Source organism: Campylobacter sp. IFREMER_LSEM_CL2127 (assembly GCF_025771745.1).
GTDB lineage: Bacteria > Campylobacterota > Campylobacteria > Campylobacterales > Campylobacteraceae > Campylobacter_D.
In genome coordinates this window covers 1-45,077 of record NZ_JAKMQV010000009.1, presented here as the reverse complement: position 1 = coordinate 45,077, position 45,077 = coordinate 1, and the positions used below count along the sequence as shown (strand labels likewise).

Sequence of the window (45,077 nt, the reverse complement as noted above, 5' to 3'; positions counted from 1 at the left end):
TGAGCTAACGAGACAATCAAAAAACGAAATTATGCCAAAAGAATATTCTTTTGTCAAGATATAATATAAAATTTTGAGCATATTTTTTAACATGCTCAAAATTTAGGCTAAGTCTAAAGATACTTTTCCGTTTTTGATTTCTGCAACTTTAACTTTAATTTCATGTCCCACTTCTAACTTTTCTTTAATCTTGGAATTATGTAATAAACCATCCACGCCTTCTTTAAGTTCTACAAAAACTCCAAATTCTACAACCTTTTGAACTCGTCCTAGAAATTCTTCACCGATATCAAATTTAGGCATTTCCTTTTTGTCACGCTTTTTGTTAGAACCTTTAGAGTGAAGTAAATTTAATATATACTCTTTACTTTGAGAAATCAAATCATGATCAATTCCTGCTATTTTAACCTCACCTTTATCTCTATCTAAATCAATATTAACTTCAAATTTTTCAATAATTTCTTTAATGATTTTACCACCTTGACCTATAATATCAGGAATTTTATTTGGATCTACATTAAAAATTTCAATCTTTGGCAAAATAGCTTCATTAACAACTATGTTTTGATTAGCCTCTTCCATTAATTGCAAAATGTGCTCCCTAGCTTCTTTTGCTTGATATAAAGCCTCTTTTAAAACCTGTTGCTCTATACCACCAAGTTTTATATCCATCTGCAAAGCAGTGATTCCATCATAGCTTCCTGCTACTTTAAAATCCATATCTCCATCATGATCTTCAAGCCCCATGATATCGGTTAAAATAGCATATTTTTCATCTTCAAAAACAAGCCCCATCGCCACACCTGCTACTAGTTTTTCACTTTTTACCCCTGCAGCTCTTAAAGCCAATGCACCACCACAAACAGTAGCCATAGAACTAGAACCATTGCTTTCTAAAATTTCAGAAACCAAACGAATTGTATGAACATAATCTGTATCAACACTAGGATACAAAGCTCTTTTTGCTAAATTTCCATGGCCTAGCTCTCTTCTGCCAGGAGCTTTTATAGGGCTAGCTTCGCCCACCGAAAAACCTGGAAAATTATAATTAACCATAAATTTTTCACAAATTGGGTTTTTTTCTGTAAGCATATCTGACATTTGCGCATCATTATCATTTCCCAAGGTGGCCACAACTAAGGCTTGGGTTTGCCCTCTAGTAAAAAGACAAGATCCATGTGCACTTGGTAAAATATTTGTTTCTATGTCTATTTTTCTAACATCCTTTAAACCTCTACCATCTGCTCTTTTATTTTCATTAATAATTTGGTTTCTAATAAGTTCTCTTTTGCATGCATGTAAAGCTTTTTCAATATCTTCAAATTTCCATTCGTTTTCAATAGCTATAGATTCACTTTCAATCTCTTTTGCTATTTGTAAAATTTCACTTGCCCTTTCACTTTTTGCCATTTGATTAATAGCAATTTTGAGTTTTGTTATATAAGTATTTTTTATATAGTCAATAATTTGAATATTATCTGACTCTATTTTAAACTCAAGTTTAGAATTTTTTCTATAAGCAGCAAATGCTTTTTCATATTCATTGGAACCACGCAAGATTGCACTACTTGCAAAATCTAAAGCCTTTAAAGTATCATCTTCGCTAAGTTCATTCATACGGTGTTTATCATCTTGCTTGTTTGCCAAAGCTCTCATTTCTATCATTAAAAGCTCATCTTTAACGCCTGCTACATAAAGATCTAAAGTGCTATTTTTTAACTCACTATTGCTTGGATTTAAAACAAATTCATTATTTATACGACCTATTCTTACGCCACAAACAGGTGCTTTAATAGGGATATCACTTAAATACAAAGCAACGCTTGCAGCGTTTAAACTCATCACTTGTAAATCTACTTCAGGATCAGCAGAAAGAACCATTACAACAATTTGGGTTGGATATGCATATCCTTTTGGAAAAAGAGGTCTTAAACTTCTATCTATAATCCTAGCACTTAATGTTTCATTGTCGCCTGGCTTAGTTTCTCTTTTTACATAACCTCCTGGAATTTTACCTGCTGCGTAAGCTTTTTCTATATATTGAACTGTAAGAGGCAAAAAATCCTCTTCTACCATTTTTTCTTCTCTTGCCACAGTTGCTAAAACTACTGCATTTTTTTCTTGCATTAAAACTGCACCTGCTGCTTGTTTTGCCACTTTATCGGTATCAAATATTTCAAGGTGATTATTGATATTTATTTCATGTCGCATGATTTTCCTTTAAATTTTTATCATAGGCAAAACCAAATAAGCTTTTTAAATTTTAAAAACTAAAACTTAAAAAGCCTGTTTTTATTTTGCCTATAAATTTATATCTAAACAACTTATTGCTCAGATATAAATTTATTTTTTTAAAGGTAAATAATACCTACTTTCTTCTAAAATATCTAAAATTTCGTGAGCTTGCAAAATCGTTTTATTTTTAAAATAAAACTCAATATCTACAAAATGATCAATTTTTTGCACGCAATAAACCTCATCTGCAAAAACACTAATATAATCATATACATCACTTGGCATCAAAGCGGTGGCATAAATAATACTACTAACCTCTTCTTTTAACAAACTTTTTATACATGAAGAAGCAGTAATCCCACTCTCACACCCCTCATGCAACATTAAAATATTTTTTCCTTTTAAATCTTTTAAAAGATTACCTTTTCTATAACGATATACATTCTTTAAAATTTTTTCTTCATAAGTTCTATTTGCCTCACCATAAATATAATCTAAGCTTATATCAAAAGCCTTAACTAAGGCTTCATTATAAACTAATTCTTTTGTTTCGCTAATCATAGCTATTTGACATTCATCATTATTAGGAGCTTTGATTTGCTCTGTAAATAAAAAATCATAGGGTATTTCTAATTTTTTTGCCAATGCATCAACAAAAACTATAGATTTTAAAGAAGGAGTAATAATGATATAATCTTTTAATTTATTTAATGGAAGTAAATCATATAATCTTTCAAGCGCATCTTTTTCATCTTCAAAAAACATTATATAGACCTTTCATTTTCTTCCAGAGAAAAATCATAAGATACACCACCCAAAGGATAAAAATTAAACATAAAATATACACCACTTTGATCTTTAGCGCTAATCCCACCACTAGTAAGTTTAGGTGAAATATCCTTACGATACATCAAAGAATAATTCCAACACTTTCTTTGATAAGTATAACCTATCTCCCATTTTTCAGGATCTTTATTCAAATCAAACCACAAACCACCAAATATTTGATAGTTGGTATTTATATCATACTGAGCTTTAGTTCCTAAAAAATTATATTTTTCTTTTTCATATATTCTATAAGCATGATTTAAACTAACTTTCCACTCACCATAATCAAATAAGGCCTCGCTAAATACTTTATCAAAGCGATTATCTACCCCTGAATATTCCGCCTCATTTCTTAAACTTATATAATCATTATAAAAATATTCCACAACATTATCAAAACCACCAAAACTACCTTCTTTGGTAAAATACTTAGCCTTTAAACTATGATATAGCTTTTTTTTGCCTAAAGCGCTATAAAAATACTGATACATCGAAAAATTAAACTGCTCAGGATCATCTTTTAATTCTATAAAATCTTCGGTAATTTTACCTGATTTGGCTCCAGGTATAAAATAATTAGCACCTAAATACAAGGTATGATAAAAATTTTCATAAGGTTTAGAAAGATCTGTATATAAAGAAAAATTATGTGAATTTCTAAACAAATGCTCTTGATTTTTAATATCTGTATTAGAATAATCTACAAAATTTGCATAAACTCTTTCTGTAAAGGCAAAATTTAAAAAATCATCCAAAAAACTTGTATGATAAATTAAAGGTAAATCAAAATCTAAAGTTTTAGCATAAATACCCGTATATCTATAATATCTATGAAAAGAAGCATCTAAGCTATACTGTATATAGTTATCAAAAAAACCATTTAAATATCTATGATATTGAAAAGATGGATATTCTTGTAAAGTATCTTTATTGCTAATTTTAGAAGTGTCTATATAATACTTTGCATAAGCACCATAATAATTATCATCATCAGATAAGAAATAATTTATTTTTGAGGTAACCAAAGAAGCTTCAGTTTTTGCACTAGAGCTTAAGTTTATATAATCTACATCATTTAAATAAGTAGCATCAATCCATAAACCTTCTTGAAATTCATCGCTCAAAAGGCTATTGAGTAAAGCTTCACTTGAATATTTAATCTCTAAACCATAATGTTCTTTGTTTTTTAAATTTTCTTCTTTTTTATAGCTTGATTTTTCTCCAAAAATACCACCGCTAATTTCACCTTGAGAATAAGGACTATCAATAAATCTTAAAGTTGAGTATAATCCATAGCCTCTTTTTGTCCTAATTTGAGGTTCAAATTGAATATCTGCATTATCATCAATAACATAATAGATTGGTTGGTTATAATATAACCCCTCGCTTTGTTTTAAAACCACCTGAGGAATTAATAAACCGCTTTTCCTTTTGGTGTCTACACTAAAGCCAAAATACGGCAAATACATCACAGGAGTATTTTTTACATACAATCTTGCATTATAAAGATGTAAAAAATTACTCTCTTTATTTAATTTACCCTCATCAAAACGAATTTCCCAATCAGGATTTTCAACATTACAACTAGAAACAACCGACTTTTTAGTTACAACAAACTTATCATTTAAATCTGCTTGATGACATTGCAACCAAACCTCTAAATCGTTATTTGAAAAAAATAAATTTTTAAAAGCTGTTGTGTTATCTTTAAGATTAATTTTAGTATAAGTAGAATTGGTTCTTTCTTTTTGTCCTCGTAAGATATTTACATCACCAAACAATTCTAAATCTTTAGTTGTTTCATTAAATTTAGCCTCGCTTGCGGTTATTAAATATAAATCAGAAACTACAACTACATTGTTTTTTGCTTCTATAATATCATTTGTTTTTACAACATCTAAAGCATAAATGTCTACCTTAGAAGCATACAAACTCCCTACACAAGTTAAAGAAAGCAATATTTTACGCAAGATCTATCACCACTGTTTTGGCTGCATAATCATGCCAAGTTTTCAAAACAATATTACTCAAAGCCCAAGCAAATCCTAAACCATACAACATATCACTAATTTGTCTTACACCTGCTCTTAGAGCGCTTTGAGTAAAATTTGGTTTATCTAGCAATTCTTGATCAATCACCATGATCTTCAAAAGCATTTTTCCTAAAGTTGCGCCATATAAATAAGTAAATAAACTATGGTATGCAAACTGTAAAATCAAAATCCCACCAGCAAAACGCATTAAAAGATTATGAATTTCTTCATAAGTTTGCATAGAATTAATTTTATCGAGCAAAATAATACTTACGATGCCCAAAATTACAAAACTATCGACAACATAAGCTAAAAATCTTTTTTTAAAACTTGCTATTTTTATTTCTTCTTTTTCTAGCTTATCAAATAATTCTTGATTGGTACTCATTTAAGAACCTGAAAGGCAATATCTTTTCTGTATTGTTTTCCTTTAAAATGGACATTTTCACAAAGCATATAAGCGTTTTTTTGAGCCTCTTCAATGCTTTTGCCAGTTCCCACACAAACCAACACGCGACCACCGCTGGCATATAATTTATCATCTTCTAAATTCACACCAGCATAAGAAATATGAGAATTTTGTGGAATATCGCCTATCTCAATCAAAGCTTTTGGTGAGTCCTTGTAAGGATAATTTTTACTTGCACAAACCACACCCACAGCAAATTCATTTTTAATTTTTATATGAGTATTAGCAAGATTTTTATTCACACATGCTAAAAATAAATCCAAAGGATTTTCTATTAAAGGCATCAAAACCTCACATTCAGGATCACCAAAACGCACATTATACTCTAAAACATAAGGTTTATTATTTACAACCATCAAGCCTATAAACAACACTCCAACAAATTCAGCACCTTCTTCTTTCATGCCTTTAAGAGTTGGCGCCACTATATCTTTCTTCACTTGCTCTAACAAATTCTCACTTGCTAAAGTACTTGGAGCATAAGCCCCCATGCCACCCGTATTAGGCCCTTTATCATTATCTAATAATCTTTTATGATCTTGCGCTGCAGGCAACAATATAAAATCATTTCCATCGCAAACTGCAAATACACTTAATTCAAAACCATCAAGATATTCTTCAATCACAACAATTTTTCCAGCTTCCCCAAAGCTTTCTCCACTTAGCATATTTTTAGTAGCTTCTAAAGCTTCTTCATGGCTTTGCGCGATAATCACCCCTTTACCTGCGCATAAGCCATCTGCTTTTACAACAATAGGAGGTGTTAAAGATGTGATAAATTTCTTAGCTTTTTCATAATCAGTTGTGTTTAAAAATTTAGCTGTTTTGATTTTATATTTTTTTAAAAAACTCTTCATAAAAGATTTTGAAGCTTCCAACATAGCAGCAGCTTTAGTAGGCCCAAAAATAGCAATATTGTTTTCTTTAAAAAGATCTACTATACCCTCTGCTAAAAAATTCTCACTCCCAACTATGCAAAGATCAATCTCAGATGCTTTTGCATAAGCTGTTATAACTTTAGGATCTTTCATATTAAGATTTGTTCCTATTTTAGCAGTAGCACCATTTCCTGGAGCAAAATAAAATTCTACATTATCATTTGTTTTTTGAAGAGCCAAAGCGATAGAATACTCCCTAGCACCGCTTCCTAGTATTAAAATTTTCATTATTTTCCTTAAAAATATTACAAAAACCCAAATGGCCGGAGTATAAGTGTCTGACCCTCAAAAAGTCAAAGTATGCCATTAGGTGATTTTTAAAGGCTGCAGCTTCTCGCTTTTTTCAAAACTCAAACGAAGTCACAGAACACGGTAAATCACACATCACAGCTTATAATTAATGTGTTGGATCCTCCTTAATACCATATCGAACCATTTAGGCAGCATAATTATAGCTAACAAAACTTAAAAATAGCGTTTAAAAGGTTTTTACAAAATCTTAAATTTTGTCTTAGAATCTTTCTTTAAAAAATATTTTCCCTCCAAAATAACATCAGCAACAGGCGCCCATATAGTCTTTTCATCAACATAAACTATATCAAATTCAGTATTTTTCATTAACCCTTGGTAATTTACTTTCTTAGGTGCATGCTTAACTACATAATAAGGATTCATTGCAAAAATTTGAATCTTCATATTAACATATAAATCAGGATTAGAAGTTACAACTAGGAAATTCTTTTCACATTCTTTTTTTACTTTCTTTACATATGAAAATAACAATTGATCATTTGGGTTTAAAGCATGTTTGTTTAGTCTGTTTAAATAAAGCTCAGCAAAAGAAAGCGTACAAAAAGAAATTTCACTTGCTGTTTTAAAATAAGAGTTTTTAATGCTTGTTGATTTTAAAGATTTTTTCCAAATTTCTATATCTAGTTTTGTTGCACATATATTTAAACCCTGCTTAATCTTTTCAAAAAGCTTTTCTCTTGCCATATTAAAACTATTACTAAAAATTGTAAAATTTTTTTCATAAAAAGATTTTTTTATCAACTCTAGTCTTTCTACGCTTTTAGTAAAATAATCAGCTTCATTTTTTAATTCTATTAGTTTTTGTTTTTTACCTTGTATCATTTCTTCTAGTTCATGGTGTTTTTTTCCACCTTCTGCTTCTAATCTTGCTTGTTTTGATTTTATATCTGTTATTAAAGTGCTCATTTGACGATCAAGCGCTAATTTTCTATTTTTTCTATTATCGATCGAAGCTAAAAGCGCTTGATAATGACACTGATGAGATAAAAAAACCTCTTCATATAAGCGTTCCATATTGATATGCTTTTGCTTGTCTTTCATATCTTTATATGACATTTCAAGGTGCACTATGATATTTTTCATTGCAGAAAAATCAGCTTGATTGATAGTATTATCCGAAAATAATAAAGTATCTAAAGCCTTATATAAAAAACGCTTCATAGCAAAAAAATCAATAATATATGGCACCTCATCTGTGTTAATGTCTTTTACTGCATTAATTGACAAGGTTTCATTATAAAAATATCTTTGAATAGCTTGTGGGATAGTTAAATTTAATGTGATTTTATCAAGATTATCATAATCTGTTTCTCTATAAAGTTCTTGAACATAAGCATCTCGTCTTGTCAGTCTTAAATCTTCTAATTCATCATCACTATCTGTTTTCCAGAAATCTCTTTCTTTGATAAAATCACCATCTGTAAATTCTTGAAATTTAGAAGGACGTAAATCGGTAATATGCTTTCCATCGGATCTAAATTCAACAAACATACCAACCGTTGGCATACTTCTTTTATCATGCCATGCGTGTTTATTAAATTCAAAAAATGTTTTTGCTAGATTGATTACTGTTCCTCTTCCAGTAGCATCCACATAAACCATTATTTTTCCGTGCATATTCAAATCCTTGATTTAAAGAAAAATTCAATTCTTATTTTAACTTTGTTTTCATAAATTTACAATTATATTTTAAAATTTCACAAAATAAACGTCTTTAGGTATTTTATTTATGTTTTTATATCAATATTTTAAAAACCCAAAACAAACAGGTGCGTTTTGCGCAAGCTCTAAAAAATTAAGTAAACTCATAACTTCTCATGTCCAACATGCAAAAAATATCGTTGAAATAGGGCCTGGTACAGGAAGTTTTACAAAGTATATCCTCAAACAAAAAAGCCATAATGCAAGTTTTTTTGCCGTAGAAATCAATCCTCAAATGGCAAAAAAATTAAAGCAAAAGATAAAAAATATAGATATAGAAGTCAACTCAGCAGAATTTTTACCAAATATGCTAGAAAAAAGAGCGATCAATAGTGTAGATTTAATTATCTCAGGAATTCCTTGGGCTTTATTAAATTCCAAAGAACAAGATTTATTGCTAAAATCCATTCATGATGCTTTAGAGGAAAATGGTTGTTTTGCAACATTTGCTTATATACTCCCAACACCAAAAGGGAGAGCTTTTAAGAAAAAACTTTTTGCCACTTTTAGCAAGGTAGAAATTTCACCTATCATTTGGCAAAATCTTCCCCCTGCTTTTGTTTATTTTTGCACTAAATAATCATTCCCATTCAATCGTTGCTGGTGGCTTGCTAGAAATATCATACACTACGCGATTGATTCCTTCTACTTCATTAATAATACGACGTGAAATATTTTCTAATAATTCATAAGGTAAATGAGAAAAAGTTGCAGTCATACCATCGCTTGCATTAACAACGCGCACGCAAACTGCATTATCATAGGTTCTATTATCACCCATTACACCAACACTTTGCACGTTTAAAAGCACACAAAAAGCTTGCCATGTCTTATCATACCAGCCACTGCTTTTTAATTCTTCAATCAAAATAACATCTGCTTTTCTTAAAAGCTCCAAACTAGGCTCATTTACCTCACCCATTATACGTATAGCAAGGCCTGGTCCTGGGAAAGGGTGACGATAAACTACATCTTTACTTAAGCCAAGTTCCATTCCCAAAGCTCTTACCTCATCTTTAAAAATTTCCTTTAATGGCTCAATGAGTTTTAAATTCATCTTTTCAGGTAAACCACCCACATTATGATGAGATTTTATAGTCTTACTAGCTCCTACAACCGAACTTTCGATAATATCAGTATATAAAGTCCCTTGTGCTAGATATTTTACATCTTTATGTTTTTTAGCTTCTTCTTCAAAAACTTCTATGAAAGTATTTCCTATGATTTTTCTCTTTTGCTCAGGATCTCTTACCCCTGCTAAACGACTTAAGAAAATCTCTCTAGCATCAATACTGATTAAATCAATGTCCAAGGTGTGTCTAAACATATACTCAACTTGTTCTTTTTCACCACTTCTTAAAAGACCATTATCAACAAAAACAACTACTACTTGATCTTTTATCGCACTTGCCAACAATGCAGCCACCACGCTACTATCAACTCCGCCACTTACTGCACAAAGTACTTTATCATTTCCTACTTCTTCTTTGATTTTTTGTGCTTGAGTTTTTGCAAAAGATCCCATATTCCATACACTATCACAATTACATGCATACTTAGCAAAATTTTTCAAGATGCTTTTTCCAAATTCACTATGTTGCACTTCAGGGTGAAATTGTAAAGCAAAAAATTTACGCTTCTCATCTCCAAATACACAAAATGGACTATTTTCGCTAGTCGCTAAAACCTCAAAACCTTGTGGCAAATTCTCAACCTTATCAGAATGGCTCATCCATACCGTTTGCTTTTTAGGTAAATTTTTAAACAAATCACTATCATTTTGAATATCTATAGTTGCCTTACCATATTCTTTATGACCTGCTGGGGCAACATTTGCTCCAAAATGATGTGCCATAAGTTGCATACCATAGCATATTCCTAAAACTGGTATATTTAAATTAAAAACACCCTTATCACAAAAATAAGCATCATTTGCATATACACTAGCTGGCCCACCACTTAAAATAATACCCTTAGGCTCTTTAGCTTTAATCTCATCTAAACTTACGTTAAAAGGTAAAATTTCTGCATACACACCTTGCTCTCTTAATCTTCTAGCAATGAGTTGTGTATATTGTGAACCAAAGTCCAAAACTAAAATATCTGCTTTTTTCATCTAACTCCTTTACAAATTTAACAATTGAAATTGTACATACCAAACTATAATAGATATTATATAACCAACCAAAATCGTCCATGCGTATTTTAAATGAGCATTAAAAGTATAAATTCCCTTCATTTTGCCCATTACTCCTACTCCAGCAGCTGAACCAAAGCTGATCAAAGACCCTCCTATTCCTGCTGTAAGAGTTACCAAAAGCCATTGAGTATCATCCATGCTTGGATTTGCCTTTAATACCGCACTCATAACCGGAACATTATCTACAATAGCAGATAAAAATCCTACTCCTATATTAATACTAGTAGCTCCAAATTTTGCATAAAGATCAGAAGCATAAGCAAGCCAACCAACAAAATGCAAGGCGCCCACAGCAGATAAAATACCAAAGAAAAATAATAAAGTGTCCATCTCAATACGCGTCATATAATGAAAAATATTTAAATCTTTTTTACCTTGTTTTCTGTTGAAAAAATACATATACAAACTAAGCAATGAAAGGCCAAAAATCATACCCCACATTGCAGGTAAATCACAAATACTATGAATAAATACCGCCAAAGCTATAGTTAAAAAACCAAGCACAATAAAAACTTTACCACCTGGTTTAATCTCGACTTTTTCTAAATTATCTTTGTGAAAATTGGGCTTAATATTAGGCACATAACGTGATAACAAATAAGCAGTAAGCAACCAACCAATAAAAGAAGCAGGGAAAAGAGCAAAAAATTCAAAAAACGTGGCTTTTTTTGCTGTCCAAACCATCAAAGTAGTAATATCACCAAAAGGCGACCAAGCTCCACCAGCATTAGCTGCTACTACAATATTTATAGCTCCTGGAATTAAAAATTCTTTATTATCTTTATCTATGGTTAAAAGCACAGTAGATAAAATCAAAGCAGTTGTAAGATTATCTGCAATTGGAGAGATAAAAAAAGCTAAAATACCTGTTAGCCAAAATAATTTTCTATAAGTATAACCCTTGCTTACAAGTTTGTATTTTAAAGTTTCAAAAACCGATCTTTCTATCAAGGCTTCTATAAAAGTCATAGCAGCTATTAAGAAAAACACAATTTGTGCAATTTCTAAAATAAGATGATTTACACTTTCTTCAAGTATTTGTGTGTCTAAATCATTCATTACCATATATATACCAATGATAATAAAAGAAAAAGTTCCTATAAATAAAGCAGGCTTAGTTTTATTGATATGATATTTCTCTTCTGCTGCGATAAAATAATAACCCAATATAAAAATTATTAAAATACCTATACCTAAAGCACTAAAAGCTAAATTTAGCTCATGTGTTTGACTAGCTAACAAAAAACTAACACCAAAACAAAGTAAAAAAAGTATTTTATTCATATTTCACTCTCCAAAGATTGGAATTTTTTTATTTCCTTTACACTGCCATTATTATCTTTTATCTCATAAAATGGAGCATCCTTATAGCCACATGCATTTAGAAATATTAATAAAAAAAATGTTAAAATAATTAAATGAAAATTAAAACGAGTCATTACATCATCAACGAGCTTGCTGATTTTAAACATTATAAACCTTTAAAAATATTTTTTCAATATAAAGAGTTTTTAAATTTATTTAATCACAATCACCAACAAATGATTACTAAACTCTTTATAAAAAATAATACTTTGATTATTTTAGTTAAGCACCACATTGCATATATGGAATTAAATCACGATAATACCAAAAAAATGATTAAAAGTCTCATAAAAAACTATACTTTAGCTAGGCCAATGAGTAATTTTGCAAAGGTGAAAAACATAAAAATACTCAGCGATCAAAACTTTATTTCTAAAAACAAAACTTTTAATGAACATAAAAAAGCTCACTTAGAGCTTTCTAATGGAAATTTTAAAAATCATTTTGAAAATCCTATTTTATATAATAAATTTGAAGAATTACGAAAGCTTATAAAAAATGCTTGAAAATGAACTCAAAACCTTACCAAATTTACCTGGTGTATATCAATACTTTGATATTCAAGGTAAGCTTTTATATGTAGGTAAGGCCAAGAATTTAAAAAACCGTGTTAGAAGTTATTTTAACTTCACTCCAAATCTTTGCCCAAATCCTAATAATAGCTTAAGAATTCAAAAAATGATTAGCCAAACACATCATTTAGAATTTATCACTACAAAAAGTGAGGCCGATGCTTTAATACTAGAAAATTCTTTTATAAAACAACTTCATCCAAAATATAATATATTATTAAGAGATGATAAAACCTACCCTTATATTTATATAGATTTAAATGAAGATTTTCCAAGATTTGAGATTACAAGAAAAATTATCAAAAAAAATAAAATAAAATATTTTGGTCCCTTTTTTAAAGGAGCAAAAGAGCTTTTAAATGCTTTGTATTTATCTTTTGAACTAAGACAAAAAAAATCTTGTAAAGAACTTTGCCTTTTTTATCAAATTAAACGCTGTAAAGGACCATGCGAGCAAAAAATTTCCAAACAAGATTATGAAAAAATTGTTCAAAATGCTACTCAAGCTCTTTTAAATCCCTTATCTTTAACAAAAAATTTAGAAAATAAAATGTTTGAATATGCAAAAAATGAAAACTATGAAGAAGCAGCTATTATAAGGGATCAAATCAAAACAATAGAAGATTTAAGCGTAAAAATACAAATAGACCTTGCAAAATTAGAAGATTTTGATGTTTTTGCTATATATCATGAAGTAAATATACTCTCTATGGTGCGTTTTGTTATAAATAATGGTAGAATAATTAGCTCAAACCATAAAGTGCTAACCCTAAATCATCAAGATGAATTTGACCTAAATGCAGTATATAAACAATACATATTAGAAAATTATACCCAAGATAGTCCAATAAATTCAACCCGAATCTATACGCATGAAGAATTTGAAGACATGAACCTTTTGCAAAATTTACTTAGTGAAAGGTTTTCTAAAAAATTTCACCTTAAAACTCCAAAACTTGGCGAAAAAAAAGCCTTATGTGAACTTGCACTAGAAAATGCAAAAATAAACATACAAAAGCACTTAAAAAGCGATAATTATTTATTTTTAAAAGAATTAAAAGATTTTTTTAACCTACAAAATTATCCTAATTATATAGAAATTTTTGATAATTCTCATATGCAAGGTGAAGCGAATGTCGGTGCTTTGGTAGCTTATAAAGATGGACAATTTGACAAAAGCTCTTATAGACACTACCATTTATTCTATAAAAATGATTACGATCAAATGCTTCAAACCCTTAGCAAAAGGGCTTTGTCATTTGATAAAAATCCCCCACCTGATTTATGGTTAATTGATGGGGGAGATACTTTATTAAAGCTAGCCAATGATATCATAAAAAGCTCTGGTGCAAATGTAGATATTTTAGCAATTTCTAAAGAGAAAATAGATGCGAAAGTTTACAGGGCAAAAGGAAGTGCGAAAGATAAAATTTATACTCAAGAAGGTAAAATTCAACTTTCTACTGATGATAAAAAATTACAATTTTTGCAAAAATTACGTGATGAAGCACATCGCTTTGCAATTAGTTTTCACCAAAAAACAAAAAGAAAACAAGATTTGCAAAGTTCTAGATTAATACAACTTGGAATTTCTCAAGGATATATTAAAAAATTTTTAGATTATTATGGTAGTTTTGATGAGATTAACAAAGCTAGTTTTGATGAATTAAAATCACTTTCCAATGCAAAAATAGCTAAATTAATCAAGGAAAATTTATGATATTATTTATTAGTGTTTTGACTTTAATTTTATGTTTTTTAAATTATTATTTTTTATATCCTATGGATCAAAAATTATTCTTCATTTATACTTTTATAAGCATTTTGATTTTTATTATTGCCTGTATTTATATAATCTCAAAAAATCATAAAATCAAAAAAGACAAAACCTTGATTCAAGAGATAGAAAAATATTTTTCCTTACCAAAATCAAACTCTTTAGAAGAATTAAAAGAAAATTTAAAATTATCGTTTGATTTAATGGGCAAAAAACTGCATGAGCAAAAAAAGGAAAACCTACATCTAGAACAAAATTATCAATATCTTGCCCATGGTTTGAGCTATCTATATCTAGATAATTCTGCTTATATATTAAAACCTTTTATCAATGATTATAAACCTAACTTAGAACATAGACACTTTAAAAACATACATGCAGGTATTATCAATAATAATAAAAATGAAAATTTTCTATTGCAGTCTATTTTGCTTAAAATGGGTATTAGTAGTGAAATTTTATACAAACATAACCAAAAAGATGATAAAAATTATTCTTTTATCATTTCAAAGGAAAAAATAGATGATGTTTTAAATTTCACTTTTGAAGAAATTCATATTGAGGAGATTGTTGATTTTTTAAATACTCATTTTACACAAGAGTGTTACATTGCAAGAGATTGTTATAATGTTTTAATTTTTAAATCTTCTTACTTTGAAAATGATCTTATTTTAAACATAACTAATCAATTTTGTCCCCACAATCAAACTATAGATAATTTAAGTGACTTTAAAAAAGCATTACAATTTAGATTTAAATTAATTTTAGTAGACTATGAGGTTATAAAATTTGATCTAATGCATATTAGTCAAATTTTACAAGAGTACAAGATAAAAAATCCACAAATTGCAATTTTGCTTTTTTCTAAAAACAGAGTTAAAGATTGTAATTTTGCGAATTTAATCTTAAATGATATTAACAAAAATGAATGGCTAGCATTGTTAAAACAATATATCAATCAAGTTTAGTTCTATGATTTATAGCTTTATGCAAAGATATAAAATCAACATTTTCTAAGCTAACACCACTTGGAATACCTTGAGCTATTTGAGAAAAACTCAAATTTAAATCTTTTAATTTTTCTTCTATAAAAAAAACAATGGCATCAGAATTTAAGCCTTGTGTGAAAGCAAAAAATATTTCTGTGGTTTTATTATGCTCAATCATGCTTCTTAATTTTATAATATTTTCTTCACTTGTATCATCAAGTACAAAATAAAGCCCATCATAACTTCCACTATCTTCTAAAACCAAGACATCTTTAGAATCTTGAACTATACAAATAATGCTATGATTTCTTTCTATATTAGAACAAACTTCGCATAATTCATTTTCACTTAAAGCACCACATTGTGTGCATTTTTTTATCATTCTAATTGATTCTTCAATATGATAAGCAAGCTTAGAGCCTAATAAAGGATCTTTTATGCAAACATGATATGCAAGCCTTAAAGCAGACTTTTTCCCTATAGTAGGCAAAGCGGAAAAGGCAGATACTAGCTCGTTAAATTTTTCCAAACCTTTCAAATTATTTTAACCTTGAAAAAACAATTTTAAAAGTATGATAGCCATCTTCATAGCTGTAGGTTAAATTATAACCGTGAAGATTGCAAATATTATTAATAATATAAAGTCCTAGTCCCATTCCCTCTACTTGGGTATTTTGTTCTCTCACAAAAGGTTTTAAATAATAATCAAAAGTTTTTTTAAGCTGCATCCCTTTATTTCTAACAATTATATAATCCCCAGAGCATATAATCTCACACGCTTTATCATCTGAATACTTAATAGCATTATCAATTAAATTTTTAAGCATTAAAGAAAAGAGCTCTAGATCAGCAATTATCATAGTATCTTCTTTATAGGATATTTTTACTTTTTGATAAAAATCATCCCTCATTAAATAATCTTCAGCTTGCTCTAAAATCAAACTCAAATGATAGGTTTGCAAATTAAGTTGACAATTTCTTGATAAGACTTTTTCGATTTTCCCAAATTCATCAATCAACAATTCAAGTCTTTCAAAAATCGCTACTAGACGATCTTTTTGCTTTTGATTATCTAACATTTCACAAACTATTCTACCTTTGCCAATAGGTGTCTTAAGTTCATGCATAATCATTCTTAAAAAAAACTGCCTTGATTTTACAAGCTCTTGAATTTTATTGATAGCATGGTCAAATTCAAAAGATATTTCTGAAATTTCATCATTAATCTGAGAGTATTCAGACAAAGGTTCAATTTTACCTGCACTAATATTTTTAATTTTCTTTTTTAGAATTTTTAAAGGCATTAAAGATCTTAATACTGAAAAATATAAAAATATAATCAAAATCAAACTAAAAAAGAAACTTAATAAAAATAAATATTCTAAGCGCGTAGAAGCATTTAATTCATAAAGATGTTTTGTATTTAACCTTTCTACATAGAAAAAAATTTGATTATGGTAAATAATAGAAGAAAAACTTCCATATAAAGAATTAATCCTAAATACCTTTTCACCTTTTGCAATGATATGTTTTGCACTGCGATCATTTTCAACTAATTTAAAAGATTTAGAAAGAAGATACTCATGTATTGAAAAATCTTCTTTTCTTTCTAGGTTGTATATTATTTTTTCTACAATTTCTTTTTGCCTTCCTTGTTCGTTAGTTAAATAAGAATCAATCTGAACCTTTCCTAAAAGCACAAACAAGGCACAAACAAATAAAAAAGCTGTTGCAAAAAGAACGGTGATTTTAAGATTAATAGTTACTTTCATCCTATTAATTTATATCCTATTCCTCTAACTGAAAAAATATGTTTTGGCGCTTTTGAGCTATCACCAATTTTAGTTCTAAGTCTACCAATAATAACATCTAAGCTTTTAGAGTCTTTATCTTTTAAGCTTTTACAGTGATACACAAGTTGTTCTCTGCTAACCGAAAAACCATGTTGTCTTATCATATAGCTTAAAATTTCATACTCAGCAGGAGTTAAAACCAAAACCTCATCATTGTAACTTATCTCATGTCTTTTTTCATCAATTTTAAATGCCGAATTGATTATTTTCTCGGGAGTTTCATTGGTTCGTTTAGAACGACGAATCAAACTCATAATTCTTGCGTGCATTTCTTTTGGATCATATGGTTTTGGCAGGTAGTCATCTGCACCTATTTGAAGTCCTACAATTTTATCACTCAAATCACTTCTAGCTGAAGAAATAATAATAGGAATACTATATTTTTCTCTTATTTCACGACAAACTTCAAGACCATCAAGTCCAGGTAAAGTTAAATCAAGAATTAAACAATCATAGTTTTTTATACCAGCACTCATTCCCAAATATGGATCTTCATAATTAGTAACTTTTATATTAAACTGGGCCAAATATTCTGCCAAAAACTCTGCAAAATCTGGATCATCTTCGATCATTAAAACATTAATCATCTCTACCCCTTTAGTGAAAATATGTTACGAACTTAACATTATAACACATAATTTAACTATTCATTTATTTTTTTGCTAAAATTACAATATTAATTTTTCAAGAGAGGAAAAAAGTGGAACTTAATTATTATGAAATACTAGAAATTTCCCAAACTTCAGATAAAGAAACCATAAAAAAAGCATACAGAAAGATGGCTTTAAAATATCATCCTGATAGAAATCAAGGAGACAAAGAAGCAGAAGAGAAATTTAAGCTTGTAAATGAAGCTTATGAGGTGCTTAGCAATGATGAAAAAAGAAGTATATATGATAGATACGGAAAAGAAGGGCTTAAAGGTCAAGCCGGTGGTTTTGGTGGTTTTGGAGATGTTGATTTAGGGGATATATTCTCGAGCTTTTTTGGAGATGGATTTGGTTTTGGCAGCTCAACACGTAAAAAAGAAAAAGGAAATAAATATCCTCAAGATTTAAAAATAACGACAAAAATTAGCTTTAAAGAAGCTGTTTTTGGCTGTAAAAAAAAGATCGATTTTACCTATAAAAGTTTTTGTAAATCATGTAAAGGAAGTGGTTCAGAAAATGGAAAATTAGATACTTGTCCTCATTGCGGAGGAAAAGGGCAAGTTGGTGTTAGACAAGGCTTTATGACCTTTGTGCAAAGCTGTGATCATTGTAAAGGTAGTGGTCAGATTATAAAAGATAAATGTAAAACATGTCATGGTAATGGCTATGAAGAAATAAAAGATCATATAGAACTTGATATACCAGAAGGTATAGACAGCGGTATGAATCTTAGAGTACAAAATAAAGCAAATGAGCTTCCAAATTCTTCTCAAAGAGGTGATTTATATATCAAAATCATCGTAGAAGATGATGATAAATTTATCAGACATGATGATGATATCTATACCATAGTACCTGTATTTTTTACCCAAGCTGCTCTTGGAAAAACTATTAAAGTATCCACTATAAGAGGAGAGGCTGATCTTAAACTTCCAGTCGGTGCAAAAGATAAACAAAAATTCGAATTAGCCAACGAAGGTGTTAAAAATATTCACAATGGAAAATTAGGCTCACATATTGTACAAATTGAAATAAAATTTCCAAAAACGCTTACTGATGAACAAAAAAATCTACTATTGCAGCTTGAGAAAAGTTTTGGCTTAGCAGATGAAGAAGGCTTTATAGAACAAGAAAGTTTGTTTGATAAAATCAAATCTTGGTTTAGCCACTAAGGAAGTTTTAAAGCCATTTTCATGGCTTTAAAAATTTCTTCTGTTTTTTGACACTCTAAAAATAACTCAAGAGCAAAAACACCTTGCCATAAAAGCATTTGTGTACCATCTTTTATTTTTAAGCCATTTTCTCTTGCTAATTTTAAAAAAGGTGTATTTTTACCGTATATCACATCAAAAGCATATTTGGCATGTTGAAAAATACTTTTTAAAATCTCTTCTTGGCAAGGTAATTTCTCATCATTTAAACCTGCACTAGTTGTATTGATAATCAAATCAAATTTTTTACTTAAATCAAGTTGATTATATAAAAAACATGGATAGCTAGCTAAATTTTCAAATCTAGTACTAGAACGATTTGCTACTGTAACTTCAATATATATAGATTTTAAAGCATATGCTAAAGCTTTAGCTGTACCCCCAGCACCCAAAATCAAAGTATTTTTGATAAAAGAAAAATCCTCAATTGCTTTTAAAAATCCCAAATAATCTGTATTATAAGCATAAATTTTATTATCTTTATTTAATAAAGTATTAGCAGAGCCTATATGTATAACACTTTCATCTTTAAAATCAGCTATTTTACAAGCTGCTTCTTTAAAAGGTATGGTAATATTAGCACCATCTAACTTTTGAATAATCTCTTTTAGTTTTGCTTTATCTTTTAGATGATATCTTGTATAAACTGCGTCTTCTTTGAGTGTTTGCAAGGCATTATTATGCATTCTTGGAGATTTAGAATGCATAATAGGATCACCTATAACTGCAAAAGTTTTCATTTTACTCTAAATGTAAAAGCACCTTTTGCAATTTTAGAACGTACTTTTTCTAATTCGGTCTTTAATTCACTCTCTTTATAAGGTCCAACTAAAACTTTCGTTAGCTCTTTGCCATTTACTGTTGTTTTATAAATTTTATAATCATATCCATTTTCTTTAAGTATATTTAATTCTTTTGATTTAGGATCTAAACTATTTAAAGAAAAAACTTGAATATAAGCACCTGAAGGAAGTTGTGTTTGAACATTTGGTGCTTTGATACTTTCAAATAATTCATTTGCATTGCTTTGTTCTGGAGCTTTTTGTTGCTCAACTATATTATTTTTTGATTTTTCAGAAGGTTTTTGAATCGGTTTTTCTGTAGATTTTTCTATAGGTTTAATCTCTTCTTGTTTTTCTTCCACCTTAGCTGGCTCTTCTTTTGGCTCTATTGTAGTAATTTGATCTAAAACACTATTACTTGGAACTTCTTGCTTTTCTTCTATGGTAGTATTTGTATCATTCAAAGAACTCTCTTCTTTTAATTTTCTAGCTAAAACTTCAAACTCATCCTCTTCTTTAGCACTATCTGTAATAGGCAAAGAATTAAAATTATTTTCATAACCAGCTTGCTCTTGTGGTTCTGATGGCATTTGTAATGTTTTTTCTTCACCTGGGTCATTAATTAGCTTCATTACTATCATAACAACTAAAAATACAATGATTAAAATAATCGATCTAAGTAAAATTTTTTTAAGTTTTTCGCTTTTATTGCTTTTTTGCAAAATTATATCATCAAATTCGTTTTTATTGTTTTCTTCCATTTTTCATCCTTTCAAAATTACATATGTTTAGACCAAGAAGCACCACGTTCTTTTTGATAAACTTCATAAGGCAAGGTTAATATATTAAATTCTCTAGGTATATCCATACTAGGAAAAACCTTCCACTCTACTGGCATCTTTTGAGAAAAAAGTAAAGATAGTTTTGAGCCCAAAGAACAAGCCTCGTTAAAAGTTGTATGTCCTTTATGAATATACAAATGTAAATGATTATTAGTTCTTGTTCTATAAGCAGTAAAATTAATAAAACCTTCTTCTCTTAAAACAAGCTGCGCTCTATGCCAAAAACGCTCCGCGTTAAAACCGTTATAATCAAATACAATATTTTCAACCTTATCAAAACTATTGATCAAAGAATGCGCCACGATTATCTTTTTTTCCATATGCTCTTGTATAACACTAGCGGTTAATGGGGCATTAACTTTTTCAAATTTATCAAAGAAAATTCTACCCTTGTATTCGTATTTATTTACTATAGTATCACGCTTTATATAATAATGGCTTGTAACCATTTTAATTAAAGCTAAATCCATTGTTGTAATCAAAATAAAGCCCTTTCATAAATAATAAAATTACTTGCTAAATCCTTCAGTTTAACCTTAATTTCCTCTTGTAATTTTGTATTTTGTATATCATCTAAAATATCAGCTATGTAATTTGCAACAATAGAAATTTGCTCTTCTTTAAAACCTCTTGCTGTTAAAGCTGCTGTTCCAAGTCTTAAACCACTCGTTACAAAAGGACTTCTAGTTTCACCTGGAACAGTATTTTTATTAGCTGTAATACCTGCTCTTTCTAGCGCTAAATCTGCATCTTTACCACTAAATTCTTTATTTAAAAAGCTTAATAAAATCAAATGATTATCAGTACCACCGCTGACTAAATCATATTTTCTATCTATTAAAACTTGTGCTAAAGTAGCAGTATTTTTGATGATTTGCTTAGCATAAATTTTCCACTCATCACTTAAATTATATTTAAATCCAACAGCCTTAGCAGCAATTACATGCATTAATGGACCACCTTGAATGCCTGGAAAAATTGCAGAATTTATTTTTTTAGCAATTTCTTCATCATTACACATGATAATCCCGCCCCTTGGACCCCTTAAAGTTTTATGTGTAGTAGAACTTACAACATGAGCATAAGGAAATGGACTAGGATGCTCACCCGCTACAACCAAACCTGCAATATGTGCAATATCAGCAAACAAGTACGCGCCAACCTCATCTGCTATTTCTCTAAATTTGGCAAAATCAATCACTCTAGGATAGGCACTAGCACCACAAACAATAAGTTTTGGTTTAATCTCTTTTGCTATCTCTCTAACTTTATCATAATTAATTCTTCCATCAAGCTCAACTCCATAAAAAAAGCTTTCATAAACCTTTCCAGAAGAACTTACTTTAGAACCATGAGTTAGGTGTCCTCCATGGCTTAAATCCATACCCAAAATTCTATCACCTGGATTTAACAATGCCATATATACACCTTGATTTGCTTGTGAGCCTGAATTAGGTTGCACATTGGCAAAATTACAATTAAAAAGTTTTTTACATCTTTCTATAGCAATCGTTTCAATCTCATCAACAAATTCACATCCACCATAATATCTTTTACCAGGATAGCCTTCTGCATATTTATTTGTTAAAATACTTCCCATTACCTCCATAACTTCTGGTATGGTAAAATTTTCACTTGCTATCATTTCAAGACCATCACATTGTCTTGCTAACTCTTTTTGGGTTAAATCAAAAATTTCTTTATCAAATTTTTCCAACATTTACTCTCCTTTTATCTCATTTTTAAGTGGTCTCATGGCTGGGAAAAGCACTACATCACGAATTGATTTTTTATTAATTAAAAGCATAACCAATCTATCTATTCCTATACCTTGTCCTGCAGTTGGTGCCATAGCATAACCTAATGCATTAACAAAATCTTCATCCATTTCGCATGCTTCTTCATCACCTGCATTTTTTGCTTCAATTTGCTTTAAAAATCTCTCATATTGATCTAGAGGATCATTAAGCTCATTAAATCCATTAGCAATTTCTCTACCTGCGATAAACAACTCAAATCTTTCAGCAATATCTGCATCTTTATCACTTCTTCTAGATAAAGGACTTATAGAAATAGGAAAATCTATCACAAAAGTAGGATCAATCAATTTATCTTCAACATAATTATCAAAAAGTTCAGCTTGTAAATGACCTAATTCCAATTTTTCATTGGCTTCAAATCCATCTTTTTTTAGCTTTTCCAAAATTAATTCTTTATTATTAATAAGCTCATCATCCAAACCGCCATATTTTTTTAATGCGTCTTTATAAGTAATTCTTTCAAATGGCTTAGAAAAATCAATTATTTTTTCATCAAATTCAAGTTTTTTATCTAATTTTAATTTATCTAAAAGCATAGCAAAAAGCTCTTCTGTTAAATCCATTAAATCATGATAATTATGATAAGCCCAATAAAACTCGATTGTAGTAAATTCAGGATTATGCGTTAAATCCATCCCTTCATTTCTAAAACATCTATTAATCTCATAAACCGCCTCAAAACCACCTACAATCAAACGTTTTAGATACAACTCTGGAGCAATTCTTAAAAATCTTTCCACACCCAAAGCATTGTGATAAGTTACAAAAGGCTTTGCATTTGCTCCCCCTGCAATAGGATGCATCATTGGTGTTTCAACTTCCAAAAATCCTTTGTTATCAAAAAAAGATCTAATATAAGAAACTATTTTAGAACGCAAAATAAAATCTTTTCTCACCTCACTATTCATAATCATATCAAGATATCTTTTTCTATATCTTTGCTCAATATCTGTCAGCCCATGATATTTTTCCGGTAAAGGCACTATAGCTTTTGTAGCTATTTGAATTTGTTCTACATGAAGACTGAATTCTCCTGTTTTTGTCATAAAAGGAAAACCTTTAACCAAAACAATATCCCCTACTTCAAGATATTTTTTTAAAATGGCAAAGTATTCTTCCCCTAAAATGTTTTGATTAAAATAAATTTGTAAATTATCTTGCTCATCTTCTATATTAGCAAATACTGATTTACCAGCCATCCTAAGAAGCTTTAATCTTCCTGCTAATACTCCATGAGCATTTTCATCACGCTGATTTTCTATATCTTTAATATAGATGAATTTAGCCTTATATTCACTTATACCCATTTCTTTTTTTAAAAAGTGTGGATAAGGGTTGATTCCTAGTTCTTTTAACTCTTGCGCTTTTTGAATTTTTTGTTGCTCTAAAATATTATCAAACATTAAATATACCTTTATTTTTTACTACATTGTGGACATAGGCCATAAAGTTGCATTAAATGTCCTGTTAATTTAAAATTATATTCTTTTGCGATTAACATTTGTTGCTGTTCGATAATAGGATTTTCAAATTCTACAATCTCGCCACAACTTTTACAAATCAAATGATCATGGTGAGGTTTATTTGCAAGTTCAAATTTCTTCCCTGAAGCACCAAAAGATATAGAAGTAGCCATACCAGATTCTTCTAATAAATTTAAAGTTCTATAAACTGTTGCAATGCCTACATTTAATTCGGGATTTTTTTGCTTTATTTCTACGTATAGACTTTCTGGAGTATAATGCATATCGCTATTATATAAAGTTTTTAAAAGCACTTCTCTTTGTTTAGTATATTTTAGACCATTATCTTTAAGTGTTTTTTTAAAACGCTCAAGCAAAACATCATATTCTATATTTTCAATTTGCATTATTTACCTCCGAATTTAGACTTAAATTAGAATCTATAATTTGTTCTTGTATTTTATCTAAACCATTTTGAGTAAAATCAGTATTCATTATAAAATCACCTGTTTGTCTAAGTAGATCTAATGTATAGCTATTTTTAGCATATTTTTCTAAGCTTGCATTTAAAAATTCTATATTATTAATACAAGCCACTAAAATTGCAAAAATCAAAAATATTTTAGCACTACCAAATAAAAATCCACCTATACGATCTATAAAACCAAGACCACTCATACTAAAAATCTTTGATAATATATTTCCCAAAGCCATACAAGCTACCCAAATTACAATTAACAAAACCAAAAATCCCGCAAAAATCGCAAGATTTTCGTTTTCAATTGCATAAAAATTATTATTAATAATTTCTGCTACTTCTTTAGCATATCTTGAAGCAAGTAAAACCCCGCCAACTATGCCTAATAAACCAAAAATTTCCTTAAATAAGCCACTTACCAAACCTTTTAAACCTAAAATCGCAGTTAAACCTAAAACAAATACATCAAACCAAGAAAAATTTTCCATCTATATTAAACTCCAAATATTTTATTCAATTATCTTAGGGACTATAAAAAATCCATCCTGAGAATTTGGAGCATGCTTGCTAAGCATATCTATCACATCAGATTTTCTACTTTCATCTAGTCTAAATGGAGTTGCAGCATTTGTAGTGCTAGTCATAGCTTCAACATCATCAAGTTTTAGCTCATCTAATTTTTCTACAAAATTAACAATCTGACTTAATTGTTCTTCCAATTCTTGTCTTTTATCATCGGCAATTTTTAAAGCACTTAGCTTTTCAAGTTTGGTTAATAATTTATCATCAATTTGCATAATTTACCTTAATCTTAATTTTTAACTCAAGAAAACTCTTTTTAGGTTAAAAATTATAACATAAAATCATTTATTTTTTCATTTTTATATGTTACAATTATAGACTTAAAACAATAAATAATGTTTATTCTTGCTAAAAAAGGGAAAATATGGCTTTAAAAGAAAACCTAAAAGCGGTTCAAGCAGAATTAAGCTCTCAAGAGCAAATGATGGAAAATTTTATCAAATCTGAGCGCTTTATAAAAAAATACAAATACTATTTCATTGTAATCATTGTACTTTTAATCGCATATCTTAGCGGAAGTTATTTTTACAATCTAAAACAAGAAAGTAATATTCAAGAAAGTAATATAATTTTTAACAACTTATTGAAAAATCCTTCAGACCAAAAATTACTTGAAGAATTAAAACAAAAAAATGCAAATCTATACACCATATTCATGATGAATCAAAACAATCAAGATCTTAATCAAACTTTAAGCCTTAACATAGATCCTTTGTTAAAACAAATAGTGCTTGCTCAAAACAATCAAAAATCAAACTTTTTGAAAGATTATAATACCTTATTGGTAGGTTTTGATTTTCTAAAACAAAACGATTTTAAAAATGCAGATATAGAATTTAATAAAATACCTATAAATTCTCCCTTATGGCAGATTATTACAAGCTTAAAACATTATCAAGGAATAAAATGAAACACTTTTATTTATTTATCATTACTTTAATATTTTTTAGTGCTTGTGGCACAAAAAGGGAGTATTATCAACCAACGCAAGCAGAACAGCTTCCTTATAGCTCTCAAAGTATTAATGGTAAAATTATAAATTTCAATAACAATATAGCACAATTAAGCAATAATTCCTTTATAGATACTATGGGAAATATTATTAATTTTAAACTAGATAAAAATTATCATATTATAAATATGCAACAAGAAGAGGTTCTTATTGGCGATGATAATGGAAATTTTAAGATTTTAAATTTACAAGGTGATGAATTATTTTCTCATAAATTTAATGAAAGTGTAGTGAGTGCAAGTATAGATGGAGATGATATAGCTTTAATTTTAGCTAGCAATACCTTAGTATATGCAAATAAAAATCTTGGTATTAAAATGCTTCAAAATCTTGGCACAGCATATGCTCAAGATAGTCGTTATGCTAATCCTTATTTTTTAAATACCATTATTATATATCCTATGCTTAATGGAAAATTAGCCATACTTAATAAAAGCACACTAAAAGTGAGTAAAGAAATTTTAGTAAGTAGTGAGGAATTTTTTAACAATATCATCTATCTTCATGTTAAAAATGATACTATGGTTGCCGCAACTGCACAAAAAATCATCGTTGTTACTCCAAATAGAACCTTATATTTAAACGAAAATATTAAAGAAGTAAACACTAATGATAATGAAATTTTTGTACTAACAAAAGATGGAAGAGTTATTAAAAATGATTATAATCTTAGAAAAATCGATGAAGTAAAATTTCAGTTTGCTCTGTTTTCTAAAAGCACCTTGTACAATAACTCTTTGTATATTTTTGAAAAAACAGGTTATTTAATCAAATTAAACACCAATTTAAAAGATTATACAGTATATAAACTAAGTGAAGCCGTTGATAAAAAAAGTTTTATGGCTAATGGTAAATTTTTCTTTCAAAATAAATTTTTACAATTAAACTAAAATGAATCAAGAGCTTAGTGATATTCTTATAAAATATGGGATTGTTTTAAAAAATACTAAATCCTTAGATATCCATGCTTTTAGTAAAAAGAAAAAATTAATTTGTATTTATGGAGAGAATACAAACAAACAGTGTTGTTTGATTTTATTTTCTTTTGCAAAAAGTAAAATTTTAATAAAAGAAAGTTTAGATTTTGAAGATATTTTTCAAAATATAAGCCAAACTCTAAACTTAAATTTTCAAAATTATTTTATATTTCACCAAGCTTTAATTTGTTCTAAAGCAAAAGAATATCTAGCTACCAAAGGGATTAAAAATTATGCTTTTATGTGATATTGGTAATACAACCGCTAGTTTTCTGAATGAGCAAAAATTTTATTCTATGAGTATTGAGCAGTTTTTACAATACGAACCTACGCAAAAAGTATTTTATATCAATGTAAATCCAAATTTAGAGCAAAGATTAGAACAAAATCCTTTATTTATCAATCTTGCCTCATATTTTAATTTTGATACTATTTATGAGAATTTAGGGGTTGATAGAATAGCGGCATGTTACACTATAGAAGATGGTGTTGTAGTTGATGCGGGTTCTGCAATAACTGTAGATATTATTTCTAATTCTATTCATCTTGGGGGATTTATACTCCCAGGTATTGAAAGCTATAAAAAGTCTTTTTCCAATATTTCATCACGTTTAAGATACGAGCTAAATACACAGATTAATTTTGATGCTTTCCCTCAAAGAACCGTTGATGCTTTAAGTTATGGAGTTTTTAAAAGCATATATTTACTTATAAAAGATAGTGCATATGATAAAAAATTATATTTTACAGGCGGAGATGGGCAATTTCTTGCAAATTTTTTCGACTATGCAATTTATGATAAATTTTTAATTTTTAGAGGTATGAAAAAAGCTGTTTGTGAAAATTTTATACTTTAAAATTTATTTCTATACCCAAGCACTTGAAATTATAAAATTTATTTACTCAAAACAACTATATTTTGATATTATTAGCAAAATCAAACACACAAAAGGAATTGATAACAATGGATCAAAAACATTTTGATACCGTGGTAATTGGCGGTGGGATTTCTGGTGCTGCAGTATTTTACGAGCTGGCTAGATACACAAATATTCAAAATATTGCTTTGTTAGAAAAATACAATAGCGCTGCAACTTTAAATAGCCATAGCACAAGCAATTCACAAACTATCCACTGTGGTGATATAGAGACAAATTACACTTTAGAAAAAGCAAAAAAAGTTAAGACAACAGCAGATATGATTGTAAAATATGGTCTTTTGCAAAATGCACAAAATAAGTTTATGCACTCACACCAAAAACTCGCACTTGCAGTTGGAGACAAAGAATGCGAGTATATGAAAAATAGATATGAAGAATTTAAAGAATTATATCCTTATATTAAATTTTATACTAAAGATGAAATTAAGCAAATAGAACCTAATGTTGTATTAGGCGAAGATGGCATAAATGATAGAACCGATGAAGTAGTAGCTATGGGTGTAGAAGCAGGAACGGTTTATACTACAGTAGATTTTGGCTTGATGAGTCAAAATCTTATAGAGCAAGCTTGCAAACAAGGAAAAAATACTCATGTTGCCTATAATCAAGAAGTTGTGTTTATAGAAAAAAAAGATGATATTTTTTATATTAAAACAAAAGATTTTAAAGAATATAGCGCGAAATCTATTATAGTAAATGCAGGAGCGCATTCTTTATTTTTGGCACATAAAATGGGTATAGGATTAGATAAATCTTGCTTTCCGGTTGCAGGAAGTTTTTATATGTCTAAAAGAAAAATTTTAAATGGTAAAGTTTACATGGTGCAAAATCCAAAACTACCATTTGCTGCGCTACATGGTGATCCTGATTTATTAGCTAATATGAATACACGCTTTGGCCCTACTGCCTTAGTTATCCCTATGTTAGAAAGATACCATGGTTTTAAATCACTACCTGAATTTTTCAAAACACTTAACTTAGACATGAATGTAGTTAAAATTTGTTTTAATCTTTTTAAAGATTCTACTATTAGAAATTATATTCTTTATAATTATTTGTTTGAAATTCCTTATATTAACAAAAGACTTTTTGTAAAAGATGCCAAAAAAATAGTTCCTAGTTTAAAAACAGATGATATTTACTATGCTAAAAACTTTGGCGGAGTGCGCCCTCAAGTGCTTGATAAAAAGGTAGGAGAATTAATGCTTGGTGAAGCAAGTATCACTGAAATTCCAGGTATAATTTTCAACATGACCCCAAGTCCAGGTGCTACAAGCTGTCTTGGTAATGGTTATAGAGATGCAAAACTTATTTGTCAATACTTGGGTGCTAATTTTAATGAGGATTTATTTACTAGCGAACTACTATAAAAAGGATAAAAAATGCTAAAAAAAACAAAAATAGTTGCAACGATTGGACCAGCAAGTGAAAACGAAGCTACAATAAGACAAATGATTATTAATGGGGTGAATGTTTTTCGTTTAAATTTTTCACATGGAACCCATGAGTATCATAGTCAAAATCTAACTACTATTAGAAAAGTGGCAACTGAACTTAATGCAAGAATTGGAATTTTGCAAGATATTAGTGGACCAAAAATTAGAACCTTAAAAATTCCAGAAGCTTTTGAATTAAAAAATGGAGATAGACTAGACTTTTACAAGGATACTTTTGAAGGAGAAAAACTTTCTAATGAACATTATAAAGTCTGTATTAATCATCCTGAAATTCTTTCAATGCTAAAGGTAGGAGAATACATCTATCTTTGTGATGGCTCCATCAAAACTAAAGTAGTGCAAGTTGAAAAAGATTTTATCCAAACCCAAGTAGAAAATAGCGGGGTGCTTAGTTCAAACAAGGGAATTAATTTTCCTAATACAAAAATTAATATCGATGTTATCACCCAAAAAGATAAAGATGATCTTGCATGGGGTATTAAAAATGATGTTGACTTTTTAGCCATCTCTTTTGTACAAAATGCTCATGATATTGATGAAGTTAAGAAAATACTTGATGAAAATAATGCCAAAATTGCTATTTTTGCAAAAATAGAAAAATTTGATGCTGTTGAAAATATCGATGAAATCATAAATTGCAGTGATGGTATAATGGTAGCAAGAGGGGATTTGGGTATTGAAGTGCCTTATTATAGAGTGCCAAATATACAAAAACTCATCATTAAAAAAGCCAATGAAGCTAATAAACCTGTCATTACTGCTACTCAAATGCTTTTTTCACTTGCAAAATCCAAAACTGCCACAAGAGCTGAAATTTCAGATGTTGCTAATGCTGTGCTTGATGGCACTGATGCAGTTATGCTTAGCGAAGAAAGCGCGGTAGGGATTGATCCGGCAAATGCGGTTGATATTATGACTCAAACCATTATAGAAACAGAAAAAAACTATCCTTATGAAAAATTTGAAACCTTTAAATGTTTCAATGAAACCGATATTATTGCCAAATCAAGCACACAACTAGCAACCGATTTAAATGCAAATGCAATTTTTACCATCACAAGTAGTGGTGCTTCTGCGGTTAAAACAGCAAGATATCGTCCAAAAATGGATATCATAGCTATTACTCATTCTAAAAAAGCTTTAAATTTTTTAAGTATAGTTTGGGGAGTTCAACCTGCTATATTAATAGAAAAACATGAAAATTTAACAGAGCTTTTAAGCAATTCTGTAAAACTTGGAGTCGAAAAAGGCCTTATGAAAAAAGATGGAGTTTATACTCTTACTGCAGGTTTTCCAATAGGTGTTGCAGGAAGTACAAATTTAATTAGAATTTTACAAAAAGATCAAATTGAATATTATTTAAGTTTGGGAAAATAACCCAAACTTAATATTCTTCTTCTATCAAATCACATAAACAATGTATAATTAAAATATGCATTTCTTGAATTCTAGCTGTATCATCGCTTGGAATGACTATATTATGCTCACATAATTTATTCATCACTCCACCACCCTTTCCACTGAGTCCTATACACTTAGCACCAATTTCTTTGGCCTTTTCAAAAGCTTTAATCACATTTGGACTTTTTCCACTAGTAGAAATTCCAATCAATACATCATTATCACTAGCTAAAGCTTCAACTTGCCTTGAAAAAACAAATTCAAAACCATAATCATTTCCTATAGCACTTAAAGCAGAAGTATCAGTGCTTAGAGCAATAGCAGCTAAAGCCTTTCTTTCTTTTTTATATCTTCCGCTAAGTTCAGCTGCAAAATGCTGGCTATCTGCAGCACTTCCACCATTTCCACAAATTAAAATTTTCCCACCACTTTTCAAGCACACTTTTAACTCTTGAGCAACCATAGCAATTTGCTCTTTTAAACTCAAACTTTGTTCTAAAGTTTTTTGATGTTGAATAAATTCCTTTTCGATTTTATTTATCATTTGCAATCCTATTAATTATATTGGTAGTGCTAAATCCATCTTCAAAGTCGATCAATTCTACTTTTTTTACTAAATTTGAACCCACTACCTCTTTGTCTTTATAATCAGCTCCCTTAACTAGCACATCAGGTTTTAAAAACTCTATCAATTCATAAGGAGTATCTTCATTAAAAATCACTACATAATCTACAAAATACATGCTCGCAAGCATACATGCACGTTGAAACTCTAAATTTATAGGTCTTGAATTTCCTTTTAGTCTTTTTACGCTTTCATCTGAATTTAAACCTACAACTAAGATATCTCCTAATTTTTTAGCTTTTTCAAGATATTTTATATGACCATAATGCATAATATCAAAACACCCGTTGGTAAAAACTACTTTTTGATCTTGTAGCAATTTTACAAGCTCTTCTTTGCTTTTAATTTTATCTTCAAAAGAAGCTTTTTTGAGGTTTTTTATCTCTTCTAAACTTACACTCACACTTCCTACTTTTGCTACCACAACAGCTGCTGCATCATTTGCTAGCTCGCACGCTTTTACAATATCAACTTTTAAAGCCAAAGCATAAGCAAGCATAGCTATAACACTATCCCCAGCTCCTGTTACATCATAAACCTCCAAGGCTTTTGCAGGAATAATATGTAATTTTTCATCAAAAAGTGCTATTCCTTCTTCAGATAAAGTTATAATAGAATAAGCTAAATTTAAATCATCTTTTAATTTTTTCAAAGCTTTTTCTAAATTATTAATTTTTTCTACACCCAAAGCTTGAATAGCTTCTTTTTTATTTGGAGTTAGCAAGGTTGCATTTTGATATTTGCTAAAATCACTTCCTTTTGGATCAATCAAAATAGGTAAATTTAAAGTATTTGCATGCTCTATCAAAGCTTTTGTTACTTTTGAAGTTAAAATCCCTTTGGCATAATCACTCAAAACAATCGCATCATAATCTTTTGCGATTTTTTTATACTCTTGAATAATTTCATCTTCTAATTTAGTATCAAAATCATTCTCATCATCAAGCCTTAAAACTTGCTGAGAATATGATAAAACTCTACTCTTAAGAGGGGTTTTTCTATCTTTTTCTACTAATAATTTTGCATTTAAATTTTCTTTTAAAAATCTTCCACTCTCATCATCACCCACAAGTCCTAGAGCAAAAACCTCAGCACCAAGACTTTTTAAATTTGCATATACATTACCAGCTCCACCTAGTCTTTTATCTTCTTTTTGTGATTTCATCACCATTACAGGAGCTTCTGGAGAAATTCTAGTACAATCACACCATATATAATGATCCACCATAAAATCCCCAACAACTAAAATTTTTGGCTTTTTAGAACTTAAAAAATCAAACATTTACTTCCTTTTCATAAAGCCTTTTAATCTCATCTAAATAATCTTTTATTCCCTCTTCAAGACCAAATTTAGCTTTATATGAAAAACTCTCATCTAATTTTGCTTGAGTATGAAATTGATAAGCGTTTTTATAAGGATTAGGAATATACTCACAAGGATAATTAGTGTTTAATTCTTTTTGTAAAATATCAACTATATCTTGAAAAGTTCTTGCCTTACCTGTAGCTACATTATAAATTCCGCTTTTTGCTTCTAAAGCTTGCAAATTTGCACTCACAACATCTTTAATATATACAAAATCACGATAAATTTGATCACTTCCTTCAAATAAACGCGGACTTTTGCCCGCTAAAATTTGATGTCCAAATTGCAAAATCATAGAAGCAGTGCTATTTTTAAAAAATTCTCCCTTGCCATACACATTAAAATATCTAAGCCCGACTATATGCATTTTATCAAAGTATTTTTTTGCTAATTTATCCATCATTAATTTCGAAAATGCATAAGGGTTTTTAGGGGCTTCACTTAAATTTACAGTTTGCGGACTTGGAGCATCTCCATAAACTGAGGCTGAACTTGCATAGATTAGTTTTGCATTAAGCTCCAAAGCAAGTTCTATAAAATCTTTAAAAGTGTTTAAATTAGTCTTTAAAACTTTGTTTTGATCATAAACAGTTGTATCTGAAATTGCAGCCTTATGAAAGATCGCATCGGGTTTAAAATCTTTTATAACTTTTAAAGTTTTTTCATCGTTAATATCACCCACATAAAGCTCACCTTCAAAATCTAAAATATTTTTAAAATGGCCAAAGCTTTCTAAATTTCCATTTTCAAAAGTAGCGCTTGAACGCATTTTATCTACAATCAAAACTTCATGTTTATCTTGAAGTTCTAAAGCAAGTGCAGAGCCTATAAAACCTGCTCCACCCGTTATCACTATTTTCATTTTCTATCCTTTAAATAATGCAAAAGTTCTTTTAAATTTTTAAAGACCTTATAGTTTTTATCATCATTATAATTTTCATTAATCAAAAATAGATTTTTTACACCAGCATTAATTCCAGCTTGCATATCGCTTAAATTATCCCCTATAAAAAAAGATTGTGAAAAATCTATATCAAATTCTTGTTGTGCTTTTAAAAGCATGCCGGGTTTTGGCTTACGACATTCACAATTTTCTAAATGCGAGCAGTGATAAATTTTTTCTATTCTAATGTTTCTTTTTAAAAACTCATCCAACATATATGAACTTAAAATTTCAAAATCTTTTTCACTATAATAAGCTCTTGCAATGCCTGATTGATTAGTAGCTACAAAAATTAAAAAATTTTGCTTTTGAAAAAATTCGCAAAGTTCAAAAATACCATCACAAAATTCAAAATCACTGATCTTATGAACGTATTTTTTATCTATATTAATAATCCCATCTCTATCTAAAAATAACGCCCTTGTTTTCATAAAAAAATTATAATGTATTTTTATTAAGATTTTTATAATTTATCAAGTAAAAAAGTTTTTTAAGCGACTTTAAATAAAAAAAGCTTATAATTCAAAACATTTTATTTTCAATTTATACAGGAGTGATACAATGAAAAAGCTACTTGTTTTATCAGCTTTAGCATGTCTTGGTGTTTCAGCTTTTGCTGCAGATGGTGCTACACTTTACAAAAAATGTGCAGTATGTCATGGTGCTAAAGCAGATAAAGTTTATCTTAACAAAGTTCCTGCTTTAAATTCTTTAACTGCAGCTGAAAGATTGCAATACATGAAAGACTATGCAGCAGGTAAAAGAAACGCTTATGGCCAAGGTGCTATCATGAAAATCAACCTTAAAGGTTTAACAGAAGCAGATTTCAAAGCAATTGAAGAATATATCGAAAGCTTAAAAAAATAATTTAACAGCCTTTATGGCTGTTTTTTGTTCTTTTCTAAAGCCTCTTTTTTTCTTTTTTCTAAAATCACCGCATCATTTAAAGCTTCTTCACTATCATTTAAAGTAGTAAATTTATAATCATCATCAAATTGTTTATTCTTTATACCCCAAAGCAAAGCGCAAATCGCCAAAAACAAAGCAACCAAAGAAACGCCTATCATCATCATTAAAACACCGTTCATTTTTTAATCCTTAAAGCATTTAAAATCACTATTATACTACTAAAAGACATTGATAAAGCCGCGATTAAGGGATTAATCAAACCAAAAAAAGCTAAAGGCATGCTCAAGGCATTATAAAATAAAGAAAAAGCCAAATTTTGTTTAATAATTTGATAAGTTTTTTTAGCTATTTGTATGGCTTTTTGTAAGCTTTTTAGGTCATTTTTTAACAATATAATATCACTATTTTCCATAGCAAGTTCAGAACCTTCTTTTAAAGAAACCCCAACACCTGCATAAGAAAGTGCTAAAGCATCATTTACTCCATCTCCTACCATTAAAACCTTACCTGTTTGATTTAAATTAGCTATTATTTGCATTTTATCTTCTGGCATACACGAGGCTTTGAAATTATTTATTTTTAATTTTTCAGCCACCTTACTCACAGCAGATAAATTATCACCACTTAACATATAAATTTGCATTTTACATTCTTTCATAAATCTAATCAACTCTTCAGAGCTTTCTCTCATACTATCTTCTAACTCAAAAACTGCTAATATAATTTTATTTTTAGCAAATATAAAATGCGTGGTTTGAAATTCTTGTACTTGCATATGATTTTCTTTGAAAAATTTCTCATTTCCTCCCAAAAATTCATCTTTGCCCAAAAAGGCTTTATAACCTCTTGCTTGAAAATTTTGAACTTTTTCAAATTCTATTCTGCCATCGATTTTTTCATCTAAAAATTTCAAAATGCTTTTAGCCACTGGGTGGTTAGTTAGGTGTAAGAAATTTAATAACTCATTTTTATCCAAACTCTCATCCAAAAAGCTTTTTTTAACTTCTAAGCTAACCTTTGTTAAAACCCCTGTTTTATCAAACACAACCACATTACACTTACTCAAATCCTCCACAACGCCTGCTTCTTTAAATAAAATTTTTTCTTTCAAACCAGCACTAATTGCTACTAAAGAACTCACCGGAGTAGCCAAAGCTAAAGCACATGGACAAGCTATAATTAACACAGAAACCATGCGTATCATGGCTTCTTCAAAACCCAAATTTAACACAAAAAAAGTAAAAGTAAAACAAAGTAAAGCACAAGTTAAGATAATAGGTGAAAAATACTTACTTACTTGCTGTACCATTTTTTCTATTTTGGCTTTTTTTGAACTGGAGTTTTCAAGTAAATTAATAATCCTAGCCAATTTAGAATCCTTATAAAGTGCATTTGCCCTATATAAAGCATTCCCGCTTAAAACCAAAGAAGCAGAATAAATCATATCATCTTTTTGCACATCAAGTGGTAAACTCTCTCCACTTAAACTAGACATATCCAAGCTAATATTACCACTAACACACACTCCATCTATTAAAATTCTATCGCCTTCTTTTAATTCTATAATATCTCCTATTTGCACTTCTTCTACATCGATATTTTCTATTTTGTCATTTTTTAAAACCCTTACTTCACTGCTTAAAAACGATCGTAAATGATCAAGCGTATCAAGGGCTTTTTTCTTACTTAAAAGCTCTAAGTACTTTCCTATAAAAACAAAACAAACAATCATTGCCACAGAATCAAAATACACTTGCGAAGCTCTTGAAAACATTGCCCATATTGAATATATATAAGCTAAACTTGCCCCACTAATTACCAAAGTATCCATATTAACACTTTTAAATTTCAAAGTATAATAGGCATTTTTATAAAAGATTGAGCCTGTATAAAAAAGCACAGGAGTACAAAGTAAAAATTCAGCAAAATGTAAAATATCCTTAGTATCAGCTTCCATGCCACTAAAAAACCCAGCATACTTGGCTACAGATATCCACATGATATTCATCACACAAGCTATGGCAACTATTAATTTTGCATAAAAATCTCTTTTGGTTTGAGTTGCTCTTTGCTCATTTTTTGTAGGTAAATACACACTAGCTTTATAACCAATACTTTCTATGCTTTGGATAATTTTTGCTAAATTTATACTTTTTTCATCAAAAACAATTCTAGCTTTATGAGTAATAGAATTAATATCAACTTCTATCACTCCTTCACTTTTAATGAGAATTTTTTCATTAAGCCAAACACAGGCAGCACAATGAATTTCTTCTATAAGTAAAAAAATCTCACTAAAACCTTCTTTGGTTTGTTGTATGTATTTTTCATAATCTTTAACATTATGTTCTATTATGGCAGGAGTTAGGGTTTGATTGCCAAGTTTTTCATAAAATTCTTCCAAGTTATTTTCTTGTAAAATCTCATAAACACTTTCACAGCCTTTACAACAAAAATAATTTCCATTTTTTTCTATCATTTGATCTTGTCTGAAACTTAATTGGCAGTGTTTACATTTCATCTTATACTTTCTTCAATAATTTTTTACAATATTTTATCATTTTTTTAAAATCGCTATTTTAAAAATTATTTACAAAGCTATATTATAATTTTAAAAATTTGACAAAGAAGCATTTTTTTGAATAAAATCTCTTATTCATTATTAAATACTACATTTTCTACATTTTAGAGGATATATGGAAAATACAAAAGAAAAAAAACAACATCAAAGAACACACATTCCAGTGGAAGGTTATAAGATAGAAGATTTAAAGTTGCTTGATCTAGAAAGCTTAGTTAAAATTGCTAATGAAGCAGAAATAGAAAACCCAAGAGAATTTAGAAGACAAGATCTTATTTTTGAAATTCTAAAAGCACAAACCAAAAAAGGTGGTTTTATACTCTTTACAGGAATTTTAGAAATTTCACCTGAAGGCTATGGCTTTTTGCGTGGAATGGATTCAAATTTAAGCGATAGTGTAAATGATGCTTATGTGTCAAACTCACAAATTCGCAAATTTGCTCTGCGTGTTGGAGATATAGTTACTGGTCAAGTTAGAGAACCAAAAGATCAAGAAAAATACTATGCTTTGTTAAAAATCGAAGCAATTAATTATCTTCCATTAAAAGAAGCTAGAGAAAGACCTTTATTTGACAATCTTACTCCAATTTTTCCAACTGAAAAAATCAAATTAGAATACGATCCTTTAAAACTTACAGGTAGAATGCTTGACTTATTTGCCCCTATAGGAAAAGGCCAAAGAAGCTTAATCGTAGCACCTCCAAGAACTGGTAAAACTGAGCTAATGAAAGAATTAGCTACTGCTATTGCCAAAAATCACCCAGAGGCTCATTTGATTGTGCTTTTGGTAGATGAGCGCCCTGAAGAAGTTACAGATATGCAAAGATGTGTCAAAGGCGAAGTTTTTAGCTCAACTTTTGACTTACCTGCTTATAATCATGTTAGGGTAGCTGAACTTGTTATAGAAAAAGCAAAAAGGATGGTAGAAACAGGTAAAGATGTCATTATTTTGCTTGATTCTATTACAAGATTAGCAAGAGCTTATAATACCGCTACGCCAAGTAGTGGTAAGGTTTTAAGCGGTGGGGTTGATGCAAATGCCTTGCATAAACCAAAACGCTTTTTTGGTGCAGCTAGAAATATAGAACATGGTGGCTCATTAACCATTATAGCAACTGCTTTGATAGAAACAGGCTCAAGAATGGATGAAGTAATTTTTGAAGAATTTAAAGGAACGGGAAATAGCGAAATCGTTCTTGATAGAAATATTTCAGATAGAAGAATTTACCCTGCAATTAACATCATAAAATCAGGTACTAGAAAAGAAGAATTGCTCCAAGGTGTTGAAAAACTTCAAAAAATTTGGGCAATTAGATCAGCTATTTCACAAATGGATGATATAGAAGCATTAAAATTTTTATACTCTAAAATGCTAAAAACTAAAAGCAACGAAGAGTTATTATCTATCATGAATGAGTAGCAATGCTTCAAGCTCTTGCTGTTAAATACAGACCAAAAAATTTCAATGAGCTTGTAGGGCAAAATACTGTTTCTACAAGCTTAAAATATGCTCTTGAAAATAACCGTTTAGCGCACGCTTACTTATTCTCAGGGTTACGCGGAAGCGGAAAGACTTCAAGTGCAAGAATTTTTTCAAGAGCTCTAGTATGCGAAAATGGACCAAGTGCTAATCCTTGTGGAGAATGCTCTCAATGTTTATCTTCGCTTAATGGCTCTAATATAGACATTATAGAAATGGATGCTGCAAGCCATAGAAGCTTAGAAGATATACAAGAGCTTATCGAGCAAGTCAAATACGCTCCATCTTTAGCTAGGTTTAAAATTTTTATTATCGATGAAGTACATATGCTCACCCCACAAGCTGCAAATGCTTTGCTTAAAACCTTAGAAGAGCCACCAAGTTATGTAAAATTTATACTAGCAACAACCGATCCTTTAAAACTTCCTGCCACAGTTCTTTCAAGAACACAGCATTTTAGATTTAAGCAAATTTCTACCCATGATATCTTAAATCATCTTGAGTGGATTTTGAAAAAAGAAAATATCAACTATGAAAAAGAAGCTTTAAAACTCATAGCAAGAAGCGGAAATGGTTCTTTAAGAGATACTCTAACCTTACTAGATCAAGCCATAGTATATTGTCAAAATGATATACAAACACAAAAAATCACTGCTATGCTAGGCTTTTTAGATCCAGCTAAAATTGAAGAATTTTATCAAGCCATTTTAGCTAATGATAAGGATAAAGTTCTTGAGTTTTTAAAAGAATTTGAAGATTATGAAGCAAGCAATGTCATTGATGAGATGATATTTTTTCTAAAAGAAGCGTTTTTTGCCAAAAATAATCTTTTTTCTATGTTAATTTATGAAAGATTTTTTAGAATTCTTTCGCGTGCTAAGACTATGTTAAATTCTAGCGATGATGATAGTTTTGTACTTTGCGTTATGGCTTTCATGCTTATTGAAGCAACTTATTTAAAAAGCATTGATGAGGCTATTAAAAGCTCAAAACAAGATAGCATGCCAAGTCCAAAACAACAAGAAATTCCTTCTATTCAACAAACTCCTAAAGAAGAAAAACTTAATCCTTATGAAAATCTCTTAAAAGCAATATATAAAAGAGATTATGACTTAGCTGAAGTTTTTAAAAAAACCACTCAATTTATTTCTTTTGAAGATGACATTTTAAGCATTAGCTCACACGCTAAAGATAATGATAGAATGGTTTTAAACAATGGTTTTAAATTAATCAAAACATTATTTCATGAGCTTTTTGGAGAAAAAGCACAAATCAAAATTCAAAAAACAGAAACCATAGACACTCAAAAACTACAAGATATATTCAAAACTCCCATAAAACAAGAAGTAAAAAGCACTCCAAATTTAAATGAACATTTTGAAAATTTTAAAAAAGATGCTAAAAAATACAATCCTAAAGACGAAACCAAAGAAGCTCTTAATAAGCTCTTTGGTTCCCCAACTATACACAATTAAAAACTACCATTGATTGAAATATAAATTCTTCTTCCCTCTTCTATGCGGTTATAAGTATTTACCCAAATTTCATCTGTACCACTTTTATAAGATTCCCAATCATTTGTAAAACTTTTATTAAAAAGATTATAAATTGCTGCATTAATGTTCCAATTTTTATTGATATCATAACGCACACCCATAGAAGCTAAAAAGACATCTTGATAGTATTCTCTATTAATATTTGTATCACCCATATATCGATCTATTTGCCATTCGCCTTTTACCCATGGAGTGAATTTATTAAAGATATTATAACTTGCTTTTAGCATGATATTGTGTTTTAGACTATCAATTTCTGGCTTTCCTATCACAGTTTTATCTTGTGCATCTTTTACTTCACTATCAAGATAAGTGTAAGCTAAATCTAAATTTAAATGTTCTATAGGGGTAATCCCTGCTCCAAGCTCTATGCCTTTGTATTCAACTTTGCCATGATTAATCGCTTGATAACAAGACTCAGCTTCGCATTCTCCAACACCCGAAATCATACTGCCATTGCTAAATTTTTGACTAGAAATTTTATCTTTGAAATTGGTTAGAAAGCCAGTTGCTGAAATATAAAATAAGTCATTATTATAAACAGCAGCTAATTCATAATTAAGCGATGTTTCTTCTTTTAAATTTGGATTTCCATACATAGGGTACTTACCCTGTCCACTATAATTATAAGCACCTGCTATCAATCTATTAGCATATGGAGTTCTAAAGCCCGTTGAAACACCACCCTTTAAAGTAAGTTCGCTAGTAGGATTATAAACTAAATAAGCTCTTGGTGAAATATTATTTCCAAAAATTTCATGATGATTATATCTTGCGCCAAAAGTAAATCTCAAATCATCTCTTATACTATATTCATCTTCTGCAAAAAAAGCTAATAAATATTGATCAAAATTTGTAGGATTAGCGATTTTATCTTGCATTTTTTCAAGTCTATATTCACCACCCACGCTTAAAATATGACTTTGGCCTAAAGGAATAACTGATCTTGTATCTACGATAATATCTTCAGCAACTATATCTCTATTTTGTCCTAAAAATGGTTGTGTTTTTTGACCAACTACCTCACGACCATCATTACTTACACGGTTATACTGCAAGGTAGAAGTAATCGAAAAGTCTTCATATACCCCCTCATGACTTAAATAAGTTACCAACTTATCTACTTGCATAGTATCTGTATAACCACCTGTTAAAGCCCCATTATCACCAGATGGCTTAGTCAGCGTTCCTAGTTGGCCTTTTTTGTTATCATAATGATTTCTTGAAAAATCAATATCAAATATCAAAGTATTATAATCATCTACTAAATAGTTTAACCTAGTTCCTAAATTAAAATTGTTAGCTTTTGTAGGACTTTGCGCTTGATCACCTTGCACTCTTTGTCCACTTCCATTGCTAAATTCAACATTAGATTGTTCCCTATAAAACTCTCTAAAACGTAAGGTTAATCCTAGGCGATCATTCATCAACGGGCCGCTTGAATATATACTTGTACCATAAGTATTGCCCCATTCTTTATGTGCATTAAAAATACCATCTAAACTAACTGATGTTTCCCATTTATCACTTACTTTTTTTGTGATGATATTTACAACACCACCTAAAGCTTCAGAACCATATAAAGTACTCATTGGTCCTTTGATTACTTCTATTCTTTCTATGCTAGAAATTGGAGGCAGAAATGAATTTGAAATTTCATTAAAACCATTAGGCCCTACTTCTCCACCTATCCCTTGTCGCCGTCCGTCAATTAAAATTAAAGTGTATCCTGTAATACCTCTCATGGTAATATTATAAGATCCAGTTTTTCCTTTACTAGCAAATAAATCCACACCAGGAATATCAGCAATAGCTTCGGCAACATCTCTATAAGGCTTACTTTCTAAATCTTTTTTGCTAATCACATTTATAGTAGCAGGGGCTTCTTTAATATCTTGAGAAAAACCAGAAGCGCTTACTATGGAGCTATCTAATAAAACTTCTTGCGATAAAGCATTGCAGATCAAAAAACTAGCAACACAAAACGATAAACAATGTTTTTTCATTATTTCCTTTCTTATAAATATATTTTCAAAACTGGAATATTATGATAATAATTATTAATTTAAAATAAATTTATTGTATCAATTATGATAATTGTTATTAATAAAAAATTTAATTTTTAGTAATATAATCACAAAAAAATAAAACGAGGATAAGATGGAATTTTTAAAAACTTACATTGACTTAATTATATTTATTGTTTTAGGAATAATGGCATTTATTGCTATATGGTGCACTATAGAACGTATATTGTTTTTTAGAAAAATTAAGCTAAATGATTATCAATGTCAAGAAAAATTTGATGATGCAATTAGTGAAAATCTCACCATGCTTTATATCATTTACACTAATGCTCCTTATGTAGGACTTTTGGGAACTGTAGTGGGGATTATGATTACATTTTATGACATGGGCGCAAGTGGGAATATTGATGTTAAATCTATTGTTATTGGTTTATCGCTAGCTTTAAAAGCTACAGCATTAGGAATTTTAGTTGCTATCCCTTCTTTAATGGCTTACAATGGATTACTTAGAAAAATATCAACCTTGAGTAATGCATATCGTATTTTTAAGGATAAAAATGCTTAAATTACCAAAAAATGAAGGTTTAAACATCATTCCTTTTATAGACATAATGCTTGTTTTACTAGCTATTGTTTTAAGCATATCCACCTTTATCGCGCATGGTGAAATTAAAATCAATCTACCTCAAAGTGAAAATTCAAATTCCATAAACGAAAATAAAGACAAAATGAGTATTTTAATCAATAAAGAAAATGAATTTTATATCGATGGAAAAACAGCTTCCTTAGAAGAAATAAAAGCAAAATTTAACACTATAGATTCTAAAACATTAGTAGAGTTAAAAAGTGATAAAGAAGCAAAATTTGAAAGTTTTGTAAAAATTATTGATATTTTAAAAAATAAAAATCATGAAAATTTTCAAATTTTAACAGAGCAAAAAAGATGAAAGCATTTATAAATAATCATAAAAATCAGTCATTTTTTATCACTTTATTTCTCTTTTTGCCTTTATTTTTTGTTTTTATTTATACTAAGAATTTTTTACATATACAACATAGCTCTTCAAAAGAAGAAAAATTTAATATAGCTATAAAACAATTTTTACAAGATTCCCCTAAAACAAAAACGGAACAACCTAAACAAGAAAAAATAAAAAAGCCAAAACAAACAAAAGAAAAAGCTATTATGCAACCTAAAAAAACAAATACTTTAACCAATACCAAGACAATAAATCAATTAAATGAAAAAATAAAACCTCAAAAAACTATAACACAAGAAAAAAACACTCCAATAACTTCTCAAGAAAGCATATCTTTAGCTAATAACAATGAACTTTTAAAAGAAGTCAAACAAGCTATAGATGAAGCTTTAATCTATCCTAGACAAGCCAAAAAAATGCGAATGAGTGGCGAAATTTTAGTAGAATTCACATGGACTAAAGATAAAAATCTATTAAACTTAAAAATATTAAAACCATCAAAATATAAATTATTGAACGATAGTGCCTTAGAAACTATACGTATAGCGTCTAAGAATTTTCCACAATATGAAAAAACTTTTCATATAAGAATACCATTAATATATAAAATAAACTAAGCAAAATTGCTTAGTTTGTCTTGATTAAATTATGTCCTCTATAGATCCCATAAATTTTATAGTCTCCATTTTTAAGCATCAAAACTACAGGGTATTCTTCTTCATAGCCTTGCTCCATTCCAGGACTTCCCTGAGGCATACCAGGAGCAGAAATACCTATAACATCTTCAGGTTTATTTTTCAAAAGCCAAGCAACTGCATCTTCAGGCACATGCCCTTCTATAACATAACCATCAATTACGCCAGTATGGCAACTTTGATACATAGGCTGAATATTCATTTTTTCTTTTATTTTTAAAAAATCATCGCTTTTGTGTATTTGCACTTTATAACCTTTATCTTTCATATAATTAGCCCAAAGATCACAGCATCCACAAGTAGGACTTTCATAAATATTTAATAATTTCTCATTAGCCAATAAAGTTGCAAAACCCAGTGATAAAGTTAAAAATAATTTTTTCATATATCCTCCAAAAAAACAAAAAGATAAAATACATTATAAAAATTAATATTTTTTATAAAACCAATAATTTTTATTTTAAAATCTATAAAAAAACAAAAATACACTCTTACTTCACTCACAAATACTTTTTTTACCTACAACTAAAACCCAAGCTATATACCAAATAAAACATTCAATGAATAATTTCAAACAAAATTTATAAACTCTATTAAAAACTTAAACCCAAATTTGTTATAAATATTTTAACCCCCCCCCAACCCACCAAATAACAATTCAATAACCAACAACACAAATCTAAGCCATAAAAACAACTAAACAACTAAACAACTAAACAACTAAACAACTAAACAAATCTAATTTTTCAGATCAATAAAAAAGCAAAAACATAAGCAATAAAAACTAAAAAAACCAAATTTATCAAACTCGCTATAAACATTTTAAAGATAAAACAACTAAATCCCCAAACAATATAAATCCAAAAGCCAAATCACTAAAAACACAAACAACTAAAAACAAAAATAAAAAACCATAGCAAAAAAATAAAACAATAAAGAATAAAAATAAATTAAAAAATAAAAAGGAATACAATTAAATAAAAACCACAAAAATAAAATAATAAACCTAAAAACCGTAGAATAGATT

General features: G+C 29.3%; 44 protein-coding genes. 17 read left to right on the top strand and 27 right to left on the bottom strand.

Annotation, left to right across the window (positions count from 1 at the left end):
* Positions 1–102: 102 nt before the first annotated feature.
* From L8V77_RS06440 to L8V77_RS06415, 6 genes are all read right to left on the bottom strand, one after another.
* Positions 103–2,211, bottom strand: coding sequence for a polyribonucleotide nucleotidyltransferase (locus L8V77_RS06440; RefSeq protein WP_263707221.1), 2,109 nt, complete (start codon positions 2,209–2,211; stop codon positions 103–105).
* 132 nt (positions 2,212–2,343) lie between these two features.
* Positions 2,344–3,000 (bottom strand): phosphoribosyltransferase, encoded by a 657-nt coding sequence (locus tag L8V77_RS06435; protein ID WP_263664187.1) that lies wholly within the window; start codon positions 2,998–3,000, stop codon positions 2,344–2,346.
* Positions 3,000–5,036, bottom strand: a complete 2,037-nt coding sequence (locus L8V77_RS06430; protein WP_412175146.1) for an LPS-assembly protein LptD — start codon at positions 5,034–5,036, stop codon at positions 3,000–3,002. The genes L8V77_RS06435 and L8V77_RS06430 overlap by 1 nt, the downstream gene beginning before the upstream one ends.
* Entirely contained in the window at positions 5,026–5,484 is a 459-nt protein-coding gene (locus tag L8V77_RS06425; protein ID WP_012661236.1) for an RDD family protein, read from the bottom strand. The genes L8V77_RS06430 and L8V77_RS06425 overlap by 11 nt, the downstream gene beginning before the upstream one ends.
* Positions 5,481–6,731, bottom strand: a complete 1,251-nt coding sequence (gene purD, locus L8V77_RS06420; RefSeq protein ID WP_263707219.1) for a phosphoribosylamine--glycine ligase — start codon at positions 6,729–6,731, stop codon at positions 5,481–5,483. The genes L8V77_RS06425 and purD overlap by 4 nt, the downstream gene beginning before the upstream one ends.
* Before the next feature lie 261 nt (positions 6,732–6,992).
* The gene (locus L8V77_RS06415) at positions 6,993–8,432 is read right to left on the bottom strand and encodes a hypothetical protein (RefSeq protein WP_263664185.1); all 1,440 of its coding nucleotides are present in this window, start codon (positions 8,430–8,432) and stop codon (positions 6,993–6,995) included.
* A 112-nt stretch (positions 8,433–8,544) separates the two neighbouring features.
* On the opposite strand from L8V77_RS06415, the gene L8V77_RS06410 reads away from it, so the two are divergent.
* Positions 8,545–9,096, top strand: coding sequence for a class I SAM-dependent methyltransferase (locus tag L8V77_RS06410; protein WP_263664184.1), 552 nt, complete (start codon positions 8,545–8,547; stop codon positions 9,094–9,096).
* Here L8V77_RS06410 and guaA read toward each other — a convergent pair whose 3' ends face one another.
* Together guaA and nhaD are read right to left on the bottom strand one after the other, a co-directional pair.
* Positions 9,097–10,632 (bottom strand): glutamine-hydrolyzing GMP synthase, encoded by a 1,536-nt coding sequence (gene guaA, locus L8V77_RS06405; RefSeq protein ID WP_263707218.1) that lies wholly within the window; start codon positions 10,630–10,632, stop codon positions 9,097–9,099.
* A 9-nt stretch (positions 10,633–10,641) separates the two neighbouring features.
* Positions 10,642–12,000 carry a sodium:proton antiporter NhaD gene (gene nhaD, locus L8V77_RS06400; RefSeq protein WP_263664182.1) on the bottom strand — a complete coding sequence of 453 codons (1,359 nt, stop codon included), beginning with the start codon at positions 11,998–12,000 and terminating at the stop codon, positions 10,642–10,644.
* 134 nt (positions 12,001–12,134) lie between these two features.
* Here nhaD and L8V77_RS06395 point away from each other — a divergent pair, with 134 nt between their 5' ends.
* The 3 genes from L8V77_RS06395 to L8V77_RS06385 are packed head-to-tail and all read left to right on the top strand — an operon-like array spanning position 12,135 to position 15,398.
* Positions 12,135–12,587 (top strand): hypothetical protein, encoded by a 453-nt coding sequence (locus L8V77_RS06395; protein WP_263707217.1) that lies wholly within the window; start codon positions 12,135–12,137, stop codon positions 12,585–12,587.
* Positions 12,580–14,373 carry an excinuclease ABC subunit UvrC gene (uvrC, locus tag L8V77_RS06390; protein ID WP_263707215.1) on the top strand — a complete coding sequence of 598 codons (1,794 nt, stop codon included), beginning with the start codon at positions 12,580–12,582 and terminating at the stop codon, positions 14,371–14,373. Before L8V77_RS06395 ends, uvrC begins: the two co-directional genes overlap by 8 nt.
* Positions 14,370–15,398 (top strand): hypothetical protein, encoded by a 1,029-nt coding sequence (locus L8V77_RS06385; protein WP_263707214.1) that lies wholly within the window; start codon positions 14,370–14,372, stop codon positions 15,396–15,398. The genes uvrC and L8V77_RS06385 overlap by 4 nt, the downstream gene beginning before the upstream one ends.
* Here the strand turns inward: L8V77_RS06385 and recR are convergent.
* Genes recR through L8V77_RS06370 form a run of 3 tightly spaced genes read right to left on the bottom strand, consistent with a single transcriptional unit; the run spans position 15,385 to position 17,859 of the window.
* Entirely contained in the window at positions 15,385–15,957 is a 573-nt protein-coding gene (gene recR / locus L8V77_RS06380; RefSeq protein ID WP_263679595.1) for a recombination mediator RecR, read from the bottom strand. The two genes, L8V77_RS06385 and recR, sit on opposite strands and share 14 nt — an antisense overlap.
* A 1-nt stretch (position 15,958) precedes the next feature.
* Positions 15,959–17,191: an ArsS family sensor histidine kinase gene (locus tag L8V77_RS06375; protein ID WP_263707213.1), complete on the bottom strand. Its 1,233-nt coding sequence runs from the start codon at positions 17,189–17,191 to the stop codon at positions 15,959–15,961.
* A complete protein-coding gene (locus L8V77_RS06370) occupies positions 17,188–17,859 on the bottom strand; it encodes a response regulator transcription factor (RefSeq protein WP_012661225.1) in 672 nt (223 codons plus the stop codon). Before L8V77_RS06370 ends, L8V77_RS06375 begins: the two co-directional genes overlap by 4 nt.
* A gap of 113 nt (positions 17,860–17,972) precedes the next feature.
* On the opposite strand from L8V77_RS06370, the gene dnaJ reads away from it, so the two are divergent.
* Entirely contained in the window at positions 17,973–19,094 is a 1,122-nt protein-coding gene (gene dnaJ, locus L8V77_RS06365; protein ID WP_263707212.1) for a molecular chaperone DnaJ, read from the top strand.
* On the opposite strand, the gene L8V77_RS06360 is transcribed toward dnaJ, so the two are convergent.
* The 8 genes from L8V77_RS06360 to gatC are packed head-to-tail and all read right to left on the bottom strand — an operon-like array spanning position 19,091 to position 25,315.
* On the bottom strand, positions 19,091–19,873 hold the full coding sequence (locus L8V77_RS06360; RefSeq protein ID WP_263707211.1) for a shikimate dehydrogenase: 783 nt from the start codon (positions 19,871–19,873) through the stop codon (positions 19,091–19,093). The genes dnaJ and L8V77_RS06360 overlap by 4 nt on opposite strands.
* On the bottom strand, positions 19,870–20,676 hold the full coding sequence (locus L8V77_RS06355; protein WP_263707210.1) for an SPOR domain-containing protein: 807 nt from the start codon (positions 20,674–20,676) through the stop codon (positions 19,870–19,872). Before L8V77_RS06355 ends, L8V77_RS06360 begins: the two co-directional genes overlap by 4 nt.
* Positions 20,677–20,693: 17 nt before the next feature.
* Positions 20,694–21,239, bottom strand: a complete 546-nt coding sequence (locus L8V77_RS06350; RefSeq protein WP_012661221.1) for a DUF1882 domain-containing protein — start codon at positions 21,237–21,239, stop codon at positions 20,694–20,696.
* Positions 21,236–22,477 (bottom strand): serine hydroxymethyltransferase, encoded by a 1,242-nt coding sequence (locus tag L8V77_RS06345; RefSeq protein WP_263679599.1) that lies wholly within the window; start codon positions 22,475–22,477, stop codon positions 21,236–21,238. The genes L8V77_RS06350 and L8V77_RS06345 overlap by 4 nt, the downstream gene beginning before the upstream one ends.
* On the bottom strand, positions 22,478–23,980 hold the full coding sequence (gene lysS, locus L8V77_RS06340) for a lysine--tRNA ligase (protein ID WP_263707209.1): 1,503 nt from the start codon (positions 23,978–23,980) through the stop codon (positions 22,478–22,480).
* Between the two features lie 11 nt (positions 23,981–23,991).
* Positions 23,992–24,447, bottom strand: a complete 456-nt coding sequence (locus L8V77_RS06335; protein ID WP_039617809.1) for a Fur family transcriptional regulator — start codon at positions 24,445–24,447, stop codon at positions 23,992–23,994.
* Positions 24,437–25,006, bottom strand: coding sequence for a CvpA family protein (locus L8V77_RS06330; protein WP_263664171.1), 570 nt, complete (start codon positions 25,004–25,006; stop codon positions 24,437–24,439). Before L8V77_RS06330 ends, L8V77_RS06335 begins: the two co-directional genes overlap by 11 nt.
* A gap of 21 nt (positions 25,007–25,027) precedes the next feature.
* A complete protein-coding gene (gene gatC / locus L8V77_RS06325; RefSeq protein ID WP_263664170.1) occupies positions 25,028–25,315 on the bottom strand; it encodes an Asp-tRNA(Asn)/Glu-tRNA(Gln) amidotransferase subunit GatC in 288 nt (95 codons plus the stop codon).
* A gap of 149 nt (positions 25,316–25,464) precedes the next feature.
* On the opposite strand from gatC, the gene L8V77_RS06320 reads away from it, so the two are divergent.
* The 6 genes from L8V77_RS06320 to pyk all read left to right on the top strand — a co-directional run bounded on the left by L8V77_RS06320 (position 25,465) and on the right by pyk (position 30,864).
* Positions 25,465–26,010, top strand: coding sequence for a hypothetical protein (locus L8V77_RS06320; protein ID WP_263707208.1), 546 nt, complete (start codon positions 25,465–25,467; stop codon positions 26,008–26,010).
* Positions 26,007–27,002 (top strand): hypothetical protein, encoded by a 996-nt coding sequence (locus L8V77_RS06315; protein ID WP_263707207.1) that lies wholly within the window; start codon positions 26,007–26,009, stop codon positions 27,000–27,002. Before L8V77_RS06320 ends, L8V77_RS06315 begins: the two co-directional genes overlap by 4 nt.
* A gap of 1 nt (position 27,003) precedes the next feature.
* Positions 27,004–27,336, top strand: a complete 333-nt coding sequence (locus L8V77_RS06310; protein WP_263707206.1) for a hypothetical protein — start codon at positions 27,004–27,006, stop codon at positions 27,334–27,336.
* On the top strand, positions 27,323–27,946 hold the full coding sequence (locus tag L8V77_RS06305; RefSeq protein ID WP_263683203.1) for a type III pantothenate kinase: 624 nt from the start codon (positions 27,323–27,325) through the stop codon (positions 27,944–27,946). Before L8V77_RS06310 ends, L8V77_RS06305 begins: the two co-directional genes overlap by 14 nt.
* A 107-nt stretch (positions 27,947–28,053) precedes the next feature.
* A complete protein-coding gene (locus L8V77_RS06300; RefSeq protein ID WP_263707204.1) occupies positions 28,054–29,400 on the top strand; it encodes an FAD-dependent oxidoreductase in 1,347 nt (448 codons plus the stop codon).
* 12 nt (positions 29,401–29,412) lie between these two features.
* The gene (gene pyk, locus L8V77_RS06295) at positions 29,413–30,864 is read left to right on the top strand and encodes a pyruvate kinase (RefSeq protein WP_263664164.1); all 1,452 of its coding nucleotides are present in this window, start codon (positions 29,413–29,415) and stop codon (positions 30,862–30,864) included.
* A gap of 7 nt (positions 30,865–30,871) precedes the next feature.
* Here pyk and gmhA read toward each other — a convergent pair whose 3' ends face one another.
* From gmhA to L8V77_RS06275, 4 genes are read right to left on the bottom strand one after another with little or no spacing between them, the layout of a single operon-like run.
* The gene (gene gmhA, locus L8V77_RS06290) at positions 30,872–31,432 is read right to left on the bottom strand and encodes a D-sedoheptulose 7-phosphate isomerase (protein ID WP_263679606.1); all 561 of its coding nucleotides are present in this window, start codon (positions 31,430–31,432) and stop codon (positions 30,872–30,874) included.
* Entirely contained in the window at positions 31,422–32,795 is a 1,374-nt protein-coding gene (gene rfaE1, locus L8V77_RS06285) for a D-glycero-beta-D-manno-heptose-7-phosphate kinase (RefSeq protein WP_263707202.1), read from the bottom strand. The genes gmhA and rfaE1 overlap by 11 nt, the downstream gene beginning before the upstream one ends.
* Positions 32,788–33,741: an ADP-glyceromanno-heptose 6-epimerase gene (gene rfaD, locus L8V77_RS06280; protein WP_263707200.1), complete on the bottom strand. Its 954-nt coding sequence runs from the start codon at positions 33,739–33,741 to the stop codon at positions 32,788–32,790. Before rfaD ends, rfaE1 begins: the two co-directional genes overlap by 8 nt.
* On the bottom strand, positions 33,738–34,253 hold the full coding sequence (locus L8V77_RS06275; protein WP_263707199.1) for a D-glycero-alpha-D-manno-heptose-1,7-bisphosphate 7-phosphatase: 516 nt from the start codon (positions 34,251–34,253) through the stop codon (positions 33,738–33,740). The genes rfaD and L8V77_RS06275 overlap by 4 nt, the downstream gene beginning before the upstream one ends.
* Before the next feature lie 130 nt (positions 34,254–34,383).
* On the opposite strand from L8V77_RS06275, the gene L8V77_RS06270 reads away from it, so the two are divergent.
* Entirely contained in the window at positions 34,384–34,689 is a 306-nt protein-coding gene (locus L8V77_RS06270; protein WP_039668143.1) for a cytochrome c553, read from the top strand.
* An 11-nt stretch (positions 34,690–34,700) separates the two neighbouring features.
* Here L8V77_RS06270 and ccoS read toward each other — a convergent pair whose 3' ends face one another.
* Together ccoS and L8V77_RS06260 are read right to left on the bottom strand one after the other, a co-directional pair.
* Positions 34,701–34,910 carry a cbb3-type cytochrome oxidase assembly protein CcoS gene (gene ccoS / locus L8V77_RS06265; RefSeq protein ID WP_039668142.1) on the bottom strand — a complete coding sequence of 70 codons (210 nt, stop codon included), beginning with the start codon at positions 34,908–34,910 and terminating at the stop codon, positions 34,701–34,703.
* Entirely contained in the window at positions 34,907–37,252 is a 2,346-nt protein-coding gene (locus L8V77_RS06260) for a heavy metal translocating P-type ATPase (protein WP_263707198.1), read from the bottom strand. Before L8V77_RS06260 ends, ccoS begins: the two co-directional genes overlap by 4 nt.
* A 175-nt stretch (positions 37,253–37,427) precedes the next feature.
* On the opposite strand from L8V77_RS06260, the gene rho reads away from it, so the two are divergent.
* Positions 37,428–38,732: a transcription termination factor Rho gene (gene rho / locus L8V77_RS06255; RefSeq protein ID WP_039617780.1), complete on the top strand. Its 1,305-nt coding sequence runs from the start codon at positions 37,428–37,430 to the stop codon at positions 38,730–38,732.
* 2 nt (positions 38,733–38,734) lie between these two features.
* The gene (locus tag L8V77_RS06250; protein ID WP_263707197.1) at positions 38,735–40,267 is read left to right on the top strand and encodes a DNA polymerase III subunit gamma/tau; all 1,533 of its coding nucleotides are present in this window, start codon (positions 38,735–38,737) and stop codon (positions 40,265–40,267) included.
* Here the strand turns inward: L8V77_RS06250 and L8V77_RS06245 are convergent.
* On the bottom strand, positions 40,264–42,354 hold the full coding sequence (locus tag L8V77_RS06245) for a TonB-dependent receptor domain-containing protein (protein WP_263707196.1): 2,091 nt from the start codon (positions 42,352–42,354) through the stop codon (positions 40,264–40,266). The genes L8V77_RS06250 and L8V77_RS06245 overlap by 4 nt on opposite strands.
* A 154-nt stretch (positions 42,355–42,508) precedes the next feature.
* On the opposite strand from L8V77_RS06245, the gene exbB reads away from it, so the two are divergent.
* From exbB to L8V77_RS06230, 3 genes are read left to right on the top strand one after another with little or no spacing between them, the layout of a single operon-like run.
* Positions 42,509–42,940, top strand: coding sequence for a TonB-system energizer ExbB (gene exbB, locus L8V77_RS06240; RefSeq protein WP_149062773.1), 432 nt, complete (start codon positions 42,509–42,511; stop codon positions 42,938–42,940).
* Entirely contained in the window at positions 42,933–43,322 is a 390-nt protein-coding gene (gene exbD / locus L8V77_RS06235) for a TonB system transport protein ExbD (RefSeq protein ID WP_263707195.1), read from the top strand. Before exbB ends, exbD begins: the two co-directional genes overlap by 8 nt.
* Entirely contained in the window at positions 43,319–43,972 is a 654-nt protein-coding gene (locus tag L8V77_RS06230) for an energy transducer TonB (protein WP_263707194.1), read from the top strand. Before exbD ends, L8V77_RS06230 begins: the two co-directional genes overlap by 4 nt.
* Positions 43,973–43,982: 10 nt before the next feature.
* On the opposite strand, the gene L8V77_RS06225 is transcribed toward L8V77_RS06230, so the two are convergent.
* Positions 43,983–44,435 carry a DUF411 domain-containing protein gene (locus tag L8V77_RS06225; RefSeq protein WP_263679618.1) on the bottom strand — a complete coding sequence of 151 codons (453 nt, stop codon included), beginning with the start codon at positions 44,433–44,435 and terminating at the stop codon, positions 43,983–43,985.
* Positions 44,436–45,077: the final 642 nt, after the last annotated feature.

Excerpts from the sequence above, each read along its gene's own strand:
- L8V77_RS06440 (WP_263707221.1), bottom strand. The coding sequence starts at position 2,211 with ATGCGACATGAAATAAATATCAATAATCACCTTGAAATATTTGATACC.
- L8V77_RS06435 (WP_263664187.1), bottom strand. The coding sequence starts at position 3,000 with ATGTTTTTTGAAGATGAAAAAGATGCGCTTGAAAGATTATATGATTTA.
- L8V77_RS06425 (WP_012661236.1), bottom strand. The coding sequence starts at position 5,484 with ATGAGTACCAATCAAGAATTATTTGATAAGCTAGAAAAAGAAGAAATA.
- purD (WP_263707219.1), bottom strand. The coding sequence starts at position 6,731 with ATGAAAATTTTAATACTAGGAAGCGGTGCTAGGGAGTATTCTATCGCT.
- L8V77_RS06415 (WP_263664185.1), bottom strand. The coding sequence starts at position 8,432 with ATGCACGGAAAAATAATGGTTTATGTGGATGCTACTGGAAGAGGAACA.
- L8V77_RS06410 (WP_263664184.1), top strand. The coding sequence starts at position 8,545 with ATGTTTTTATATCAATATTTTAAAAACCCAAAACAAACAGGTGCGTTT.
- guaA (WP_263707218.1), bottom strand. The coding sequence starts at position 10,632 with ATGAAAAAAGCAGATATTTTAGTTTTGGACTTTGGTTCACAATATACA.
- nhaD (WP_263664182.1), bottom strand. The coding sequence starts at position 12,000 with ATGAATAAAATACTTTTTTTACTTTGTTTTGGTGTTAGTTTTTTGTTA.
- L8V77_RS06395 (WP_263707217.1), top strand. The coding sequence starts at position 12,135 with ATGAAAATTAAAACGAGTCATTACATCATCAACGAGCTTGCTGATTTT.
- uvrC (WP_263707215.1), top strand. The coding sequence starts at position 12,580 with ATGCTTGAAAATGAACTCAAAACCTTACCAAATTTACCTGGTGTATAT.
- L8V77_RS06385 (WP_263707214.1), top strand. The coding sequence starts at position 14,370 with ATGATATTATTTATTAGTGTTTTGACTTTAATTTTATGTTTTTTAAAT.
- L8V77_RS06375 (WP_263707213.1), bottom strand. The coding sequence starts at position 17,191 with ATGAAAGTAACTATTAATCTTAAAATCACCGTTCTTTTTGCAACAGCT.
- L8V77_RS06370 (WP_012661225.1), bottom strand. The coding sequence starts at position 17,859 with ATGATTAATGTTTTAATGATCGAAGATGATCCAGATTTTGCAGAGTTT.
- L8V77_RS06360 (WP_263707211.1), bottom strand. The coding sequence starts at position 19,873 with ATGAAAACTTTTGCAGTTATAGGTGATCCTATTATGCATTCTAAATCT.
- L8V77_RS06355 (WP_263707210.1), bottom strand. The coding sequence starts at position 20,676 with ATGGAAGAAAACAATAAAAACGAATTTGATGATATAATTTTGCAAAAA.
- L8V77_RS06345 (WP_263679599.1), bottom strand. The coding sequence starts at position 22,477 with ATGTTGGAAAAATTTGATAAAGAAATTTTTGATTTAACCCAAAAAGAG.
- lysS (WP_263707209.1), bottom strand. The coding sequence starts at position 23,980 with ATGTTTGATAATATTTTAGAGCAACAAAAAATTCAAAAAGCGCAAGAG.
- L8V77_RS06335 (WP_039617809.1), bottom strand. The coding sequence starts at position 24,447 with ATGCAAATTGAAAATATAGAATATGATGTTTTGCTTGAGCGTTTTAAA.
- L8V77_RS06330 (WP_263664171.1), bottom strand. The coding sequence starts at position 25,006 with ATGGAAAATTTTTCTTGGTTTGATGTATTTGTTTTAGGTTTAACTGCG.
- gatC (WP_263664170.1), bottom strand. The coding sequence starts at position 25,315 with ATGCAAATTGATGATAAATTATTAACCAAACTTGAAAAGCTAAGTGCT.
- L8V77_RS06320 (WP_263707208.1), top strand. The coding sequence starts at position 25,465 with ATGGCTTTAAAAGAAAACCTAAAAGCGGTTCAAGCAGAATTAAGCTCT.
- L8V77_RS06315 (WP_263707207.1), top strand. The coding sequence starts at position 26,007 with ATGAAACACTTTTATTTATTTATCATTACTTTAATATTTTTTAGTGCT.
- L8V77_RS06310 (WP_263707206.1), top strand. The coding sequence starts at position 27,004 with ATGAATCAAGAGCTTAGTGATATTCTTATAAAATATGGGATTGTTTTA.
- L8V77_RS06305 (WP_263683203.1), top strand. The coding sequence starts at position 27,323 with ATGCTTTTATGTGATATTGGTAATACAACCGCTAGTTTTCTGAATGAG.
- L8V77_RS06300 (WP_263707204.1), top strand. The coding sequence starts at position 28,054 with ATGGATCAAAAACATTTTGATACCGTGGTAATTGGCGGTGGGATTTCT.
- pyk (WP_263664164.1), top strand. The coding sequence starts at position 29,413 with ATGCTAAAAAAAACAAAAATAGTTGCAACGATTGGACCAGCAAGTGAA.
- gmhA (WP_263679606.1), bottom strand. The coding sequence starts at position 31,432 with ATGATAAATAAAATCGAAAAGGAATTTATTCAACATCAAAAAACTTTA.
- rfaE1 (WP_263707202.1), bottom strand. The coding sequence starts at position 32,795 with ATGTTTGATTTTTTAAGTTCTAAAAAGCCAAAAATTTTAGTTGTTGGG.
- rfaD (WP_263707200.1), bottom strand. The coding sequence starts at position 33,741 with ATGAAAATAGTGATAACGGGTGGAGCAGGTTTTATAGGCTCTGCACTT.
- L8V77_RS06275 (WP_263707199.1), bottom strand. The coding sequence starts at position 34,253 with ATGAAAACAAGGGCGTTATTTTTAGATAGAGATGGGATTATTAATATA.
- L8V77_RS06270 (WP_039668143.1), top strand. The coding sequence starts at position 34,384 with ATGAAAAAGCTACTTGTTTTATCAGCTTTAGCATGTCTTGGTGTTTCA.
- ccoS (WP_039668142.1), bottom strand. The coding sequence starts at position 34,910 with ATGAACGGTGTTTTAATGATGATGATAGGCGTTTCTTTGGTTGCTTTG.
- L8V77_RS06260 (WP_263707198.1), bottom strand. The coding sequence starts at position 37,252 with ATGAAATGTAAACACTGCCAATTAAGTTTCAGACAAGATCAAATGATA.
- rho (WP_039617780.1), top strand. The coding sequence starts at position 37,428 with ATGGAAAATACAAAAGAAAAAAAACAACATCAAAGAACACACATTCCA.
- L8V77_RS06250 (WP_263707197.1), top strand. The coding sequence starts at position 38,735 with ATGCTTCAAGCTCTTGCTGTTAAATACAGACCAAAAAATTTCAATGAG.
- L8V77_RS06245 (WP_263707196.1), bottom strand. The coding sequence starts at position 42,354 with ATGAAAAAACATTGTTTATCGTTTTGTGTTGCTAGTTTTTTGATCTGC.
- exbB (WP_149062773.1), top strand. The coding sequence starts at position 42,509 with ATGGAATTTTTAAAAACTTACATTGACTTAATTATATTTATTGTTTTA.
- exbD (WP_263707195.1), top strand. The coding sequence starts at position 42,933 with ATGCTTAAATTACCAAAAAATGAAGGTTTAAACATCATTCCTTTTATA.
- L8V77_RS06230 (WP_263707194.1), top strand. The coding sequence starts at position 43,319 with ATGAAAGCATTTATAAATAATCATAAAAATCAGTCATTTTTTATCACT.
- L8V77_RS06225 (WP_263679618.1), bottom strand. The coding sequence starts at position 44,435 with ATGAAAAAATTATTTTTAACTTTATCACTGGGTTTTGCAACTTTATTG.